Origin of the sequence: Streptomyces sp. NPDC001410 (genome assembly GCF_042895235.1) — a bacterium.
Taxonomy (GTDB): Bacteria; Actinomycetota; Actinomycetes; order Streptomycetales; family Streptomycetaceae; genus Streptomyces.
The window spans coordinates 54,355-110,258 of sequence record NZ_JBIAWE010000009.1; the positions used below are offsets into that span (position 1 = coordinate 54,355).

The window sequence follows — 55,904 nt, forward strand, 5'->3', positions numbered from 1 at the left end:
GCGCGCCAGCGGTGACACGCGCACCGACGGGCGGCCCGGGATGCTGCAGCGGGCCCTGTCCAACCTGGTCGAGAACGCGGCGAAGTTCGACCGCGACGGCAAGGCGCCCATCGAGATCAACATCACCGGGCCCGCGCGGCTCGGGACCGTCCGGGTCGAGGTCCTCGACCGGGGCCCCGGTATCGCCGAGGGCGACCTGATCCGCATCTTCGACCGCTTCTACCGCGCCGCCGACGCGCGGTCCCTGCCGGGGTCGGGGCTCGGCCTGTCCATCGTCCGCGAGGTCGCCATGGCACATGGCGGCGCACCTTTCGCCTTCCGGCGGGAAGGGGGCGGGGCGGTCATCGGGTTCACGGTGGGTGGGGGGATTGTGGGGAGCGGGGGGAGCTGAGGGCATCCGGGGCGGGACGCCTCGGCTTCGCCTTCGGGCCGCACCAGCCCGCCCTCTCGTCCACCGACGGGGCTGCAGAGGGCGAGCGGGCTTGTCAGGGCCTGGGCGGGATGATGAAGCCCCGCACAGGCCTTTGCTGCTGCGCGCGCTTGAACGCCGCCACCAGCTCCGCGTACCGAGGGTCGATCCACTCGGACATGCGGCCCCCTTCAGCAGGGAGACTGGACGATGCCGGGCTTCGGCCTCGGCGTGATGACGATCGTGCACTCCGGGGCGTGCCGGCAGTTCGCCGCCACGGACACGAGGGTCTCGTCCGACGGCGGTCCCCACAGCCCCGGGTCCGCCTCCCAGCTCAGCTCGGCGATCTTCTCGCGGGTCCGGCCCAGGATCGGCGGGTCGTAGTTCGTCGGGTCGTACCCGGGGTAGTGGTGCACGAACCGGCCGCCCAGCGAGGCGCACAGGTCGGCGTACATGGCGGTGTGCAGGATCAGGGCGTGCCAGCCATCGTTGATGGCGATTCTTGGAAACGACCACCCCTACTCCTCGCCCCATTCGCTCCGGCTCTCAAGCGAGTGAGGAAGCGTGGTGAGCGGCGGCCGTTCTTGATCTTGCTCTGACGAAGGGCCGTTGATGAGAACTGTGCGGCCCCGGCGCTTTGCGGTGCCGGGCCGCGCGGGGGCTGTGGTGGTTGGGTCAGTTGCAGCCGTCGTCGCAGACGAGTTCGCCTTCCCAGGCTTCCTTGCCTTCCATGATGGCGAAGGCGGCGATGAGGAATCCGGCGACCGGGTCGAGCCAGGTCCAGCCGAAGAGGGCGAAGGCCAGCAGGCCGGCGAAGGTGGTCACCGACAGCCAGGCGCACAGCTTGGTCTCGGCAGCGTCCGCGACGACCAGTCGGGAGTTCATCTCCTGGCCAGCCTTGCGCTTGACCCTGGCCAGCCACGGCATGATCACGATGGACACGCCGGTCAGGACGATGCCGGCGAAGGAGGTGTCGGGCTTCTCTCCGCCGATCAGATCGCGGATGCCCTCGACGGTGACGTAGGCGGCGAGCGCGAAGAAGGTGACGGCGATGAATTTCAGCGCCCGGCGTTCCTTGGCCTCGTCCGGCTCACCGCCCTTGATCTCCGCAAGCAGCCGTATCAGGACCACTACGGCGGCGGCGACCTCGATCCCGGAGTCGATGCCGAACCCGATCAGCGACACAGCGCCGGCGACCGAGCCGGCCGAGATCGCGACGATGCCCTCGATGACGTTGTAGCCGATGGTGAACTTCGCGTAGCGCACGGCGCGGTGCGTGGCCGGGCTGGTCACGTCGGGAACGGTGACAGGGGCGGTGCTCATCGGGCGGGTTCCTCGGCGGCGGGGGCAGGGTGGGTGCCGTAGGTGGGGCACAGGTCGACGGCCTCGCCGGTGGCGGCCAGCAGTTGCTCGGCGGCGGCCAGCAAATCCAGCAGTTCGGGGTGTGCCAGCGCGTGCAGGGTGGCCCTGCCCTGCGGCCGGGAGGTGATCAGGCCGCAGTCGCGTAGGCAGGACAGGTGCGCTGAGACCGTGGACTGTGCCAGCCCCACACAGGTCACCAGGTCGGTGACGCGAGCCTCGCCGTCGGCGAGCCGGCGCAGGATCGCCAGGCGTGCCGGGTCGCCCAGGGAGCGGAACAGGGCCACCGCCGCCGACGGCGCCCCGTAGGGGGTGGCCGCCAGTGCGGTCGCCGGACTATTCATCGTCATCGAGCGATGATAGCTAGAGATGTCGATGTCATCCATGAGGCCCGGCTCCTGCGCGGGCCAGTCGGGGCACCCGCGGGTCCGAACGGCCCTGTGCGGCTCCCTGTGCCCACAGAGAGGCTGGAGGTAAACACGCCCGCGTCTGCCGGGTCGGGCGGACGCGATGGGAACGACCCGGAGGGTGATGATCATGCACAGAACGAGCAGGCGGACCGCCGCCGCGCTGGCGGCCCTCACGCTGGCCGGCACGCTGGCCGCCGGATGCGCGGCAGGCAACAGCACCTCCACGGGCACCGCTCTCGCCCCGGCCGCCGCGCCGAGCCCCTCCGGCAGCGATTGCTGGAGGTCGGGCACGTCGGGCGACGACTGGGACGACTGGGATTCGTGGGGGCCCGGTATGGGGCCGGGCATGATGGGCAACGACTGCTCGTGGGGTCCCGGCATGATGGGCGGTCACTACTGGCAGCGCGGCGACGGCACCCCGGTGAAGACCATGGACCAAGCCCGACAGCGCGCCGACGCCTTCGCTGACTTGCTCAACCTGCGCGTCGGCGAGGTCATGCAGTTCTCGAAGAACTTCTACGCCGAACTGGAGACCCCCTCCGGGAAGCCGGCCACCGAGATCCTCGTCGACCCGGCCGACGGTGACACCGGGATCGAGTACGGCCCGGCGATGATGTGGAACACCGACTACGGCATGCACCCCCGCGGCCAGACCCGGACCCAGGCCCGGATCTCCCCCGAGCAGGCCCAGGACCGCGCCCAGCAGTGGCTGCGCGACCGGGGCAGTAACCTGACCGTCGGCGAGGCCGAGGCGTTCCCCGGCTACTACACCCTGCACACCGTGCGCTCCGGGAAGATCAACGGCATGCTGTCGGTCAACGCCTCCACCGGCGCCGTGTGGGACCACACCTGGCACGGCACCTACATCGCCACCAGCGAGCACTGACAAGGGCGCGGGAACCATGGGCCCGGCGCCCGCTCCGCGACGCGGATATCCAAATCCTGGGGTGCGTCAGCCGCATCACAGGCCGAACCCGCCGCCTTTGGCGAGGGCGAGCAGGCCTATGGCGCTCAGGACCTGGGGTAGCAGGATGTGTCGCCGCAGGGCTCAGCACCCTGCTCAACGGGCCGGACACGGGTCACCTGCTGTCCGGGTGGGGAAACGGCGCGAGCAGCTCTGAGGCCGACCCGAGCGGGAGTGGCCGAATTCAATCAAGGAGCCCCATCATCGTCGATGATCCGGGCGGTGCGAGGCCGTCCGGGCGTTTCTGCTCCCGGCGCGAGTTGTACGCGGGCCGGGAGCAGAGGCTGAGGAAGTCGGCGCCGGGCGGCCTATCGCCGCCTGCGGACGTGCGGGTTCTTGTGGGCGCGGATCTCGACGTTGATGTCCGTGACCTTCGAGCAGTCCTGGGCTGCTTGCGCTGTGCCGCGGTCCCGGGCGAGTGCCGCACACACATCGCAACCCGGGTGCGGCTCGGGCCACGGTTCGGGCCAGGGCTCGGACAGGTGGACGGGGCCTCTCAGCATCTACGCCGTCACGGTGTGCGCTCCTCTTCGTGTCGGTGGACACCGGGGCCGAACGCAGCACCGAGGAGCGTCGGGTCGGTCAGCCGGCCCGTGCCGTCCGGCAGCGCCGACCACCACCTGCCCCTCAGGGGCATGATCGGGGTGGGAGTTGAGCTCCGGAGGGGAGGCGTCGTGCTCAGTGATCAGGAGGCTGCTGTTCTCGCTTGTGTCGACGAGGCGGCCGTCGGGCGGATGTTGCTGGAGTTGATCGCGGTTCCGAGTGTGACCGGGAGTGCTGCCGAGTCGGAGATCCAGCATCGGCTGGCGGGGTGGCTGGAGCGGCTCGGGCTCGAGGTCGATCTGTGGTCGATGGATCTGCCCGCGCTGCTGGCCGACCCGGAGTTTCCCGGGATGGAGGTGCCGCGCGAGGAGGCGTGGGGCCTGGTGGGGGTCAGCGAGGGGGGTGGGGACGGGCCGACGCTGGTTCTGCAGGGGCATGTGGATGTCGTACCGCCCGGGGACCTTGCCGCCTGGGACGGGGATCCGTTCGTGCCGAGGGTGATCGGGGATGTGGTGCACGGGCGGGGGGCCTGTGACATGAAGGCGGGGGTTGTCGCTCATCTCGCTGCGCTGGCCGCCGTTCGGGCCGCCGGGGTGCGGCTGCGGGGGCGTGTCGCCGTGCACTTCGTTGTGGGTGAGGAGGATGGGGGGATCGGGGCTTTTGGGACACTGAGGCGGGGGTACGGCGGTGATGCCTGCGTCATTGCCGAGCCCACTGGTGGGACCCTTGTTACTGCCAACGCCGGTGCGCTGACCTTTCGTCTTTCCGTGCCCGGTCAGGCCGCTCACGCCAGTTCGCGGGACGCCGGGGTCAGTGCCGTTGATGCCTATGTGCCGATCCATGAGGCGCTGGCCCGGCTGGAGGCCGCCCGCAACGCCGGGCCCTCGCCGCTGATGGCCGAGTATCCGATCCCGTACGCCCTTTCCGTCGGGACGCTGCGTTCCGGGGACTGGGCGAGCAGTGTGCCCGATCTGCTGGTTGCGGAGGGGCGGCTCGGGGTGCGGCTGGGGGAGGAGCCGGGCGAGGCGCGGGCGGAGTTCGAGCGGTGTGTGGCCGAGGTCTGCGCCGGTCATCCCTGGCTGCGGGAGCATCCGGCGACGGTGAGCTGGCCGGGTGGGCAGTTCGCGAGCGGGCGGCTTCCTCAGGGCCATCCGCTGCGGGACGAGGTGCGCGACGCCTGCGCCGACGCCAACGGCTGGGCCACCCGGCCCCGGGAGCGCGGGGCGCCGTACGGGAGCGACCTGCGGCTGTACGCGGGGGCCGGGATTCCGACGCTGCAGTACGGGCCGGGGGATGTGCGCGTCGCGCACAGTCCTCGGGAGAGCGTGTCCCTTCGTGAGGTGGTGGAGGTGGCGCGGACCCTCGCGCTCACCGTGTTGCGGACGACCGGGGTGAAGTGAGGTCCGGGCAGCCGGGCTGCCTGCGGCGGGTGAAGGCCGGCAGGGTGGGCGGGGCGAGGAAGCCCTCCGCCCGGGCGCTGGCCAGGCCGATGCGGGGGATGTCGCTGCTCTTCGCGAAGAGGAGGAAGCGGGGTTCCCAGACCGGGCGGTACTTGGCGTTCGCGCGGTACAGGGACTCGATCTGCCACCAGCGGGAGAAGAAGGTGAGGATCGAGCGCCAGAGGCGGAGCACGGGACCGGCGCCGAGACGGGAGCCGCGTTCGAAGACCGAGCGGAACATCGCGAAGTTCAGCGACACCCGGCGGACGCCCAACTCCTCGGCCCGCAGCAGGAGTTCCACGACCATGTACTCCATCAGGCCGTTCTCGCAGCCACGGTCGCGGCGCATCAGGTCGAGGGAGAGGCCCGCTTCGCCCCAGGGGACGAAGCTGAGCAGGGCCCGGGGCACGCCGTCCGCGTCTCGGCACTCCAGCATCACGCAGCGGCCGTCGCCGGCGTCGCCGAGGCGGCCCAGGGCCATGGAGAAGCCGCGCTCGGTGGCGCCGTCGCGCCAGTGGTCGGCGCGGTCGACGAGGAGGGCCATCTCCTCGTCGGGGATCTCCTCGTGGCGGCGGATGCGGACCGTGTAGCCGGCCCGACGGACGCGGTTGTGGGCCTGGCGCACCACGCGCATGGCCCGGCCGTCGAGGGTGAAGTCGGCCAGGTCGACGATCGCCTCGTCGCCCAGTTCGAGGGCGTCCAGGCCGTGGCGGGAGTAGATGGTGCCCGCCTCCTCGCTCGCGCCCATGACGGCCGGGGTCCAGGCGTGGCGGCGGGCCTCGGCCAGCCAGGCGTCGATGGCGCCGGGCCAGGCCTCGGGGTCGCCGATGGGGTCGCCGGAGGCCAGGCTGACGCCGCCGACGACGCGGTAGGTGACGGCCGCCTTGCCGCTGGGGGAGAAGATGACGGCCTTGTCGCGGCGCAGGGCGAAGTAGCCGAGGGAGTCGCGCTCGCCGTGCCGGTCCAGCAGGTCACGCAGCTTCCGCTCGTCCTCCGCCGCCAGCAGGCACTCGCCGCGCGGGGCGCGGAAGCAGGCGTAGAGGACCAGCAGGAAGGTCGCCGCGATCAGGACGTTGACGATCACGTCCGTCCAGCGGGGCGCGTCGACGGCGGGGACGCGGTCGGCGAGCGGGCCGACGCTGATGCCGCGCAGCAGGGTGTAGGCGATCTCGTCCTTGAGGGTGGCGCTGGGCAGTTTGTTGGTCGCGTGCACGAGCAGGGTGCCCAGGGCGGCGCTGAGCAGCGTGCCGCCGGTGCCGACGGCGAGTGCCAGGCGCGGGTTGGAGCGGTCGCCGATGGCGTCGAACTCACGCCGGCCGATCAGCAGGGCGGCCACGAACAGGCCGGTCAGGGCGGCGGAGAGCCAGTTGGAGAGGTGCTCGCGGTAGGGGTCGCGGGTGAGGGCGAGGACGTAGAGGGAGAAGAGCGGGCCGGCGAGGAGGAGGTTGAAGACCCAGGCGGCTCGCTTGCGGCGGCGCATCACGATCGCGAGGAAGAGGGCGAGGGCCGCCGAGCCCAGGCCGGCGGTGGCCAGGTAGGGCGTGAAGTACGCGCCTCCGTTGTGCTCGTGCACCTCCTCGCGGAACGGCAGCGAGAGGACCGCCGCGATGTTGAGCGCCACCTGCAGACGCAGGTACCAGACGGTGGCCGTCGCCGCCCGCTTCCGCAGCCGGCCGTCGCCGGTGGACGGGAAGGGGATGCGGGCACGATGGTTGCGCTGAGCGGGGACCCGTGGGGTGGTCGGGCTCGACTGTTGTGCGGGCATGGTGGCGGGCACCTTGGGGAGGGGGACGGGGCAACGCTGACCCTACAGCTCGTAGGGTAACGTGTGTACGGGTGTACACATACCTGGTTCACAGGATCTCATCCCGGACCCTGGCCGCTCCGCCGGGCCGCCGCAAGGGTCCACGCCAGATTGCCCACGGCGGCCCCGGCCGCCACCGCGGCCACGATCACCCCGCCGGTCGCCAGACCGTCGCTGAACAGGTGCGGGCGCCGGTCGAGGCTGTGCAGCCCGAAGCCGCACAGCTCGTACACGCCGACGGCGGCGACGAACAGGCTGACGACCAGCAGGGTCAGCGTCGGGGCGAGAGCACGCATGCAGACCTCCTCCGCCGGGCTCGGTTTCACTTCCGTGTCCTGCATGGTGCTCCCCCGATGAACAGACGTGTGGCCGATGGCGGTTGGGAACCTACATTACGTAGGGTCGGTTGGGGTCGGAGGCGTGCCCAACCAGATACTCCTACGCGCGGCATCAGCCGAAGCGGCCCGCCACATAGTCCGCCGTGCGCTGGTCCGCCGGGGCGTTGAACATCTGCTCGGTCCGGCCGTGCTCGACGATCCCGCCGGGGGTGCCCTGTTCGGCGAGGAAGAAGGCGCACTGGTCGGAGACGCGGGCCGCCTGCTGCATGTTGTGCGTGACGATCACGATCGTGACCTGGCCCGCGAGTTCGTGGATGGTCTCCTCGACCCGGCGGGTGGAGGTCGGGTCGAGCGCCGAGCACGGCTCGTCCATGAGCAGGACCCGGGGCCGTACGGCCAGCGCGCGGGCGATGCACAGGCGCTGCTGCTGGCCGCCCGACAGTGCGCCGCCGGGCCGGCGGAGCCGGTCGCGGACCTCCTTCCACAGACCCGCGCGGGTCAGGGACTCCTCCACCAGCTCGTCCCGCTCGCGGCGGCTCGCGCGGGTGCCGGTGAGCTTGAGGCCGGCCACCACGTTGTCGTAGATCGACATCGCGGGGAACGGGTTGGGCTTCTGGAAGACCATGCCGATCCGGCGGCGGGCGTCGGTCAGGCGGCGCTCGGGGGCGTAGATGTCCTCGCCCTCGAAGAGCACCTCGCCGCCGAAGGCCGCGCCGGGGATCAGCTCGTGCATGCGGTTCAGGGTGCGCAGGAAGGTCGACTTGCCGCAGCCGGAGGGGCCGATCAGGGCCGTCACCCGGCCCGCGGGCATGGTCAGCGAGACCCGGCTGAGCACCTGGTGGCCGCCGAACCAGGCCGAGACCGCACGGGCCTCCAGGGTGGCGGGCGCGGCGCCAGGGACGGGGGCTGCGACGGGCAGTACGGCGGTGTCGGTGACGGCGTCGGTCACTGCGGTGTCGGTCACTGCGGTCTCGGTCATGGTGGCCACCTCTGGTCGGGCAGGGTTACAACAAGTTCGGGAGCAGCTCGGTGGTGCGTGTGGCGACCTGGAGGCCCAGCACGGCGACGACCGGTGCGAAGACGATCCACGTCTGGTGGCGGCCCCAGCGGTGCCACGTCCACACCGCGGCGATGGACGTGAGGAGAAGCGCCTGGAGCCACAGCACCAGCGGCCAGGGCACCCCGGAGGGGCGGGCCAGCGGCTGCTCGGAGTCCGGCAGGGTGCCGGGGCGGATCACGGCCGCCGGGGTCTGGAAGGGCGCGGAGACCAGGTCGGCGTCGACGCGCAGGATGCCGCCGGGCATGAAGCGGGGGCCGGTCGCGGTGACCAGCACCAGGCGGCCCTTGCCCGCGGCCGCGGGGGCGGGCGCCGGGTCGCCGGCCCGCCGTACGTCGATGACCTGGTACTCGGCCTTGCCCTGGCCGGTGGTCACGGTGAAGGTGTTGCCCGCGGTGAGGTCGGCCAGGTGCCCGAACGGGGCGCCGTACGCGGCCGCCCGGCCCATCAGCACGCTGGTCCCGGCCTGTCCTGGCATCGGGGTGTCCCGGCGGTGACCGGGGCCGTCGGTCATGACGGCGGAGTCGGTGCCCTCGAACACGACCTGGTTCAGGCCGAGTTGCGGTACGTCGATGAGCGCGACCGGGGTGCCGGGCGCGAGCAGCTTGCCCTGCTGGTCGGTCTGGGACACGGGAGCCGTGCCCAGGGCGAGCTGCTCGCGCAGCTCGTCGAACGCGGCGTGCTGCGCGCTGTGCTGCTGGATGCCGCTGACGAGCAGCAGCTGGGCGGTGATGCCGAGCAGCAGGGCGGCGAGGCTGAGCAGGCCGCCGCGGGCCAGGTGGCGGACGGCGGTGACACCGCGGACGCGGGTGCGCGGCGCGGCCGGTGCGAGCGTGGTCGGTACGGCGACGGTCACGTCGGCCCGCCTCCTTCGCTGGGGGTGGGGGCTGCCGGGGAGGCGGGGCTGGTCTCCCCGGCAGCCGGGTGGGTCAGGTGGACTTGATGGTGAAGTTGGCGCCGGTCTTGGCGTTCACCGTCGAGGAGCCGGCGTAGTACGCGTGCAGGGTGTGCGAACCGCGGCTCAGCAGGGGCAGGGAGACGGTCACCTGACCACCGCTCAGCGTGCCGCTGGCGCGCAGGGTGGTGCCCTCGTAGATGCGCACGGTGCCCGTCGGGGTCGTGCCGGTCGCGGAGACCTTCACGGTGACCTTGGCGTGGCTGGTGTGGCTGACCGAGGCGGGCGCGGTGGTCGTCACCGTCGGCGTGGCCTTGGTGATCTTCAGGGAGGCGGTCGTCGAGGAGCCGAGAAGCTTGCCGTTGCCGCCGTAGGAGACCGTCAGGCTGTGCGTGGTCACCTTGAGGTGGTTCGACAGGCTGATGGTGACCTTGCCGGTGGTGCCCAGAGTGCCGGTGCCGAGGACGGTGGTGCCTTCCTTCACCGTGACGGTGCCGGTCGGGACGACACCGTGCGGGTCGGTGACGGTGACGGCGACCTTCGGCGTCTTGCCGTAGGCGGTCGTGGCCGTGGTCGCCGTGGTGGCGCTGGCGTACTTGACGGTGCCGGTCCAGGTGGCGGCGGCGCCGGTGCCGTTGAGGTTGGCACCGGCGACCGTGGCGGTGTAGGTGCCGAGGGCCAAGTGGCTGAAGGTGTACGACGTGGTGGTGGCCGGGACGTCCTTGACGGCCACGACAGCGCCGTCCGGACCGGTCAGCGTGATCCGGTAGTCGGTGAGCGGCAAGGCCGGTGGCGGCCGGGGCGGTCCAGCTGAGTTTGACGCTCGCGTCGCCTCGGGTGCCCTTGAGCCCGGTCGGCGCGGAGGGCGTCTGGGTGTCGATGCCCGACTCCTCCAGGCCGCCCAGCTTGGCGTGCTTGGCCACGCTGACCGAGCCGTTGTACGACTCGTTCACGAAGCCGAAGGCGGAGATGACGCCCTCGGCGGAGTCCGAAGCCATCGCGGCCTCGTGGCTGCCCGCCGTCACGAAGACGTCGTAGAGGTCCTTGTCGAAGAAGATGCTGGTCGGGTCGATCGCCCGGGACGGCACGACGTTGTAGACGTCGCGGCCGAAGGTGGAGTTCTCGTAGTAGGCGTTGACCGGGGTGAGCTTGCCGTTGACCGTCGTCACCGGGCTGGTGGCACCGGTGTCGCTGGGCAGCTGCACCGCGGCGAGGTGACCGCCCGCAGCCGCCGAGGTCTTGGTGAAGTCGGGGGAGACGCCGTTGTTCTGGGCGATCCAGGAACCGACCGAGAAGGGCACCAGCGCGCCGTCCTCGGTGAGGGCCGCGTTGCCCTGGTTCTCCTGGACGGTCGGGATGTTCGGCGCGATGGTCGCGTCGGTGAGGCCGATCGCGGAGAGGAAGAACGCACGGGTGCCGGAGCCGCTCTGCGGGATCCGCGGGTGCACGGTCTGCCCGTTCACCTGGGTGAGCGTGCCCGCGTAGATGTCGTGCAGCTGGTCCACGGTCAGGGTGTCCAGGGCGGAGCCCTTGACCGCGACGCCGACCGCGTCCCGGGCGAACGGGATGTAGGTCAGCGCGGTGCCGGAGGTCTTCGGGCCGCTGGAGGAACGGCCGAAGTCGACCTGGCCCTTGATGGCGACGCCGGAGGAGTCCGGATACTTGTCACCGGTCAGCGACTCGCTCAGGGCCAGGCGGCCCTTGCCGGAGCCGTTGGGGCGCAGGAAGGACGGGCCGCCCGAGCGGGTGGTGATGTTCGAGGTGGTGGAGCCGGTGCCGGGCTCGATCGCGTCGTAGGAGGCGATGCCCGCGCCGCCTGCCGACTTCACGGCCGTGTCGGCGTAGTTCTTGCCGTTGACGGTGTCGCCGGCCAGGGCGTTGAGCACGTCCTGAGTGGTGTCGGAGCCCACGCCGACCAGCTTGCGAAAGGTACCGGCGGGGGTGGGGTCGGCGTACGCGGGGCTGGTCAGAGCCAGGCCGCCGGCCACCACGGCGGCGGCGACGAGCGCCGCCGTAGAGCGCGTTCTGCGCATCGAGAGTCTCCTGACGATAGTGCGTCGGTGCGGGAGAGGGGGATCTGGCAGGGTGGTACGGGCCGTCCGCCCCGACTGCCTTTCGGGGCGGACGGCCGTCTGTGGGGGGCGCCCGGTGCGGGCGCCCCGGTCTCAGGGCCTCAGGGCAGCCGCCTGCGCAGCCGCTCGGGCAGGGAGAAGGCCGGTACGACGGTCACCGTGCGGCCGCCGGGCAGCGGCACCCGCAGGGGCAGCCGCAGCCGGCTGCCGCCTGCGAAGGGCGCGCCGAGTCCGGCGAAGGCGCCGAGCGCGGCACCGACCGGTACGGCATAGCGGAGCGGATTCGCCGGGTCGGCCGGGGTGTTTCCGGCGGCCGTGGTCTCCACGGCCTTTCCGCCGTCGTACGAGGCCTGGGCGCTGGGCGTGGCGCTCGCGCCGCCGTCCGCTCCCGTACCGCCGCCGGCACCGGAGGCACCGCCGGAGGTGGCGCCGCCCGACCCGTCGCCGGTGCCGCCGGAGGCCTGGCCGCCGCTGGTGCCGCCCGAGCCCGAGTCACCGTCGGTGGAGGGCGACCCCTTGTAGCGCAGGAGCGCGTCGGCAGCCTTCAGCGTGCGGTCGCGCAGGGTGCGGGAGAGCGGGGCGTACCCCTCGGGCAGCCGGCCCGGGTCGGCGCCGGGGACCTGACCGGCGCCCGCCGCGTAGCGCAGCAGCGCCGCGTAGTCGGCGCGGGCGTCCGCCTTCAGCCAGCCCGGCCGTGCGGCCGCGTAGACCAGCTGGGCCAGCGGGTAGGCGCCCTTCGCCTTGGCGTTCGCCGGGGCGATCTCGGCGACGTCCTTGCCGGAGGCGCTCTTGGCGGCCTCGGTCAGGGCCGTGGCGGTGGGGGCGACGAACTTGCCCGCCGTGTTGCGCAGCTTGGCCGTCTGCAGGCCGTACCGGTCGGCGGAGGCCGCGTCGGTGACCGTGATGACGAACCGCGAGCCGACCGTCTGCGGGCCGGGGCTGCGGTACGCGGGCGGGTTGGACAGCGGGTCCCAGGTCGACTTCCACAGGGTGTCGGCGCGCCGGGTGTGCAGGGCGCCGGCGTGCATGTCGTCGACGTACGGGTGGAAGTCGGTCATGCACTGCCGGGCGTCCTTGGGAGCGTCGGTGCCGGGCGGCACCGTGCACCAGGGGTCGCTCTTCGGGTACTCGTCGACGTGCTCGGGGGCGAAGGCGAGACCGGAGGGGTTCAGGTCCGCGTTGGTGCTGTAGTACGGGTTGACCCGCATGCCCCAGTCGTCGGAGACGCCGGAGAGGAACTGCCGGGCCTCCTTGTCCGCGAGGATCCACTGCCACACCGCGCGGGCGCTGTCGCTGTGGCCGAGCGAGGTGAGCAGGTCGGTGTCGGTGGCCGGGGTCTCGGCGACCGAGAGGTCCGCGAACTCGGGGTTGAGGGCGATGAACTCGGGGTCACTCGCCAGGCCGGCCGGGTTGTTCTTCGCCCAGCCGTACCCGTGGGCCGCCTTGTCGCCGAGCACCGAACCCCAGGTGGAGTTGCGGTACGACTCGGTGAGCAGCTTGGCGACCAGCCGGGGCGTCAGCCTGATCGACTCGACCCTGGTGCCCGCCTGTCTCCTGATGTTCTCGGGCGCGCCGGCCTTGGGCCTGCGTTCGATCGTGAACCCGATGACCGCTCCGGACAGCGCCACGGGCGCGTACGTCGTCGTACCGCCCGGTGCCGACGTGCCGTCGTCGGCGCCCAGGGCCCGGGTGGTGAAGCCGAGGCCGAACGTCTTGTCGGTGCCCAGCCGGGAGCGGGCGTCGGGCTCGCCGAGTTCCGTGTAGCCGTACACCTTGCCGGACGGGCACAGGGCCGCCTGCCAGCTGGTCACGGCGTCGGCGACCAGCTCGCTGCCGGTGGTGGGGCGCTCGTCGCTGCCCAGCGGGCAGTTGCTGCCCACCTGGTTGAAGTGCAGCGGGATCGCGATGCGGTTCTGCCAGTTGGTCGAGGAGACCGGGGAGCCCGCGTTGACCTGGCTGTGGTCCGCGTACGGCTTTCCGTCGAGGTCGAGGTGGCCCTGCGGGACGATCACCAGCCAGCAGGAGCGCGGCTTGGTGACGCCGTTCTGGGTGACCGGGGAGCCGCAGCCCAGGTGCGGGGCCTCGTTGGCGGTCTGCACCTCGAAGTACTCCGTGCCGGTGCCGGCGGCACCGGTGCGGGCGAAGTCGATCTCGTTGGTGGTGTTGTGGTTGAAGAACCGGTTGTTCTGGGTGTTGGTGAGGATCGTCTCGCCGGTGACCGCCTTGAACGGCACCTCGCCCGGGACGCCGGGCGGCTGGGCGGCGCCGTAGCGGTTGTCCTGGCCGTAGTTGGTGGGGTCGGCGCTGTAGAAGATCTGGCGGGTGTCGTCCAGCTGGTTGCCGGGCCAGTTGCCGCGGTCGGTGGTCGGGGAGGCGCCGTACTGGCACTGGGTGCGGGGCGGTCCGGGGTTGCCCGGGACGCTGCCGTCGTCGTCGCCCCAGCACTGCATGATCTGCACGAAGTCGGTGTCGAACCAGGTGCCCGCGAAGGTGGTCGGGGTGCCGCCGCTCCAGGAGACCTTGATCGCCTGGCTGGTGAGGTGGCTCGTCTGGTCGACGGTGAACTTCATGTCCTTGAACTCGCCCCGCCCGGAGACGGTGACCGCCGAGCCGGCGGGGGCGGCGGTCGCGGAGGGGGCCGCCTGGGCGACCGCGAGGCCCGCGAGGGCGCCCACGGTGGCACCGGCGAGGAGGCGGATCAGGGCGCCGCGGACGCGGCCGGGCCGTCTGCGGATCATCGCCGGTCACCGTCCTTGGCGTTTACCCGCGACCGGGCGCCGACCAGACGGGAGACGACCGAGGGCAGCAGGATCAGGCCGAGCACCAGGAACGCGGCCAGCAGCATCAGCGTCTGGGTGGCGGTCCAGCCGTGGCCGGCGGCGACGGCGACCGGCTGGGCGAGGGCGACGGTGTTGTCGGCGCCCGTACCGGTGCCGCCCGAGCCGCCGCCCGCGCTCGCGCCCGGCGCGAGGGTCTGCCCGGTATCCGGGTCGACGGACGGGCCGCCGCTGCCGCCGGTGCCTGCCGTACCGTTTCCGCCGGTGGCGGAGGACCCGCCGTTCGCCGTACCGCCCGCAGCGGATCCGCCGCCCGAACCGCCGTTGCCGTCACCGGACTTGGCGCCGCCGCTGCCCGAGGTGCAGGGCGGGGCGCCCTTCTTGTCGCAGGGCTTCGGGTAGGGCGCGGTGTCGGCGAGCCGGTTGTGGCCGTCCGGGGTGAACGTCGGGTTGTTGCAGCGCTTGATGTCGATGTTCCGCGCCTGCACGCCCGGGATCCGGCGGATCTGGTCGAACCCGGCCTTGACCAGGTTGATCGGCAGCGGCGAGTAGCCGAGCTTGGGCGCCTGCTGCTGGCCCTGGCACATGAAGTAGTACGAGAACGCGCCCAGCGTCCGGCCCTTGACCGTGCTGAAGGTGCCCCGCACCTTGAGCGGCAGGATCATGTACGAGTAGCTGGACAGCGGGTAGTTGCGCTTGTCGGAGTCGTTGTAGACGCCGTCGAGCTGCTGGGTGAGGTAGTCCGGGGAGTTCTTGTTCGTGTTGATCCGGGCCTTGAGCAGCGAGACCGCGACGTTCTGCGGGGTCGGCTCGGTGTAGTAGCCCGAGTGGTTCAGGACCTTGGCGACCGGGTAGTGCGCGTTGAGCGCGTAGGAGTAGTTGACGTACCCGATCGCGCCCTCGCCGTAGTTCTGGGCGACGTAGCCGGCCACGCCGAGGTCGCCGGACTGGGCGATCATCCCGGGGCTGGGCGGGTAGTTCGAGGTCTGCCCGCAGGAGCCGGAGCGGCCCGCCTTGCGGCAGTACGCCTGCCACAGCGCCTTGTGCTGGTTGCTCATCCACAGCGTGAACTGGGCGGTGGAGCCCGAGCCGTCGGAGCGGACGACCGGGACGATCGTGCGGTGGGGCAGCTGCAGGCCGGGGTTGTCGGCCCGGATCACCGGGTCGTCCCAGGTCTTGACGACCCCGGTGAAGATCTTCGTGACGACGTCCCCGGACAGGCGCAGGTTGGTGACCCGCTTGCCGTTGACGGTCAGGTGGTACATGAAGACGGTGCCGCCGGCGACGATGGGCATGTAGGCGTACGAGCCCGCCGCCGGGCGTTCGGCCGCGGAGCCGTCCGTCGGGTGGGTCTGGAACGGGATGTCGGAGACCGCGAAGTCGACGGTGCCGCTGAGGAACTGGCGGCGGCCGTCGGAGGAGCCGGTGCCGGCGTAGCTGATGCGCATGCCGTACTGGTTCACCGCGCGGCGCCACTCGTCCACGGCGTTCTCCGCCCAGGTGGAGCCTGCGCCGGAGATGGGGGTGTAGGTGTCGGCCGACGCGGGGGTGGCTGTCGCGAGGACGCCTATCAGCGCGGCCAGGATGCCCAGCCGTCGTAGGGCGGTGGTGAGGTGGCTGAGCATCAGTGGCTGCCTTCGTTGTCGGGTGCGGGTTCGTGGGTGGGCACCCGGCCTTCGGCCGGGTTCGGGTTCCCACCCGCACCACCCGTGCGGCTCTCGTGGTCGGGTGCGGGTGGCCCCTGTGGGGCTGAATCACCGTCGGCGGCTGCGGGAGGTTGGTCCTGCGGCGTCTCGTCGAACAGCGTCAGGCCCGGGGCGTGCAGGTCCGCGAAGCGCTCCACATCGCGCCGCGAGGCTCGTGCCGCCCGGCGGGCCTGGCGTTTGCTCTGGTGGCCGGGGCCGCGGCCACCGATGACGCGGGCGATCGCGAACAGCACCAGGACCAGGGCCATCAGCACCGCCGCCGCGCCGAAACCGCGGGCGATCATCGTCGGCTGGGGCGACTTGACGAAGTTGAAGACGGCGAGGGGCAGGGAGACCATCGGGCCGTCCGTCGGGTCGGCGTTCAGCGCCGCCGTGAACCCGGCGGTGAGCAGCACCGGCGAGGTCTCGCCGATGCCGCGCGCGGTGCCGAGGATGACGGCCGTGGCGAGACCCGAGCGGGCGGTGGGCAGGACCACGTGCCACACCGTGCGCCAGCGCGGGGCGCCCAGGGCCTCCGCCGCCTCCGTCAGGGTGCCCGGCACCAGCCGCAGCACCACGTCCGCCGCCCGGATCACGATCGGCAGCATCATCACGCTGATCGCGAAGCCGGCCGCGAGTCCCGACTTCTGCATGCCGAGCCCGAGGATCCAGGTGGCGTACACCATCAGGCCGGCCACGATCGAGGGCAGCGCGGTCATCGCCTCGACGATGGTGCGGACGAAGCGGGAGAAGCGCCCGGGGATCTGGTTCAGGTACACGGCGCAGGCCAGGCCCAGCGGGACCGTGATCGCCAGGGCGATGGTGATCATCGTGAGGGTGCCGAGCATGGCGTGCGCGATGCCGCCGTTGGTGAGCGGGTCGAGCGGGCCCGCGGCCTGCATGTCCTGGGTGAAGAAGTTGGCGTGCGGCAGTGCCTCGCGGCCGCGCCAGGCGGTGAAGCCGACGACCAGGGCGAGCGCGACGAACAGCAGGGTGGCCGCGCTCCACAGCACCACGGTCATCACCCGGTCCCGTACCGCCTGCCCGTTCTCCTCCAGGCCGGTGAGCACGGCGTAGCTGAGGAGGAAGGCGAGGTAGGCCGTGACCATGAAGCCCAACGCGCCGGAGAAGGGGGCGAGTTGGCCGAACAGCAGCAGGGCCGTGCAGAGTCCGGAGGCGGCGGCGCCGGTCAGGGACAGCACCCCCGAGCGGGTGGGGCCGCCGATCCGGCGGGGGACGTCCGGGAGTTCGTCGGCCGGCTGCACGGCGGCCGCGGTCTCCCCGACGCCGTGGTCGCGTACGGCGTTCTCTTCCACGACTGTCATGTCAGGCCTCGCTCTGTGCGCCGGACCGGGAGCGGGCCACGACCGTCGACGCGGTGAAGTTGACCGCCAGGGTGAGCAGGAACAGCGCCAGGCCCGCGGCCATCAGTGCCGACATGCCGAAGGTGGAGGCGTCGCCGTAGTGCAGGGCGATCAGGGAGGAGACGGAGTTCGAGCCGGTCTGCAGGATGTGCGGCTGGATGGTGAAGACGGGCGAGATGATCAGGTAGACGGCGATGGTCTCGCCGAGCGCCCGGCCGAGCCCCAGCATGGTGCCGCCGATGATCCCGCCCTTGCCGTACGGCAGCACGACGGAGCGGATCATCCCCCAGCGGGTCGCGCCGAGGGCGTAGGCACCCTCCCGCTCCCCGGCCGGGGCCTGGGCGAACACCTCGCGCATCACCGAGCACTGGATCGGCGCCACCATCAGGGCCACGACGAGCCCCGCGATGAAGGTCGAGGCGGTGTAGACGCTCTCGGTGGCCAGCGGCTCGCCCGGCTGGGTGCCGTCCACCTTGAAGAGCGGGAACCACCCGAACCAGTCGGACAGCCAGCGCGACAGCCCGATCACATGCCCCTGGAGGAAGAACAGCCCCCACAGCCCGTACACCACCGACGGTACGGCCGCCATCAGGTCGACCATGGTCACGAGCGTCCGCCGCAGCGGGCGCGGTGCCACGTCGGAGATGAACAGCGCGGTGCCCACGGCCAGCGGCACGGAGATGGCGACGGCGACGAGGGCGATGAGCAGCGTCCCGGTGAGGACCGCGGCGATGCCGAACCTGTGGACGTCCGGCTCCCACTCGGCGGTGGTGAGGAAGGCGAACCCCCTGACCTTCAGCGCCTGTCCGGCCCTCAGCAGCAGAAACAGGCCAACGCCTGCCATGACTGCCAGGACGGCGACGCCGGTGACGGTCAGCTGGTACCGGAAGATCCGGTCCCCGAGACTCCGCGCGGCGAACGCCCTTCCGGGCAACGGCCGTTCAGGTTTCCCGGGGTCGTCGGATCTGTTGGGTCCGGCTCTGCCGGGCCCCTCTACCGCGGACACCACGTGTGGCCCCCCATGCGACATGAAGCGACATGTACGGGAACGGCGTCCCCGCGCGGGGAGAGTCAATGGCTGGATGCTGTCGCTTCCGGGCGCCGCAGACGGCCCATGGATGAATGGTTCATGTCATCTCGGTGGGGGAGTTGTGTGTGTAGCGGCCATGTGTCGGCCGATTCAGTCCGGCTGTGCGGGCGCGGTCCGGCGGGCGTAGGCACGGGCCGCGCGGGCGCGGTCGCCGCAGCGGGTGGAGCACCAGTGGCGGCGGCCGTGCCGCAGGAGGTAGCGGTTGCACGGGCTGGAGCCGCAGGCGGTGAGGCGGTCGGCGTCGGCGCCGGTGAGCAGTTCGGCGGCGTCGGAGGCGAGGGCCGCCAGGGCGTGCTCGACGATCTGGGTCGTGGGGTGGGAGGCCGCCCGGTACAGGCCGCGCTCGGGGTGCCAGTGCAGCAGGGCGGCCGCGGGGGCGCGGGTGAGCGCGTCGTTGAGTGCGTTCAGGGCGCCGGCGGGGGCGGCGTGCCCGTCGACCCGGGAGGCGAGCAGGGAGCGGATCTGTTCGCGCAGGGAGCGCAGTTGGGCCGCGCAGGTCTCCTGGAGTTCCGCGTCGGCCGGGGCCAGGCCGTGCTCCACGAGCCAGCGCTCGGCCGCCGTGGGTGTCCCGAGCAGGTCGATGAACTGGCCGCCGGGCAGCGCGACGGCGCTGTTGGCGAGGTCAAGTGCGGCGTACTGCTCCGCGCCCGGCGCGGGGAGCACGGTCGGCTCGTCGGTCACGGTCCCCTTCATGAGTCTCATGGTACGGCTTGCGTCCATCCGTGAGGGGCGGCTAGCGTTCATCACGGATAGAAATTCTCTATCCGTGAGACGCGTGTGAGAGCGCGTGTTCCTGAGACGACCCTCCGCGAGGTGCCCCCATGGCTGCAGCCGGCCCGAACCCCGACCCCACGAGCGAGCAGGTGCCCGTCCGCGTCCTCGGCGGCCCGACCGTCCTCATCGAGTACGGCGGCCTCCGCCTCCTCACCGACCCCACCTTCGACGCCCCCGGCGACTACCCCGCACCCAGCGGCCGGGTCCTGACCAAGACCGCGCCGCCCCGCCTCACCCCGGCCGAACTCGGCCCCGTGGACGTCGTCCTGCTCTCCCACGACCAGCACGCCGACAACCTCGACCACTCCGGCCGCGCCCTGCTGGCCGAGGTGCCCCGCACCCTCACCACGCCGAGCGCCGCCGACCGCCTCGGCGGCACCGCCCGCGCCCTCGCCCCCTGGGAGTCCGTCGAACTGCCCCGCCCCGACGGCGGCACCGTCACCGTCACCGCGGCGCCCGGCCTGCACGGCCCCAAGGGCTCCGAGCCGATCGTGGGCGAGGTCACCGGATTCGTCCTGACCTCCGCCGACCTGCCCACCGTCTACGTCAGCGGCGACAACGCCTCGCTCGAACTGGTCCAGGAGATCGCCGACCGGTACGCCCCCGTCGACACCGCCGTCCTCTTCGCAGGCGCGCCCCGCCTGCCCGTCCTCGACGACGCCCTCCTCGTCCTCGACGGCGCCGGAACCGCGAGTGCCGCCCGCCTCCTCGACGCCCGCCGCGTGGTCCCGGCCCACTGCGACAGCTGGGCCCACTTCACCGAGACCAGGGATGACGTGGTGGCCGCGTTCGTCGAGGCGGGGCTGGTGGACCGGCTGCAGCTGGACTGAGCGGGCGGCGGCGCCGTGGTGCCGCCGAACTGTCCGGGTACCACCCGCCCCGACCCGTTCGGCCCCCGGTACACGGAATCGGGGCGATTCGGACCCTAGCGTTGCGGATGAGGCGTCAGAAGCGACGGACGCCCGAGTCCGAGAGAAGGCAGCGCGCATGATCGACGCACGGCAGCTGACCAAGAGGTACGGGGAGAAGACGGCCGTCGACGGGCTGGACTTCGTCGTGAAGCCGGGCACCGTGACCGGCTTCCTGGGGCCCAACGGCGCGGGGAAGTCCACCACCATGCGGCTGATCGTCGGGCTCGACGCCCCGACGAGCGGCACCGTCACCGTGAACGGCCACCACTACGCCCGCCACCGGGCACCGCTCCAGGAGGTCGGGGTGCTTCTGGAGGCCAAGTCCGTCCACCCGGGCCGCTCGGCCCACAACCACCTCAGGGCGCTCGCGCTGACCCACGGCATTCCGCGCCGCCGGGTCGACGAGGTCGTCGAGCTGGCCGGTCTCGGCGGCGTGGCCCGGAAGCGGGCCGGTGCCTTCTCTCTCGGCATGGGCCAGCGGCTCGGCATCGCGGCGGCGCTGCTCGGCGATCCGCAGACGGTGATGCTGGACGAGCCGGTCAACGGTCTTGACCCGGAGGGCGTGCTCTGGATCCGCACCCTGCTCACCTCGCTCGCGGCGGAGGGCCGGACGGTGTTCGTCTCCTCCCACCTGATGAGCGAGGTGGCGCTGGTGGCGGACCACCTGATCGTCGTGGGCCGGGGGCGGCTGCTGGCCGACACCACCGTGCGCGACCTGGTCCGCGAGGCGGGCGGCGACACGGTGAAGGTCGCCACCCAGGACCCGGCCCGGCTGCGGGACGTGCTGGCCGGCCCGGGCGTCGACATCACCGGCCGCGTCGGCTCGGAGGAGTTGCAGGTCACCGGCCTGACTGCCCGTGAAATCGGACTGAAGGCCGCCGAGCACGGGATCCCGCTGTTCGAGCTGACCGCGCGGACCGTCTCCCTGGAGGAGGCGTTCATGGACCTGACCCGGGACGCCGTGGAGTACCACGGCTCCACCACCGGCATCGAGAACCCCGAGACTGCCGGGAGGACCGCATGAGCACCCTCACCGCCACCGCCGAAGCACCCCGGACCACACCACCCGCCCGGCCCGCCTATCGCGTGACCGGACGGCGCGTGCTGTCCTCCGAGTGGGTCAAACTCTGGTCGCTGCGCTCGACCTGGATCACCCTCGGCCTCGGCCTGCTCTTCCTCGTCGTCTTCGGACTGATCGCCGCGAGCCGCTACAAGTCCCTGAACGGCTCCCCCCGCATGACCCCGGAATTCGGCCGGGCGACGGCCGTGAGCCTGTCCCTCTTCGGCACCAACTTCGCCCAGTTGGCCCTGGGCGTCCTCGGCGTACTGGTCACGGCGGGGGAGTACGCCACCGGCACGATCCGCTCGACCCTGGCGGCCGTACCGCGCCGGCTGCCCGTCCTGTGGTCCAAGGCGGCCGTGTTCGGGCTGGTCGCGCTGGTCGTCGGCACCCTCGGCGCGTTCGTCGCCTTCCTGCTCGGCAGCGGCATCGTCTCCGGCACACCCGCCGCGATGGACCTGACCCACGCGGGGGTCGTACGCAGCCTGCTGGGCGCCGGGCTCTACCTCGGCCTGGTCGGCGTCATCGGCATCGCCCTCGGCGCCCTGCTGCGGTCGGTGGCCGGCGGCATCTCGGTGCTGGTCGCCGGCCTCATGCTCCTCCCCGGACTGACCTCGCTCCTGCCCAGCTCCTGGCAGGACGACATCAGCCCCTACTTGCCGAGCAGCGCGGGCAGGGCGATGTTCGCCCTGACCCACGACTCCACCACCCTCCCGCCCCTCGCAGGACTGATGGTCTTCCTCGGCTGGACGGCACTGGCGCTGGCGGGGGCGGCGTACCGGCTGGTGCGCAGCGACGCCTGACCGTGTGCAGCGTGGGCGCGGGCCATGACATATGCCATGGCCCGCGGGTGGCATCCGGCAGGGACATCCATGACGCATGGCACTGTCGGTGCAGGTCACAAGGGCGAAGACTGGCCATATGACAGTTCGCCCGCCGGACACCGCAGCGATGACGCGGAGTCCGCGGTTCGGCCGGGAGCCCCGGAAATGATCAACACAGCCCCGAATCGAATGTTTGAATGGAGGCCAGGGATCTCCGCGACAGCGGGAGGGGAACTGCGTGCCTCCGGTTTTACAGGGGACGAAGTATCGGCGAGGCCCCGAACGGATCGAGCTGTACACGCATCTGTCGCTGTATCTCCTCACCTTGCTGGAACCGATCCTGCTGGTCGTCTGGCTGGTCTCGGCGCCGGTCACGGACACCGGCTCGCCCCTCGCCCCGGTGGTGGCGTTATCGGGGCTGCTGCACAGCGCGACCTGTCTGGAACTGCTGCGCACCGGACTGAACCGTCCCGTGTTCCACGGCTCACGGCACCGGCTGCGGGTCGCGAGTGCCGCGGTCATGAGTCTTGTTGCGGCGGTCGTACCGCTCGTGCTGCACACACATGTCCCGCTGCTCAGTCCCGACACGGCCAAGTTGCTGGCCGGCGGTGCGCTCGCCTTCCTGGCCGGGCCCCTGGTCGTCGCCTGGCCGCGGGGCGGGGCCCTGGCCCTGCTGGCCGGGCTCGCGGCATGCGGGGCGCTCGTCGCCGCTTCCCTCGGCACCTCGGGTGGCGTGCTCGCCGGAGCCGGCATGGTGGCACTCGTCGGCGGCACGGCGTTCGGCTGCGCCTACTGGTTCTCGGACTGGACGCTCGGCGTGGTGCGTGAGCTGGGGCGCGGCCGGCATGTCCAGGCCCAACTGGCGGTGGCCGAGGAACGTTTGCGGTTCGCGCGCGATCTGCACGACGTGCTGGGGCGCAATCTGACGGTCATCGCCCTGAAGAGCGAACTCGCGCTCGAACTGAACCAGCAGGGCCACACCGTGGCCGCCAACGCCCAGATGGCGGAGGTCCAGCGCATCGCCCAGGAGTCCCAGGACGATGTGCGGGCGGTCGTCCAGGGGTACCGCACGGCCGATCTGCGGACGGAGATCGAGGGCGCCCGGTCGGTCCTGCGCGCGGCCGGCATCGACTGCCGCATCGAGGGCCCCACCGACGTCGGGGACGAACTGCGCTCGGCGCTGGCCTGGGCCGTCAGGGAGGGGACGACCAACGTGCTACGACACAGCGAGGCGCAGTGGTGCGCCATCACGCTGTCCACGCAGGACGAGAGCCTGGTCCTGACCATCGAGAACGACGGCGTCGGCCGGGCGGGCACACCGAAGGGAGGCGGCGGACTGGTGGGCCTGGACGAACGACTGGCCGCACTGGGAGGTTCGATGGAGGCGGGCCCGACGGCGGAGGGCCGGTTCGCGCTGTGCGTCCGCCTTCCGCGCAGCCTCTCCCGGACCAGTCAGGCGGCGTCGGCGTGAGTGACGACCAGCAGACCGGCCCGCGGATCCGGGTGCTGCTCGCCGACGACGAGAAACTCATCACCGGCGCGCTGGCGGCGCTGCTCGGACTCGCCGAGGACCTGACCGTGGTGGCCGAGGCGTCGACCGGACCGGAGGCCGTGGCCCTGGCCCGGTTGCACCGTCCCGACGTCGCCGTGCTGGACCTGCAGATGCCGGGACTCGACGGCCTGGCCGTCGCCGAGACGCTCCGCCGCGAACTCCCGGACTGCCGGCCGATGATCGTCACCAGCCACGGCCGGCCGGGCCATCTCAAACGGGCGCTGCGCGTCGGGGTCCGCGGCTTCCTGCCCAAGACCGTCTCCGCCCGTGATCTCGCGGACATCATCCGCACCGTCCACGCCGGCCGTCGCTACATCTCGTCCGAACTCGCGGCCGAAGCCATCAGCGCGGGGGACAGCCCCTTGACCCCACGCGAGGCCGACATCCTGGCGCTCGCGGTGGACGGGTCCTCGATCGCGGAGATCGCCGAGCAGGCGGGGCTGACGGTGGGGACCGTCCGCAACCACGTCTCGTCGGCCGTGAGCAAGCTGCAGGCAGAGAACCGCCATGCGGCCGCACGCATCGCGCAGGAGCACGGCTGGATTTGACCAGATCCCGCCCGCGGTAGAGGGACGCGGCTCTCGCACGACCAAACAGAACATAACGGGGAGATGACCACATGGGACGACCGGAGACACGCTTGAACCCCTCCGATGGACCACTGCAGAGCTTCGCGTACGAGTTGAGGACACTCCGGAGATCGGTCGGCAACCCGTCGTACCGCGAACTGGCCCGCCGCGCCAACTACTCGGGTACGACCCTCTCGGAGGCTGCCCGCGGACTCAGCCTCCCCAGCCTCGACGTGACCCTGGCCTATGTCAGGGCCTGCGAGGGCGACCCCGATTTCTGGCAGAAGTACTGGAAAGAGACCGAAGTCGCCCTGCGCGGCGCCGACAGCCCCGCCCATGGCGCCCACGGCGCTCGCGCCGAGTCTCCCAGGCCGCCCGCGGCGGCGCCCTGTCACGCCCACGCCCACGCCCGCACCGGCGCCCTGGCCGCCAGGCCCGCTCCGGCCCGTCTGAGACTCCCCCTGTCCGCGCTCGCGGGCATCGCCGGAGTCGCCGGCGTGGCCGGCGCCGCCCAACTGGTCAGCAGCAGGCCGAAGGCGACGGCACTCACCGTGATGGCCGGGACCTGCATCGCGTCCGGTTTCTGGCTGGGAAGGAACCTGCGCGATGCCTGACCCCCTGACACCCGAACCCGTCGAGGCGGAACCGGTGTCCCGCAGGTCGGGCGCGCAGTGGACCACCGCCATGCTCCGCGACCTGGGGAACTGGTCCACCCGCAGGCCGGTGTGCCTGGCCGAGGGCGAGCAGCCGATCTCCCATTCCGCGGACGTTCGCATGGTCGTCTGGGCCTTCGTCGGTACCGACCTGGTCACCGGGGCCCTCATCGACACGATGGTGCCGGCGGCCGGCCGGGTGATCCACCTCCTGTGGATGCTGTTCTCCCTCGTCCTCTCGCTGGGCTTCTGCGCGATGACGGCCCGCGCACCGCATCTGCTCGACGCCGCAGAACTGCGCCTGCGCACAGGCCCGTTCGGCGCGCTGACGATCCCGGTGGAGGCGGTCGAGTCCGTGCGGGTGGCCCATGCGCCGATCCAGGGACACGGACTGCGCCGGGTCCCGGACCGGGACGACGCGGTGGCCTGCACCGTCGGCAGTGCCACCAACCTGGTCATCAACCTTCGGCGGCCGCTGCCGGTGCAACCACGCAAGGGCGAACCGGTGCCCGTCACAACAGTCCACGCCGTCGCCGACGAACCCGCCGCAGCGGTCCGGTTGATCAGCGGCGCGATCACCCGGGGGGCACAGCGGTGACCGAGACGATCCCGACGACGTTCCAGACTCCGGCCGAGGTGGCGGACCTGCTCGTCCGCACCGGGCTCGGGTCCCTCGACGGACAGGGGGACATCAGGAGACTGCCGGGACGCAACCAGAACTGGCTCGCCACCACCGACAGCGGAAGGCGTGTCTTCGTCAAGAAACTCGAAGGGCCTGCGCAGGCATCGGCGGCGCGCATCCGCCAGTGCCTCGCCTTCGACCGGACACTGCGCAGTGCAGAGCCCACCGAGCTGCTCTCTCCACAACTGCTCGCCGCGGACCCCGAGTCGGGCCTGCTGGTCTTCGCCGGCGTGGAGCGGGCGAAGACCGCCGCGGAGCTGATCCGCGAGGAAGAGCTGACATCCGAACTGGCGTACTCCCTGGGGCGCGTGGTCGGGCTCCTGCACACCCTGCCCGTGGACGAACTCCGGCACGACGAGGAGATCAGCCCCCTCCTGCCCTCCGAGGAACTGCTCGCATCCATCCCCCTGTCCCTCTTCGAGGCGTCGTCCGCGGCGGAACTGCAGGTGTGGAGCCTCATGCAGAACGACGAGGCACTGGGGCAGTCCCTGCGCCGGCTGCTGAGCAACGAACGGCGGGCCGACCGGGTCGCCGCCCACTGTGATCTGCGGCTCGACCAGTTCCTCGTCTCCGACGGCACGGTGTACCTCACCGACTTCGAGGAGTTCCGGGCCGGGGACGCGGCCCGGGACCTGGGCGGAGTGATCGGCGATCTGCTGCACCGCGCCCTGCTGGACGCGGCCGCCGGCGACCGGTCGGCCGAGGGGCCCGCGACCCGGGAGCGCATGCTGGCCCGACTGACGGACGGGATACGAAAGGTGCGACCACGGAACACGGCCTTCTGGACCGGCTACCGCGACACCGGGCCGAGCGCCGACAGCAGGCTCGCCGAGCGCGTCACGGCCTTCGTCGGATGGCATCTGCTCGACCGGTTGCTGGCCGGAGCGCGCACGGCCCCCCGTCTTGCCGCGTTGCCGCGGGCCATGGCGGGCATCGGCCGCAAGGCGCTGCTGACGCCGGAGGCATTTCTCGCCACCCTCGGACTGACGGAGGCCCGAGGATGAGCACAGCGACCGGAAGCGGCCTGTCCCCGCGGCTCGAAGAGATCCTTTCCGGTGTGGACGTACGGCCCGACGGCCGGACCGCGTCCGTGGGTGCGCGGACGGTGACCGCCGACTCTCCACGGGCTCTTGGCGGCCAACTCGCCACCGCTCTCTACGAGGTGGTGCACGTCGGCCGGACGGCGGCGGACTCGGCGCGGGCGCAGAGCCGCTGGGACGCACGCGACCTGGAGACCGGGCTCGCCCGAGGCGTACCGCACGAGCACACCCGTTACCGGGGCCCCGTCCTGAGCGGCGCAGAGGGTGAGGACCCGGTCGTCGTCTCTCTCTCGGGCGTACGGGTCCGGGTGCCCCGCGAGCGCATCGTCGAGGGGGCCGGCGGCGCAGCGCACGGAGAAGGGAACGCAGCAGAGGCGGACGTACTCGTCGCCGCCGCCAGGCCGTTGCTCTCACCGGGCTTCTTTCTCGTCGACGGCTCGCTGCCGCTGGCCCGGCAGGAGGCGGTCCTTCGGCTGTATCTGCACGTCGAGACCCCCGAAGTCCTTCTCGACGCGTGGGCCGGAACGCTGCGCTGCCTGGCCGACGGCGGGGTGCCGTACCGGGCCAAAGCCGTCTCGTCCGCCGACTCCCTCCCACGGCGCGACGGCATCGTCGTCTATCTGGGCAGCAGCGCCCGGCACCTGCTGCCGTCCCTGGTGGCGGCGGTGGAGGGGCACGTCGGCCTGGGGGCCGCCACCTCCCCCTTCGCCCGGGCCCTCGCGCCCGGTGTCGCCGTGGCCTGGGAGCCGAACGACCCGAGACCCCACATGCGCAACACCAGCTTCGGCGAGCACCGGTCCCGGGCGCTCGCCACGGCGCTCGTCGGCCACGCCACCCGGCCCGACGGACCGGCGCACCGGCGGGAGGTTGTAAGGCAGGCGCTCCTGGAAGCCGGCATCGACCCGCTCGAACCGGCCCGGAACCTGTCCTCGCCGCCTTTCGACGCAGGGCTTTGATGTCCGGTGACCGCCGAACAACCTTTCAACAGAAAGATCTTGCCCGTCCGAATCGCATCGAACTAGCTTTCTGGACGTCGCGGAAGAAGCCGCTGAGGGATTCGGCGGTTTTCCTCCCCGATTTCATCGCTACCTTCAATGACCAAGGAGAAAGCTATGAACGACATCGAGCTGGCCGCCGGTTTCGACACCTACGCGGACGTCAACGAGATGGCGGACGAGGCGACCCCGGACGAGGCCCCGTCGCCGCAGACCATCGTCTCCCTGAGCGTGGTCGCCAGCATCAAGTGGACCTGCTGAACGCCGTCCACTGAGGTGACATGCCCGTGCGGCCGGCGGTTTCACCGTCGGCCGCACGGCTGTCCGGTCCGGAAAACTGGCAAGCGGTCGAAAGAAGAGAATTCAAAGGGCGGCGCCGAGAAATGAGTACATCCATTCTCCTTCCCTTCATGCCTGTTACCGGCGAACAGGTGATGCCGTTCGCGGACATCGTCCGGAAAGGAGACGCCGAGCGACTCTGGACCGGTCAGTCGCTCCTGATCGAACCGCACTCCGCCCTCGCCCATGCCGCAGGAGCCGGAGCGCGGATCCCCATGGGCACCAGCGTGGCCCTCATGCCGCTCCGCCACCCCCTCCAGGCCGCGCTTCAGGCACGCTCCCTCGCGGCCCTGACCGGACAGCCGTTCGTCGCCGGGTTCGGCACCGGGCCGGAGCCGTTCGTCCGCTCACTGCGTGCCCAGGGCTACACCAGTCCGCTCACGGCGGTGCGCGAGTACACCACGATCGTCCGGGACCTCCTGGCAGGCGACATGGTCGGCCTCGCCGGCGAGTACTTCGCCATGGGCGGCGCGCTGCCTCCCATGAAGACACCCCCCGTCGAGGTGGGCCTCGGCGTGCTCAGACCGCGGATGGCCGAGCTGGCCGGGGAGCTGGCGGACGTCGCCATCACCTGGCTCGCACCCCCGCACTACCTCGCGGAGACCATCGTCCCGGCGCTGGCCAGGGGAGCGGAGCGGGCGGGCCGCCCCCGGCCCCGGGTGGCCGCCGTGGTCCACGTCTCGCTCGACGGTCCGCAGCGCGACCACGAGAACACCGTGCTGGCGGCCGTGCAGGCCCACCTCCAGGCGCCGCACTACGCCGACATGCTGGGGCGCGCCGGAATCGACGTCGACTTGCAGGACCTGCGCAGGACCGCGACCCGGCTCATCGGCACCGGTACGGCGGCGGTCGGCGGCGCCGACGACATCCTGCGTGCCGTCACGGCCTACCGCGAGGCAGGCGCCGACGAGGTGGTGCTCAGCACGATCGGCATGCAGGCCCTCGAAGGAACCCACGCGTCGCTGGACGCCCTCGGCGCCCTCATCGCAGCGCAGAGGAGTGTCCGGTGACCCACGACGGCAGTTCCGCGCTCCCCGACTACTCCTTCCGCCGCCTGCTCCTGGTGGGCACGGGCGCGCTCGGTGTCTCCTCGCTGCCGGGCTGGCTCGGCTGGCTGCGCGAGAGCCATCCGCACATCGAGACGAAGGTGGCCCTCACCCGTCAGGCCGCCACCTTCGTGGCGCCCGCGGCGCTCACCGCGATCGGCGGCAAGCCCGTCTTCCACGACCAGTGGCCCACCGAACCGCAGACCACCGCCCCCCACATGGAACTCAGCGAGTGGGCCGAGGCGGTGGCGGTCTTCCCCGCCACCTTCCACTTCGTCAGCCGACTGGCCCTCGGGCTCGGCGACACCCCGGTGATGCTGGCGCTCCAGTGCACCGACGTGCCGATCGGCCTCGCTCCCTCGCTGCCCCCGGGCGGATTCCGCAGCCACGCCTTCCGCTCCCATCTGGCCGCCCTGCGCGAACGCCCCAACGTGGTCGTCGCGGAGCCGGAACTCGGGCGCAGCGTGACCACCGGACGGGTGGAGCGGACCACGGCCGCCGCCCTTCCGACACTGCTCGAACTCGTGCAGAAGTGCCACATGGAGCTGACGGCCGGACGGGGCGAGGGCGAGCAGGGATGACGGTCGTAGCCGAGTACGCGAGCGGATTGGTGCGTACGCAAGTACTGGCCGGTGCGCGGGACGGCCACTTCACCTGGGTCCGCGGTGCGGGCAGAGCCCGCCCCGGGCCGTTGCAGGGCCCGCCGCCCGCGGCCCGGAACATCCTGGCCGGCCTGGCATCCGGCCCGAGCGGCCAAGGGCCCGGCGTCCGGTGCGTACTGCCGCGCGCAAACGAAGACGGAACCGAACTGCACTACCCGGTGCCCGGCCGCCGGTCCATGGCCGAGACGCTGCTGTCCGGCGACCCCCGCGACCTGTCGGGGGCGGAAGAGACGCTGTACGACCTCGGCCGCCTGCTGCGGGCGCTGCACTCCGCACCGGTGCCGGCGGGAGAGGCCGACGCCTGCTCCCCACCGGGCTCCTGGCGCCGGCTGCACGCCTGGTTCGACGCCCCGCGCACCGGCCACGCCGAACAACTGCACAGCGTTCTGGGCGAGTTGCTCGGAGCGGACCGCCGGGGACGCATCGAGCGGTGGCTGCACGAGCTGCCGGAGGTCAGGCCGCTCACCCCGGTCCACGGCGCTCCCGGCCTCGGCCTGCTCGTGCCGGCCGTGGCACAGGGGCACCCCCACGGTCTGCTCACCGGAGAGGACGTCGGCCGCGCCGCCTGGCAGTGGGACGTCGGCTGGGTCGTCGCCGAGCTGCACGAGATGCGCTTCTTCGCGGCTCGAGTGCCAGGCGCCGGAACCGACTGGGAGCACCTGGCGCAGGTCTTCCTCCGCGGCTACGGGCGCGCCCCCGACGCATGGGTCCGGCGCTGTGCCGTACTGCGCTCGCTGCTGCACCTCCACGACTTCAGCGTCTTCGTCACCTGGGACGTGGCGGAGGTCCGCCGGTACGCGGTCCTGCTCGCGAGCCTCGTCGACGCGGAGGGGGATCTGCGATGACCCGTCCGAGCCATCCACCGGCGCGCAGGCAGGACCTGGTGGAGCATCGCTTCGGGCACCGGATCGCCGACCCGTACCGCTGGCTGGAACAGGCCGACAGCGCCGAGACCCGTACCTGGCTGGCCGCCCAGGAGGCGCTGTGCCGGGCAGCCCTCGAGGAGCTGCCCGGCCGTGACCGGCTGCGCGCCCGCATGGAGGAGCTGCTGTCCGTCGGTGTGACCGGCCCTCCGGTGTGGCGGGGCACGCGGCAGTTCTTCATGCGGCGCCTGCCGGGTCAGGAACACGCGGTCCTGCACGTCGTGGACCCCGACGGCACGGAGCGGGTCCTCCTCGACCCCATGACCCTCGACCCGACCGGCCGTACCGTTCTGGACGCCTGGCACCCCGACCAGGAAGGACGGCGGGTCGCCTACCAGGTGTCGACCGGCGGGGACGACGGCAGCCTGCTGTACGTCCTGGACGTCACCTCGGGTGCCCTGCTCGACGGCCCCATTGCCCGCTGCTGGCGGTCCTCCGTCGCCTGGCTGCCGGGCGGCGAGTCCTTCTACTACGTACGACGCCTGCCCGCACACGCCGTGCCGGCCGGTGAGGAGCGCTATCACCGGCGGGTCCACCTGCACCGGGTGGGCGCGGACCCGGACACCGAGGACCGGCTCGTCTTCGGGGACGGCGGTCCCAGGACGGCCTCGTACACCGCCGGGATCAGCGCGGACGCCCGCCGGCTCGTCGTCACGCGATCCGTCGGGGCGGTGCGCCGCAACGACGTGTGGGTCGCCGACCTCACCCGGCACGGCGGTGAGGAGCCCGAGTTCGTACCCGTGCAGACGGGTATCGACGCCCACACGAGCGTGGCCTTCGGCCCGCGCGGACTGCTGTTCCTGCACACCGACCACGAAGCGCCCCGCGGCCGGCTGGCGGTCCTCGACCTCGACGACCCCGCCGCCCAGGGCACCCCTGCGCCCAGCGCGTGGAAGGAGCTGCTTCCGGAGGATCCGCAGGCCCGGCTGGAACACTTCACCGTCCTGGACGACCCGTCCCTGGACCGGGCGCTGCTCCTGGTCGTACGGAGCCGGCACGCCGTCTGCGAGATCACCGTGCACGACCTGGAGACGGGGACACGGCTGGACGCCATAGCGACGCCCGGGCTGGGCACGGTGGGAGAGATCAGGAGCAGGGGTCACGAGGCGTGGTTCACCTACACGGACCCGTTCACCCCCGTCACGGTCTTCCGCTGGGACGCGCGAGACCGCACGACCAGCGTGTGGGCCTCCCCGCCCGGGCAGCGCGCCACGCCCGCCGCGGGGACCGTCGGCACGATGCGCCGGATCACCTGCGCGTCGGCGGACGGCACGCCGATCCGGGTCACCGTGCTGGCCCCGCACGGCGAACCGCGCGAGCCGCGTCCGGCCATCCTCTACGGCTACGGCGGATTCGGCCTGTCGCCCACTCCCGTGTACAACCCCGAGGTCGTCGCCTGGGTCGAGGCCGGCGGTGTCTACGCCGTGGCTCACGTACGCGGTGGCGGCGAGGAGGGCGCGCAGTGGCACCGCGCGGGTGCCCGAGCCGGCAAACAGAGGTCCGTCGACGACTTCCAGGCCGCCGCCCAAGCCCTCTGCGACGCAGGCTGGACCAGCCCGCGCCAACTCGTGGCCGGCGGAGAGTCGAACGGGGGGCTGCTGGCGGGCGCGGCGCTGACGCAGCGCCCGGAGCTGTACCGGGCGGCTCTGCTCGGCGCACCGGTGCTGGACCTGGTGCGCTACGAACACTTCGGCCTCGGCGCTTCCTGGACCACGGAGTACGGCTCGGCGACGGTGCCCGAGGAGCTGGGATGGCTGCTGGGTTACTCCCCCTACCACCACGTCACCGAGGCGGGGGACTACCCGGCGGTCCTCCTGACGGTGTCCGAAGGGGACGCCGTGGTCGACCCGCTGCACGCCCGCAAGATGTGCGCGGCCCTGCAGCACGCCGCCGGCCCCGTCCCCGCCGAGGACGGCCGGGGCCTGACTCTGCTACGCGTCGAGTCCGGCGTCGGCCACGGCGCGCGCGCCATGAGCCGCATCGCCGCCCTCTCGGTGGACCAACTGTCCTTCGCGGCCTGGCAGTCGGGGCTCTTCGGGCAGGGCCACCCCTACGGTCAGTAGCGCAGCGCCGAGCCGACCACCGCGTGGACCTCGCCGGTCAGGTTGCGGTTGCTGGTGGCCGTGGCCTCGCCGGAGGAGCCCGCGCCCACGTCCTTGAGCGTCACCACGGTGACGTCCAGCAGATTGCCGCTCTTGTCCGTGAAGTTGACCTGGACGGCGAAGGACTTGGCGGAGTCGGCGGTGTTCTTGGCGGTCACCTTGACCGTGGCCTTGCCCGAACTGTCGGGGGTGGGGGCGCCGAGCGTCACATCGTCCTTGGCCTTCACCCCGTTCTTCACCGAGTCGAGCTTGTTCCTGGCCTCCGCCGAGGCCGAGGCCAGCGACTCGCCCGCCTTGGAGGCGAGGGAGGCGGCGGCGGAGGAGGCCGCCGATGCCGCCTTGCTGGCGACGCCCGACGTGTTCCCGGAGTTGTTGTCGGAACATCCGGCCGCCGCGCCGACGACGACCAGGGCCAGCACCGCGCCCGCCGTGCCCCTCGTCCATGTCTTTCGCACTGCCATGCCGCGCCTCCACTGACTCCCGAAAGCTGTCTGCTGTCTGTTCCTCTCACCTCAGTGAAGGGGCCGCCGCCGCGCCCTGCACGCCGGGTGAGGTGTCCGGGTGCCGTCCGTCGGGCCGACGTTTGCGTCGCCTCCGTCGCTCACTTCCGTCGCTTCCGTCGCGAAATTCACCCGAATGCAGCAGTGGCCGTACGCGCCGGGGGCGCCGATCGGAGTACGGCCGGATAGTGGTGCCCGGGGAACGACGTCCCGACGGCTCCCCGGTACAGGAGGCTCCATGCGTGCTTCACGGTCGCTGGCCGCACTCATCGGTGTCGCGTCGCTCGGCATCGCGCTGACCGCCTGCCAGGATCAGGCGTCCGGCATGGTCGTGGCACACACCGGTGCCCGATATGTGGAGACCTTCACGAACCCGTCGATCCGCGGGTGCCACCCTTTCCGTGAGGGCGTGACCCATATCAAGAACTACACGCTGAGCAGCATGCTCCTGTACACGACACCCGACTGCACCGTGCCGCCGGGCGGGTCGAGCAACTACGTGGACATGCAGTCGTCGGACCAGGTGGTCCCGTCCTACGGCCCGTGGCGCAGCTTCTCCTTCGCTCCCGAGTGACGCGCGGGTGGTGCGCGAGCGGTCCCGGAGGTCGGCCGGTTCGCGCCGGCCGGGTTCCAGGTGCATTTCGTGGAGCGTGAGCCGGACATGATGGCCATCGGCGGCCGGCTGCTGTCGGACGCCGGTCAGGGGCTCGACGTCATGGTGATCGACGTGGCGGTCATGGACGGTGACTGGCGCAGGGAGGTCCGGGTCGAGGTCATCGAGCGCATCCTGGCCGCGCTGGCGCGGGCGTGCGGTCTGCCCGAGCCGTCGCCGGCCTGGTGGGTCAACTTCCGGGTCGTCGAGGAGGGCAGCTGGGGTGCCGGCGGCGGTGTGCTCTCCGTCCTCTCGCTCCTGGAGAGCGGCGTGTTCACCGAGGAGAAGGCCAAGGCGATCCGCGCGGGGATCGGCGCCTGAACCCTGAGCCCTCAGTCCTGAGCCCTCGGCCCTGAGTCCTCAGCCGTCAGCCCTCAGGCCGGCCGGTCGAGCGCACCGACGATCAGGGCTTCGAGTTGCTGGGCGACCCGGTCCAGGGGCTCCATGCTGCGCTTGGCGCGGCACATGGCGATCGCGCCCTCGACCGACGCCACGACGAGGGTCGCGAGTCCGGGCGCCCGGTCGGGGTCGGCGCCATGGATACGCAGCGTCGATCCCGACCCGGAGCACCGCAAGCTGGCCGAGGGCTACGGCGCCCGCACCGCCGAGACGCTCGAAGCCGTCCGGCACGGCTTCGACCTGGCGGTGGAGGCCACGGGCCGCGTCGACCAGCTCGCCCTGGCGGTCGGGTCCCTCGCCCCCGAGGGCATGTGCGAGTCGGCGGGCAACCACTTCCGCCCCGGCGAGCTGCCCCTGCTCGACATGTACCTCACCGGCGTCACCCTGCGCATCGCCCGCGACAACGTCCGCGCCCACATCCCGGACGCCCTCGACCTCGCCCGCTCCGGCCAGGTGGACCCGGCACGCGTCGTCTCGCACGTCCTCGACTGGGAGCACCTCCCCGACGCACTCCCCGAGAAGCATCTCAAGCCGGTCTTCGTCCGCGCCGACACGTCAGAGTGAGGCACGCGGTGTCTCAGTCGACCTTGATGTGCTGGTCCATTCCCATCTGCTTGTGACCGTCGATCGGGCAGTACACGTCGTACGTGCCCTTCTTGAGGGTCACCGTCACCGTGCCGTCGTGGCCCGGCGGGACGTCCTTGGTCCGGGCGTCCTCCACACCGGGGCCGTCGACGGACAGGGCATGAGTGATCTTGCCGGCGTTGTCGGAGACGAAGGTGTAGGTGCCTGGTGTGAACGACGTCCGGGACAGCTTCAGCGCGTACTCGGTCTCGGTGACCGTCACCTTGGTCCCCGAGCCGGCCTGGGGCGTGCCGGAACCGGCCGAGCCGCCCGCCTGGCCGCCGCCTCCGCTCGAACAGGCGGCCAGGAGGAGGGCGGCGCAGAAGGCCCCCGCTGTCGTACGGAGTGCCGTACGGGTCGTATGTGCCGAGATTGCCGGGATCGCCATCTGGCTCATCCCCTTCGATGTCAGGGAAAGGCCCCTATGACGGATACGTTCGAGCGGGCCGGATGGTTCATGCCGACGGCGACTGCTCACATCCGCCTCCCAGGCCCTGTGCGGTGCGCTTAACCCCTGGTGATCCGGCGCAGAGACACCCACGTAATGAGCGGTTCGTACCGTCACGAGGGGAGAGATCGGACCGAGCACAGCAAGGGAGGCGCCCGTGGCCGCGCCGGGCTCGCGGAGTGAGGGCACGACGACGGTGCGGACGGTCTGCTCCTACTGCGGAGTGGGCTGCGGCATGGTCCTCGACATCGGCAGGGGACCGGACGGGCGGCGTACGGTCCTGAAGGCGGCCGGGGACAAGGAGCACCCGGCGAACTTCGGCCGGCTGTGCACCAAGGGCGCGACCACCGCGGACATGCTCGCCGCACCGGGCCGGCTGACCACCGCCCTCGTCCGGGCGGACCGCGGCGAGGAGCCGCAGCCCACGACCGTGGCGGCCGCCGTCGTCGAGACCGGCCGCCGGCTGCGCGCGATCGTCGACGAGCACGGCCCCGACGCGGTCGCCCTCTACGTCTCCGGGCAGCTGAGCCTGGAGGCGCAGTACCTGGCGAACAAGCTGGCCAAGGGCTTCGTCCGGACCAACCAGATCGAGTCGAACTCCCGGCTGTGCATGGCCAGCGCCGGCACCGGTTACAAGCTGTCGCTGGGCGCGGACGGGCCGCCCGGCTCGTACCAGGACCTCGACCGGGCCGACGTCTTCTTCGTCATCGGCTCCAACATGGCCGACTGCCATCCGATCCTCTTCCTGCGGATGATGGACCGGGTGAAGTCGGCGGGCGCCAAGCTGATCGTCGTCGACCCGCGACGCACCGCCACCGCCGACAAGGCCGACCTGTTCCTCCAGATCAAGCCCGGCACGGACCTGGCGCTGCTCAACGGTCTGCTGCACCTCCTGCACGCGAACGGCCACACCGACCCCGCCTTCATCGCCGCGCACACCGAGGGCTGGGAGGAGATGCCCGCCTTCCTCGCCGACTACCCGCCCGCCACCGTCGCGGAGATCACCGGCATCCCGGAGGACGACATCCGCGAGGCCGCCCGGCTGATCGGTGCGGCGGGGGAGTGGACGAGCTGCTGGACGATGGGCCTGAACCAGTCCACGCACGGCACCTGGAACACCAACGCCCTGGTCAACCTGCACCTCGCCACCGGCGCGATCTGTCGCCCGGGCTCCGGCCCCTTCTCCCTCACCGGCCAGCCCAACGCCATGGGCGGCCGGGAGATGGGCTACATGGGGCCGGGGCTGCCCGGGCAGCGTTCCGTGCTCGCCGACGCCGACCGGGCCTTCGTCGAGGAGCTGTGGGAGCTGGAGCCGGGCGCCCTGCGCGCCGACGGCGTCGGCCGGGGCACGGTCGAGATGTTCCGGAAGATGGCCGACGGGGACATCAAGGCCTGCTGGATCATCTGCACCAACCCGGTCGCCTCCGTCGCGAACCGCAAGACGGTCATCGAGGGCCTGGAGGCCGCCGAGTTCGTGGTCGCGCAGGACGTGTTCGTCGAGACGGAGACGAACGCGTACGCCGACATCGTCCTGCCCGGCGCGCTGTGGACCGAGACCGAGGGCGTCCTGATCAACAGCGAGCGCAACCTGACCCTCGCCCGCCCGGCCGCCGATCCGCCCGGCGAGGCGATGGCGGACTGGCGGATCATCGCCGCCGTGGCCCGCGCGATGGGCTACGAGAAGGGCTTCGGGTACGACAGCGCCGAGGAGATCTTCGAGGAGATCAAGCGCGCCTGGAACCCGGCGACCGGCTGGGACCTGCGCGGTGTGAGCTACGAGCGGCTGCGCGAGACGCCCGTGCAGTGGCCGGCGGCGAGCGCCGACGGTCCCGACCGCAATCCGATCCGGTATGTCGGTGAGGACGGCTCGCCGACCTTCCCGACCGCGAGCGGCCGAGCGGTGTTCTACGCCCGCCCGCACATCCCGGCGGCGGAGATGCCCGACGACGACTACCCGTACGTGCTCAACACCGGGCGCCTCCAGCACCAGTGGCACACGCTGACGAAGACGGCCAAGGTCGCCAAGCTGAACAAGCTCAACCCCGGACCCTTCGTGGAGGTGCACCCGCAGGACGCGGCCGAACTGGGCCTCGCCGAGGGGGATTCGGTGGAGGTCGCCTCGCGGCGCGGGCGGGCCGTGCTGCCCGCGGTCGTCACCGACCGCGTGCGGCCGGGCTGCTGTTTCGCGCCGTTCCACTGGAACGACCTGTTCGGCGAGTACCTGAGCGTCAACGCGGTCACCAGCGACGCCGTCGACCCGCTGTCGTTCCAGCCCGGGTTCAAGGCCTGCGCGGTGTCGCTGACGAAGGTGGCGACCCCGGTGACGGTGCGGACCCCGGCCCAGGCGTCCACAGAGGTCTCGGTCTCGGTCCCACCGCTCGCGGCTCTTCCCCCGGCGTCCGTCCCCTCCCCCTTCGGGCTGGAGCCCGCGCCGCCGCCGGTCCTGGCCGAACACGAACGCCGGTATCTGACCGGCTTCCTGGCCGGCATCCCGTCCGGCGCCCCCGGCGTGCCGGTGCTGCCGCCGGACGCCCCGTTCAGCCCGGAGCACGCCCTGTGGGTGAACGGCGTACTGGCCGGAATGTACTCCAGGACCTCCGCCGTAGAAGGCTCCCCGGGCTCGTCCGCTCCGTCCGCCCGATCCGCTCTGTCCGTGGGCGCTTCGCGCCGCCAGGTCGTGATTCTCTGGGCGTCGCAGACCGGGAACGCCGAGGAGTTCGCGACCGCCGCGGCCGAGCGGCTCACCGTGGACGGCCACCCCGCCTCCCTCCTGCCCATGGAGGAGGCGGACCCCGCCGCGCTGCCGTCCGACGCCGACCTGCTGCTGATCACGAGCACCTTCGGCGACGGCGACGCCCCGGACAACGGCGCCGGCTTCTGGGACGCCCTCGCCGCACCCGAGGCCCCGCGCCTGAAGGGCCGGCGCTACGCCGTCCTGGCCTTCGGCGACTCCTCGTACGACGACTTCTGCGGCCACGGCCGGCGCCTCGACCGGCGCATGGCGGAACTGGACGCGGTACGGCTGGCCCCGCGCACCGACTGCGAACCGGACTACGAGACCGAGGCCGAGGCCTGGCTCGACCAGGTAAGCACCGCGCTGAAGGTCTCCGAGCGCCCGGAACCGGCCCTGATCCCCGCACCGCCGGCGGCCCCCCGGCCGAGCCGTCCCGCCCCCGCCACCGCCCGCCTCACCGGCAACCGCCTGCTGAGCCTGCCCGGCGCGGGCAAGGAGGTCCGGCGCTTCACCTTCGACACCCGTGACAGCGAGACCCCGCTGGTCTACGAGGCCGGGGACGCCCTCGCGGTGCACCCGGTCAACCAGCCGGACCTCGTGACGGAGTGGCTGGCCGTCACCGGCCTGGACGCGGACGCGACCGTGCAGGTCAAGAGCGTCGGAGAGGTGCCCTTCGCCGAGGCCCTGCGGCGCCACCTGGACATCAGCCGCGTCACCGGCGACCTGCTGCGCTTCGCCGCCGACCGGACCCGCGACCCCCGCGAGCTGCGCAAGCTGCTGCGCCCGGACAACAAGGGCGAGTTGGCGCGCTGGTCCTGGGGCCGCCAGGCCGTCGACGTGGTCGCCGAGTTCGGCGTCCGGGCCGGGGCGCAGGAGTGGGCCGACGTGCTGGGCCGCCTGCAGCCCCGCCTGTACTCCATATCGTCCAGCCCGCTGACCGACCCGCACCTGGTGTCCCTGACGGTTTCCGTCGTCCGCTACGAGAACCTGCACGGCCGCCCCCGCCAGGGCGTCTGCTCTCCCTTCCTCGCCGACGCCGAGCCCGGCACCCCGGTGCCGGTCCGCGTCCAGCGGGCACCGCACTTCCGCCCGCCCGCCGACCCCGCCACACCGGCGGTGATGATCGGCCCCGGCACGGGCATCGCACCCTTCATCGGCTTCCTGGAGGAACGCCGGGCCCGCGGCCACCGCGCCCCGAACTGGCTGTTCTTCGGCGAACAGCACCGGGCGACCGACTTCTACTACGAGGAGGAACTGGCCGCCCACCTCGCCGAGGGCACGCTCACCCGCCTGGACACCGCCTTCTCCCGCGACCAGCGCGCCAAGGTCTACGTCCAGGACCGGATGCGCGAACACGGCCCGCTGCTGTGGTCCTGGCTCCGCGACGGCGCCCACTTCTACGTCTGCGGCGACGCCTCCCGCATGGCCAAGGACGTCGACCAGGCCCTACGCGAGATCGCCACCGTCCACGGCGGCCTGGACGAGACGGAGGCGACGGCGTACGTCAAGCAACTCACCACCGAGAAGCGCTATGTGCGGGACGTGTACTGACCAGGGACCAGGGCCTGTCCGGCCAGCGGGGGCGGAGACAGGACAGGCCCTGGCGGACTCGGGCGGGCCGTGGGGGAGTTACACCGCGAGCCAGGCGGCCTGGTCCGGGGCCAGGAGGCCGCTCTCGACGGGGCCGCTGGCCAGGAGGACCGAGGTGTGGTCGGGCAGCGGATACGGCTCGGCCGAGAGGTTGACCACGCAGACGAAGCCGGGGTCGCGTCCGAAGGCGAGGACTCCTTCGGGTGCGTCCAGCCAGGTCAGGGTGCCGTCACCGAGGGCGGGGTGTTCACGGCGCAGGTGCAGGGCGGTGCGGTAGAGCTCCAGCACGGAGGTCTCGTCGCCGGTCTGGGCTTCCGAGGTGCGCGACGCCCAGTCGGCGGGCTGTGGCAGCCAGGGGGCGGCGGTGGCACCCTCGGGGCTGAAGCCGTACGGGGCCCTCCGGCCGGCCCAGGGGATCGGCACCCGGCAGCCGTCACGGCCACGGTCCGTGTGACCGGAGCGCTCCCACACGGGGTCCTGGAGGACGTCCTCGGGCAGGTCCTCGACCTCTGGCAGACCGAGTTCCTCGCCCTGGTAGACGTAGGCGCCGCCGGGCAGGGCGAGCATCAGCAGGGCGGCGGCGCGGGCGCGTCGGATGCCCAGTTCCAGGTCGAGAGGGCCTTCCGGCTCGTAGCGCTCGTTGGCCACCCATCGCCTGGCGGCTTTGCGACCGTAGCGGCTGGGGTGGCGCACGACGTCGTGGTTGGAGAGGACCCAGGTGGCGGGCGCGCCCACCGATCCGAGCATGGCGAGTGAGTCGTCGATGACCGTGCGCAGGTCCTTGGGGTCCCAACTGGCCATGAGAAAGTCGAAGTTGAACGCCGTGTGCAGGCCGTCCTCGCGCACGTAGGCGGCGAGCCGCTCGGGCGTGTCCGCCCAGGCCTCGGCGACGAAGGAGCGGTCGCCGGGGAACTCGTCGGCCACCCTGCGCCAGGCGCGGTAGATGTCGTGGACCTCGTCGCGGTCCCAGTGCGGGTGGTCGACATGCTGCCAGGGCCGACCGCCGTCCGGGTCCCGGCGGGCCGGGAGGTCGGGCAGTTCCGGGTGCTTGATCAGGCCGTGGGCGACGTCGATGCGGAAGCCGTCCACTCCACGGCTGAACCAGAAGCGCAGGATCGACTCGAACTCCCGGCGCACCTCGGGATGCTGCCAGTTGAGGTCGGGCTGTTGAGGGGCGAACAGGTGCAGGTACCACTCGCCGTCGGGCAGCCGGGTCCAGGCCGGGCCGCCGAAGCAGGAGACCCAGTCGTTGGGCGGCAGGGAGCCGTCCTTGCCCCGCCCCTCGCGGAAGACGTAGCGCTCGCGCTCCGGGCTGCCCGGCCCCGCCGCCAACGCGGCCTGAAACCACGCGTGCCGGTCGGAGGTGTGATTGGGCACGATGTCGGGGATGACGCGTATCCCGTGCTCGTGCGCCTCCTCGATGAGGCGCTCGGCCTCGGCCACGGTGCCGAAGAGCGGGTCGATCTCGCGGAAGTCGGCCACATCGTAACCGTGGTCCGCCATCGGGGACTTGTACCACGGGTTGATCCAGATGGCGTCCACACCCAGCGACTTCAGGTAGGGCAGACGGGAGCGGATGCCGGCGATGTCGCCGACGCCGTCGCCGTTCCCGTCGGCGAAGCTGCGGATGTAGACCTGGTAGATGACGGCACTGCGCCACCAGGGTGCGGTGGGGGACACGGGTGTGGTGCTCCTTGGGTGTCGAGGGAGAGGAAAGGGAGACGTCTACTTCGCCGCGCCTGCGGTGAGTCCGGCGACGATGCGGCGCTGGAAGAGCAGCACCATGACCACCAGCGGGACCGTGACGAGGACGCCCGCGGCCATCTGGCTGCCGAACGGTGTCTCGTACGTCGTGGCGCCGGTGAACTTCGAGATGGCGACCGGTGCGGTCTGCATGCCGGGCTTGTTGGTCATCGACAGGGCGATGAGGAACTCGTTCCAGGCGGCGATGAAGGTGATGATCGCGGTGGTGAAGATGCCCGGCGCGGCCAGCGGGATGATGACCTTGCGGAACGCCTGGCCGCGGGTGCAGCCGTCGACCATGGCGGCGTGTTCCAGCTCGTCCGGCATCTGCCGGAAGAACGTGGTCAGGTTCCACACCGCCAGCGGCAGTGCGAAGGACATGCTCGGCACGATCATTGCCTGGTAGGTGTTGATCCAGCCGATGTCCGTGAACAGCTTCAGCAGCGGGACCACGATCGAGACCACGGGGAACATCGAGGTCGCGATGACGATGGTCAGGATCAGCCGCTTGAAGCGGAACTCCAGCCGGGCCATCGCGTAGGCGGTGAACGTGGCCAGCAGGAGGGCCAGGGCGGTGGTGACGCCCGCGACGATCAGGCTGTTGAGCAGGGCACGGGAGAAGCCCTGCGCGGGATCGAACACCGCTCGGTAGTTCTCGAAGGACACCGGGGAGGGCAGGAGCGTGGTGTCGAAGATGTCCGAGGTGCGGCGGAGGCTGGAGACCAGCATCCAGTAGAACGGGGCCAGGCAGTAGGCCACGACCGCGATGACACCCGCGTACAGCAGACCGGTGCGCCATTTCGGCGTGACGGTGGTCGTCATGCGGTCACCTCCGTACGGCGGGAGAGGGGCATCCTGCGGCGCCCGCTGTTCCCTCCGCGCCCCTCACCGTTCCCGACGAGGTCCGCGCCGAGCAGCCGTACGAAGGCCAGCGCGATGAGGAAGACGTAGAGGAAGAGGAGTACCGCGTAGGCGGAGGCCGGTCCGAAGCGGACGTTGGACGCCTCGTTCTGCGCGAGCATGGACAGGGTTTCCACCGAGTTCTTCTGGGCGCCGATGAGGATGTAGGGCAGGTCGAACATCCGCAGCGCGTCCATGCAGCGGAACAGCATCGCCACCAGCAGCGCGGGCTTCACCAGGGGCAGGGTGATGTGCCAGAACTGGCGTGGCGGACCGGCTCCGTCGAGGCGGGCGGCCTCGTACACGTCCTTCGGGATCACCTGGAGGCCGGCCAGGACCAGCAGGCCGATGAAGGGGGCGGTCTTCCAGACCTCGGCGACGACGACGGCGACCTTGGCGTGGAAACCCTCGGTGGTCCACAGGACCTGGTGGCCGAGGAGCGCGTTGGCGACTCCGTCGCTGTTGAAGATCCACCGCCACAGCAGGGCGGAGATCGCCGTGGGCACCGCCCAGGGCACGAGGATGCCCGCCCGGACCAGGGCGCGGCCCCGGAAGGCCTTGTGCATGATCAGGGCCATGGCCACACCGGTCACCGTCTCCAGGCCGACCGTGACGACGGTGAAGAGGGTGGTGTTCCAGAAGGCGTTCCAGAAGCGGTCCCCGGCGGCGCCGAAGATGTCGGCGTAGTTCTTCAGCCCGACGAACGGCTCGGTGGTCCGGATGAAGCCGGTCTTCGGGTCGAGGCCCTTGGGCCCGTACAGCGACTCCCGCAGCGCCATGACCGTCGGGTAGAGCACGACGATCGTCAGCACCAGCAGCGTCGGGGACACGAGCAGGGCGGCCATCCGCCCCTCGCCCGCGGTCGCGCGGGTCCGCGTGCTCCGGCGGCTCACCGGCTCGGTACGCTCGCCCGCCGCCCGCTCGACGTCGGTCCTGGGCGGGATCTTGGTGTCAGCCATGCCCCCGCTCCTCACTGCGCCGCCGACTGCTGCAGATCCTTCTGCAGGTCCTTCAGCGCCTGCGCGCTGCTCTTGGTGCCGGTCAGAGCGGCGTACGCCTCCCGCTGGATCGCCGAGGTCACGTCGCCGTACTGCACGACGCGCGGGCGCGGCACGGCACGCAGGATGGACTCCTTGAGCACCGGCAGGTACGGGTACTGCTTGACCAGCGCCGTGTCGTCGTACAGGCCGGCGTACGGCGGGGCGAGAGAGGCGTCCTTGAGGAAGGTGGCAGTGGTCTCCTCGCTGGTCATGAACTTGATGAAGTCCAGGGCCGTGGCCTTGTTCCTGGCGTAGGACGACAGGGCCATGTTGTGCCCGCCCAGGCTGGAGGAGCCGGGCCCGTTCAGGCCGGGCAGCGGTGCGACCGCGTACTTCCCGGCGATCTCGCTCTTGCCGGCCAGCGAGTACACGTACGGCCAGTTGCGCAGGAAGAGCAGCTTGCCCGACTGGAACGCCTGGCGGCCGTCCTCCTCCTGGTAGGTGATGGCCTCCCTGGGAATCGTCCCGTCCTTGACCGAGCCGACCAGGAAGTCCAGGCCCTTCTTCGCCGCGGGGGTGTCGACGTCCGGCTTGCCGTTCGCGTCGGTGACGGAGCCGCCCGCCGAGTTCACGGCCTCGGAGAAGTTCACGGTCAGTCCCTCGTACTTCTGGAACTGCCCGGCGTAGCAGGACATGTCCTTGGCCTCCGGCAGCTTCCTCGCCTTCGCGCAGTCGGCCGTCAGTTGCGCCCAGGTTGTCGGCGGCCTGCTGATGCCGGCCTTCTTCAGCAGGTCGGTGCGGTAGTACAGCATTCCGCCGTCAGAGCTGGCCGGGACCGCGTACAGGCCGCCGCGGTACTTCGCCGTCTCCACCACGGGCTTGAGCATCCTCGCCAGCGGGAACCGCTGTTCGGGCAGCCGGTCGATCCACTGGTGGGCGGCGAACTCCGACGTCCACACGACGTCCACGGAGAGCACCGTGTAGGCGTCGGACTTCGTCTCCGCGTTCTGGATCATCTGCTGGCGCTGCGCGTCCGCGTCCGTCGGCAGCTGGATGAAGGTGACCTTCTCCTTGGGGTGCAGCTTGTTCCAGCGGTCGAGCATCGGCTGGACGGTGCCGGTGGTGTCCTTGCCGGCCACGTAGGTGATGGGGCCGCGGCCCTCGAACGAGGCCGTCCCGGCCGGTCCGGAGTCGCTGCCGGACGAGCCGCAGGCGGTGAGGAGGAGCCCTGAGGCGGCGAGCGTGGCCGAGCACCGGAGCGCTCTGGCGGTCCTGGTCTTCACTGTGTCTCTCCTGGTCGTGCGGAACCGAGGTCGCGGCTGGGTCGCCCTGTAGGGGAGTAGCTGCCGAGACGACTCTGAGATGACTCTGTTGTGAGATTGCGTTGTCACGCTGTCTTGTGGATCAATGCCGCAGGTCAAAGCCTCAAGGGTCGGCTCGAAGGTGAACGCTTTGACTTCCTGGGACAACGTTTGCACGGTAGGGGCGGCAATTCTCCGACGTCAATGCGTTACTTGGCGGTAATGCGACGAGATCGTCTGTGAACGAGCGTGAAAGCGCTGTCACAAAGCCCCTACAGGAAGCGCTGGCTGTGCTACCGTCCGCTCATGCCACCAGCTCAGCGGCACCCCACGATGGCTGACGTAGCCGAACGGGCCGGGGTCTCGACATCCACTGTCTCGCGGACCCTGCGTGGTCTGTCCACGGTCTCGCCGGAGGTCCGTGCCCGCGTCGAGGAGGCCGCGCGCGAGCTGAACTTCGCCGTGTCACGGCAGGCTGCAAGCCTTGTCACGGGCAGGACCGGGACCGTGGCGGTGCTCGTACCGACGCTCGACGCGTGGTTCATGGGAGCCGCCCTGTCCAGCCTGGCTCCGCTGGTGCGGGCGGCGGGCATGGAGCTGAACGTCTACCTGATACCCGACCTGGCCGAGCGCACCTCGTTCTTCGAACGGCTCCCGGCCCGGCGCAACGCGGACGCGCTGCTGGTGTTCTCCTTCGACCTCACCGATGAGGAGACCGCACGGCTGGACAACCTCGGCATGCCGGTCATCTACGTCAGCCAGCACGTCGAGGGGCGGCCGAGCGTATACGTCGACGATGTGGCCGGCGCCCTGCACGGCACCCGGCACCTGCTCAACCTCGGCCACCGCCGGATCGCCTTCGTGCAGACCGTGGGCGCGAGCGGCTTCTCCTTCAGCTCCAACGAGCGGCTGCTCGGCTACCAACAGGCGCTCATCGAGGCGGGTATCCCCCTCGACGACGACCTCGTGGCCGCCACCCGGGTCGGCGACAAGCGAGGCACCGCCGAAGCGCTCGGCAAACTGCTCAGCCTGCGCGAGCCGCCCACCGCGATCTTCGCCGAGCAGGACGAGGTCGCCGTCGCCGTCCTCTCGACCCTGCGCAGGACGCAGATCGCGGTTCCCGAACGGATCTCCGTCCTCGGCTTCGACGACCAGCCGCTGGCCGACTGGTTCGACCTGTCCACGGTGGCCCAGTCACCCTCGGACATCGGCCGCGAGGCCGGCGAGCTGGCCCTGAAGCTCATCGAGGACTCCGACGCGGAACACGAGCGCCACGTCGTCCTTCCCACCCATGTGATCCCGAGGACCACCACCGCGCCCGCCCCTCGCCCTCAGGAGGAGCCGGAGCTCCGCGGCGAGCCGGGGTGACATTCACCCGAATGCGGCACCCGATCGGCCTCGGCCGAGGATCTGGCCGACAGTGGTGCCGGCGCGACGTCCCTCAGCCCCGCCGCAGGAGGATCGGCTCGAATTCGAGGTCCAGCACCTGCTGTTGTAGTACGAGGTGTGGGTGAATCCGGCTTGGCGCAGGGTCTGCCGGTACTGCTCACGCAGGAACGCGACCTTTTAGGAGGGGCGGGGGCTGACCTGGGGTTTGGGCGGCGCCCGACCGCCCACCACGCGGCCGAAGCGGCGCTCTTCGGGCGTGGCGCGAAGATCCGGGACGGTCGCGTTCAGGCGGAGTGGCGGTAGTAGGTGAGGGAGACCTTGACCGGGCCGTCGTTCGAACCGTTGGTGAGCGTGCGGACGATGGCGATGTCCTGGCCGCCCGGGTAGCGGACGCAGAAGCTGCGGCCGGCGCGCAGAGTGGCGAAAGGCAGGGCGGAGGCGGGCTGGGTGCCGATGCCCTTGAGGCAGTCGGTGAGGGTGAGAGGGCCGGCCGGTGGGATGTAGGCGGCGCTGTCATCGGGGACGTAGTACTCGCCGTCCTCGCGGCCCAGGTACCAGGTGGAGTTGTCCTGGGTCACCTTCCCGGACTTGAGATCGAACTCGTAGTCGGAATCGGGGGAGGTGAGTTCGCGGTTCGTGTAGACGGTGGTGTAGCCGGGGACCGTGGTCGGTTGCGGGGGCGTGGAGGGGGAGGACGGGGTGGGGGTGGAGACAGCGGACGGGGGGAGACTGCGGGTGGCGGCGGCGTGCTGGTCGCCGCGGTCGTCGAAGTAAGGGGAGTTGAGCAGGACGTAGGTCATTGCGGAGCCGGCGAGGAAGGCGGCGGTCGTCAGGGGCGCGGTGCGGGCGCCTCGGCGGGTGGTGGTCGCGGTTTTGTGTGCGGCGGGTGCCGACTGCGGTTGGTTGGGCACCGATGTGGTGAGGACGGATGCGGCCGGGGCGTCGGCCGCGGACCGGGCCGGGTCGAGGATCGTGGCGGGCGGGGGAGGCGTGGTCGGCAGGTCGGTGTGGCGGTGGATGTCGCTGCTGATCTGCCGGGGCAGCCAGCCGTCGGAGAAGCGGAGTTCGCCGCCGGTGGCGGGGTGGCTGCGGGCGGCCTCGATCAGCCAGGCTGTGCCCGGCCGGTTCTCGGGGTTCTTGGCCAGGCAGAGCCGGACCAGCTCGTGCAGTCCGTACGGAAGGTGAGAGAGGTCGGGCTCCTCGTGTATCGCCCGGTAGAGGGAGACGGACTCGGGTCCGTCGCCGAAGGGGGGCGTGCCGGAGCCTATGTAGGCGATCAGGGCGCCCAGAGCGAAGACGTCGGTGGCTGGGGTGGCGGGCAGTCCGAGGGCTTGTTCGGGGGCCATGAAGCCTGGTGAGCCGATGCGCAGGCCGGTGCCGGTGAGCGGGTTGGCGTCGGCGGCGCGGGCGATGCCGAAGTCGATGACGCGGGGGCCGTCGGCGGCGACGAGGACGTTGCCGGGCTTGAGGTCGCGGTGGACGACGCCCGCGGTGTGGATCGCCTGCAGGGCTTCGGCGATGCCGGCGACGAGCAGCAGGACGGTCCGTTCGGGGAGCGGGCCGTGGCGGTGGACGACCTGCTGGAGCGAGGGGCCGGGCACGAAGGTGGTGGCGAGCCAGGGGGTGGTGGCGTCGGTGCCCGCGTCGACCACCTGGGCCGTGTAGAGGCCGTGGATACGCCGGGCGCTGGCGACCTCCTGGGCGAAGCGGTGCCGGAACCCGGGATTCTCGGCGAGTTCGGGCCGGACCACCTTGAGCGCGACCGGGCGCCCGCCGACGGTGTAGGCCAGATAGACCCGGCCCATGCCGCCCGCGCCGAGCCGCGCGCGAAGGCGGTAGCCGCCGATTCCACGGGGATCGTCCGGGGACAGCGCCTCGAAGGGCGAGGGCGACGGGGCGCCGAAGGGCTCTGTGGTCATGCTGGCTCCGAGCGGGTCGAGCGGTTGGGACCGGGGCGGGGGTGGGGCGGTCGGGGCGACCGGGTCAGGACACCCCCGGGGTGGCCGCCGACCTGCTCGGCCGGGTGCGGTTGCTGAACGGGGACGCTGAGCCTCCGGGTTATTCGCGGGAGTTGCCGAACAGGATGCGGTAGCCGATGAGCAGCACCAGGGAACCGCCGATCGCCGCGCCCCAGGTGTAGAGGTCGAAGAAGTCCTTCTCCACCGGACGGTCGAGGAAGTGGGCGGAGAGCCAGCCGCCGACGAAGGCGCCCGCGACGCCGATGAGAGTGGTGCCGATCAGGCCGCCCGGGTCGCGGCCGGGCAGCAGCGTCTTGGCGATGGCTCCGGCGAGCAGGCCGAGGATGATCCAGCCGATGATGCCCACGGTGTTGTTCCCCTTGGTTCGCTTGTCTACGCAAGCACTGGCAGTGCTTGGTCGGGTGATGTGAGGGTGGATATGTCGCGGTGACAGAAGGCGTGGGCGCTGCCCAAGGCCGCCTCTTTCAGTCCGCCTCTTTCAGTCCGTGATTTCCTTGGCGGCGCGGATTCCTGACAGGTAGGCGCCGTGGACGGTCTGGTAGGAGTCGCGGTGCGTCGCCTCGCCGGCGAAGTGCACACGGTCGTCCACGGCGGCGGCGAGATGGTCGCGCATGGCCGGTGTGGAGCCGATCTTGTTGTACGAGTAGGAGCCTCGCGCGTACGGGTCGGACGCCCAGCGGGTGATCTGGTAGCCGACAGGCGCGGGGATGTCACTGCCGAAGATGGTTTTCAGCGTGCCCATGGCGCTGTCGACGATCCGGGTGTCGCTCCAGCCTTCGATCGTGCGGCCGAAGTCGGCGGCGTTGAAGCCGAGCAGCACCGGCTGGCCGGTGGGTCGTGTGATGTTGATCCACTGTTCCCACTGGCCGTAGTTGTCCACATCCGGCACGTAGGTCATCCAGTCGGTGTCCGGCCAGAACACCTTGGGGAAGCGGAGGTAGCACTTGTTGAGCACGCCCATGCCGAGCCTGTCGATGGCGGTGCGCTTGGATGCGGGCAGGCCAGGGCCGAACTTGACCGCGCCGCTCTGCAGCACGCCCAGCGGCAGCGTCACCACCACGTGGCCGGCGTGGAACGTGTCCTTGTCGGTGCCGACCGTCACGCCGCTGGAGTCCCAGTCGATGTGCTTGACGACGTGCCCGGTCCGGATGGACAGCCCTCGCGCGAGCAGATCGGTGATCTGGTGGTAGCCGTCCGGGAACAGCACGTCCTTGCCCTTGATGTCCGCGCCGCTGTCGAAGTACAGGGCCGACATCTGGTCCACGCTGCCCGAGTACTCGTGCTCGTAGTCGTTCAGCCCGAAGGAGATCAGGGCCTTGTCGTCGTCCGACAGTGAGGACCAGCCCAGCGCACGCTTCACCACGCTGCGCACCGACGCGTCCTTGTCCGCGTCGTCCTGGTACGAGGCCAGGGCGTCCTCCATCTTGTTCTGCCAGCCCTCGATCGCCTTCTCCTGAGCACCGTCGACCTCGCTGCCGTCGGCGAGGTAGTCGGTGGAGCTGTCGGGGTCGGTGACGACCGTCCGTGCTCTGGCCTTCCTGGCCAGCGCGGCGATCGGATTGTTGTCGATGCCGTGGATCCATGAGGCGCCGAGGTCGAGTGGCACGCCGGCCCACTTCTCGCTGGTCCAGATGCGGCCGCCGATCCGGTTGCGCGCTTCGAGGACCACCACGTCCTCCCCCTGGTCGGCCAGGTGGCGGGCTGCGGCAAGACCGCTGGTCCCGGCACCGACGACGATCACCCCTTCACTGCCGGACGAGGCCGACGTGGTGTTCGCATCGGCCGTGACCTTGCAGGCGGACAAGGAGGTGAGAGCGGCGAGGCTGGGCAGGCCCAGGCTCGCGCTCTGCAGGAAACGTCGGCGGTGCATCGTCATGGCTGTCAACCGATCTGCGATCCGGGACGGGCTCTTGCGGGCATGCCGATGAACGCTCCGTTGCGTTCGACGGTCTGCCCGTGGGCAAAGAAGCCGCGCAGGCTGAAGTGACGTCCCCGATCCGGTCGGGGACCGCCTCAGTACAATGAGGCTGATACTGCAGAGCATGCAATTGAAACATCGGTGTGTCAATAGAGGCATTGGAGATTGGTGGGGCGATGCGTACCGACGCGGCAGAGGTGCTGGACTCGGCGATCCCGGTCCTCGCCAAAGACCGGGCGGCGTCCATGCAGGTCATCGCTGCACGCGCGGGCATCAGCCGGGCGACCCTGGTCCGCCATTTCCCTACCCGCAAGCACCTGGTGCAGGCGATGGCCGAGAAGATCCTGGACGACTGCGACCGGGTCCTGGCCCAGGACGAGGTCGAGGCCGACGCCGCGCCCATGGAGCAGGTACTGGGCGCGCTGGTCGCCGAGTACACGCCGTTCGCCCAACTGTGGAACCTGGTCTACGTCGATCCCGACGTCTCGGGTCTGCCCGAGGCCAGCACGCGGGCCAAGGCGATCTTCGTCCGGACCGTCAAGCTCATGGAACGCGGCCAGAACTCGGGGCTGCTGCGGGGCGACATGCCTGCCACCTGGCTGGCCTCGACGTTCTGCGGCCTGGCCGAGACCGCATGGGAGCTGACACTCGAAGGCCACATGGGCGCCCGTCAGGCCCCGGACTTCATCAACGCGATCCTGCTGCACGGCGCGACCGCCTGACCAGCGCTCAGAACCGCCTGGTCCCAGTCCCTGGCCGACTGGTCACGCGAGCTCGGCAGTGCGCCCGTCCGCGCCTGCTCTGCGACCCGCCGGGCTGTAGCAGTGACGATCGGTCCGTCGAGGTCGCGCCGTAAGCTGCGCCGGGTTTCTGATTCACGGGAGGCGTGAGTGGGGCGGGATATGGTCCTCAGCGGCCGGTACGAGCTGGTCGAAAAGCTCGGGCAGGGTGGCATGGGAACGGTCCATCGGGGAGTGGACCGGCAACTGCGCCGCACCGTCGCAGTCAAGCTGCTCTCCTCCGAGCTGGCCCACGATCCGCAGTCGCGAGCCCGCTTCAGGCGCGAGGCGCACGCGGCCGCCGCGCTGAACCATCCAGCGGTGGCCACCATCCACGACGTCGGCGAGGAGCCGCACCCGGACGGCCCACGGCCCTACTTGGTCATGGAGTACGTGCAAGGCGCCACCCTCGCCGAGGTCCTGGACGGCGGCCCACTGCCCGTCGCCGAGGCGATCAACACGGCCTGCGCGATACTGGACGCGCTGCGGCACAGCCACGAACGCGGCATCGTGCACAGGGACATCAAGCCCTCGAACATCATGCTCACCGGACCCGACACCGTGAAGGTCCTCGACTTCGGCATCGCCAAGGCGTTCACCGAGGCCGCGACCCGTATCACCGGCAGCGGCGCGGCCATAGGCACCCCCGCGTACCTCTCGCCCGAGCAGATCGGCGGCGCCGAGATCGACCACCGGGCCGATCTGTACGCGATGGGGTGCCTGCTGCACGAACTGCTGACCGGACAGACCCCGTTCCGTGGCGATTCGCCGTTCGCCGTCATGCATCAGCACCTGTACGCCGAACCCGAGCCGGTCTCCCGGTTCCGACCGCAGATACCGCCGGCGGTGGAGGCAGTGATCCTGCGCGCACTGCGCAAGGACCCGGCGGAACGATTCGCCGATGCGGGACAGATGCGTGCAGCCCTCGCCGACGCCCTGACACAGGCCTCCATGCCGACGGTCCAAGCCACCACGCCCGCGCCCCCGGCGCCCCGGTCCGGCGCCCGAACCGCTCTCCGGGCCAAGTTCCGTACCTCACTGCGGCCTTCCACCGACAGCGCTCTGGCTCTGCTCGGATGCCTGCTGTCGCTGCTGTGCGCACGCGGTCAACTGGTGGACACCGCTCACTTCGGCCAGGTCGCCATCGCGGCCGGCGTGGTGGGCCTGGTGACGCTGCCGTGGTCCACACGCCTGTCGTGCGCCGTCGGCTGGGGGCCGGTGGCGGAGGCCATGGCGATCAACTCCGAACTGCGGCGCGCCTACCTCGGCTGGGACAAGTCGTACGTCGCCATCGCTGCCCTGCTCGCACTGGCCGCCGCCTGCTGCCTCGTCAGCGCGGCACGCAGCCGGGAACGCGGCGCCGGCTCACTGGTCGCCTTCTGGCTCACTGCCACCGCATCGATCTGGTACTTCCTCGACGACCTGCACAAGCTCTTCGTCTTCTACCTGCTCCTGGCGCTGGTCGCCATTGGCACCGTGTCGTGGGAGACCGTCGTACTCGTGCGGCGCCGGGCCCAGGGCAGGCGGGCAGCGCTGGAAGGGCGTCCGCCAGCGTGACGCCGTCTGACGGCCCTCTCCGGCACATGACGAGAGCGGGGCCCGAAAGCCCCGCCCGAACCCAGCAAAACCCCAGCTCAGGGCCAAACCAAGCAATAAGGCTGATGCCCCGCCTCATGCAACCGATGGCTGAAGTCCTGCCACTCGTGCAGCAGCTGGTACACGTTGAACGCATCCCGAGGCCCACCCCGGTCAGGCACCGTGGACCAGATGAACGCCGCCGCGCCCACCGCTTCCTCGCCGATGCCGCGCAGGGGGTCGACGACCGTCATGGGGAGCTTGACGACCGCGTAGTCGGGGTGCAGGACGACCAGCTCCAGGGGCGGCACCTTGTGCAGGGGCACGCCCTCGATGCCGGTCAGCACCATCGCGGCCATCGTCTCCGGCTTGATCTTGGTGAACATGCCGTTCATGCCCAGCTCGTCGCCGCCGAGTTCCTCGGGACGCATCGAGATGGGGACGCGGGCCGCGGTCGCGCCGTCCGGTGCGCCGAAGTATTTGTACGTCACCCCCACCCGACCACCATTCCTGCTCCCCGCCCGGAGGCGGTCTACCCGGTGCTCGAGCCGGCTGTCGAACTGCCGGTCGTGCCGCTCGGGCTCACTCGGTACACCCTGTGCCTGACGTGCGTCAGCCTGTCGTGCGTCAGTCTGTCGTGCTTCGGTAGTTTCCTCCGCGTCGCGCCGGTGCCTTCCCCGCCGGGCACGTCGAGGACCGAGGTCGTCAGTCCCCTCGCCCAGTCCGCCACCGCGATGCATATCTCCACCCGACTGCTTTTCTAGGACGCGTGGCCCCCGCCGCGCAACCCGATCATCGTGTCAGTGACCTCCCCCACGGCCGCTCGCCGAAACGTGCGGTGAAACACCAGTCCGCAGGATCTTCAACAGCCCCTTACTACTACGTGCCGTATGAGCTGTGTGTATCAGGTCTCAGTCTCGCAGATGGCACAACCGCCATCACGGTTCCGATCTTGAGGTCGGCCGCTTCCGGGGCGAGCCGCGGCCTACCCTGAGGAGGTCACCACGCAACCGGAGTCCGAGAAGTCGGAGAATTCGCACGTCATGAGCGCCATGAGCGAACTGCCCTATCCCTATGAAGCGCCCGTCTCGCAGGCGCTCTTCGACCGTGCGTCCGTCGTCACACCGGGCGGTGTGAACTCGCCGGTGCGCGCCTTTCGTGCCGTGGGCGGCACGCCCCGGTTCATGGTTTCCGGCACGGGACCGTACCTGACCGACGCCGACGGGCGGGAATACGTCGACCTGGTGTGCTCCTGGGGACCGATGATTCTGGGACACTCCCACCCCGAGGTCATCGCCGCCGTCCAGGAGGCGGTAGCGCGCGGTACGTCCTTCGGTACGCCCGGTGAGGGCGAGGTCGCGCTCGCCGAGGAGATCGTCGCCCGGGTGGAGCCCGTCGAGCAGGTGCGGCTCGTCAGCAGCGGCACCGAGGCGACCATGTCGGCGATCCGGCTCGCCCGCGGGTTCACCCGGCGCTCCAAGGTGATCAAGTTCGCCGGGTGCTACCACGGGCATGTGGACTCCCTGCTCGCCGCGGCGGGGAGCGGCGTCGCGACGTTCGCGCTGCCCGACACGCCCGGTGTCACCGGCGCCCAGGCCGGCGACACGATCGTGCTGCCGTACAACGACCTCGAAGCCGTGCACGAGGCCTTCCACCGGCACCCGGGCGAGATCGCCTGTGTCATCACCGAGGCCTCGCCCGGCAACATGGGCGTCGTCCCGCCGGACCCCGGGTTCAACCAGGGGCTCAAGGACGCCTGCCAGAAGAACGGCGCCCTGTTCATCTCCGACGAGGTCATGACCGGGTTCCGTACCAGCCGCGCCGGCTGGTACGGGATCGACGGGGTCAAGCCCGATCTCATGACCTTCGGGAAGGTCATGGGCGGCGGGTTCCCGGCCGCGGCCTTCGGCGGTCGCGCCGACGTCATGGCGCACCTCGCTCCCGCCGGGCCCGTCTACCAGGCCGGCACCCTCTCCGGGAACCCCGTCGCCACCGCCGCCGGGCTCGCCCAGCTGCGGCTGCTCGACGACGCCGCGTACGACAAGGTCGACGCCGTCTCCGAGCAGATCCGGTCCCTCGTGACCGAGGCGCTCAGCAAGGAGGGCGTGGCGCACCGGCTGCAGACCGCCTCCAACATGTTCTCCGTGTTCTTCACCGACCGGCGGGTGCGGAACTACGAGGACGCCAAGCGGCAGGAGTCGTACCGCTTCACCGCCTTCTTCCACTCGCTGCTGTCGAACGGCGTCTACCTGCCGCCGTCGTCCTTCGAGTCCTGGTTCGTGTCCACGGCCCACGACGAGCGGGCCATCCAGAAGATCGCCGACGCCCTTCCGGCGGCGGCCCGAGCGGCCGCGGAGGCCACCGCGTGAGCAACAGCATCACCAGCAGCGACAAGGACGTCACCGTCGTCCATCTCGTGCGGCACGGTGAGGTCGAGAACCCGACCGGGATCCTCTACGGGCGGCTGCCCGGCTACCACCTGTCCGAGCTGGGCCGGCAGATGGCCGACCGGGTCGCCGAGCACCTCTCCTCGCGCGACGTCACCCACGTGGTCGCCTCGCCGCTGGAGCGCGCGCAGGAGACCGCCACCCCGATCGCGAAGGCGCACGGGCTCGACCTCGCCACCGACGAGCGGCTGATCGAGGCCGACAACGTCTTCCAGGGCAAGACCTTCGGGGTCGGGGACGGCGCGCTGCGCAAGCCCGACAACTGGAAGCACCTCGTCAACCCGTTCAAGCCGTCCTGGGGCGAGCCGTACATCGACCAGGTCGTCCGGATGATGGGCGCGCTGAACGCGGCCAAGGACCAGGCCCGCGGGCACGAGGCGGTGCTGGTCAGCCACCAGCTGCCGATCTGGATCGTGCGGTCCTACGTCGAGAAGCGGCGGCTGTGGCACGACCCGCGCAAGCGGCAGTGCACCCTCGCCTCCCTGACGACTTTCACATATCTGGGCGACAGGATCGTCTCCGTCGGTTACGCCGAGCCCGCCATCGACCTCGTGCCGGCTCATCTCCGGGCCGGTGCCAAGCCGGTGAAGGGGAAGAGCAAGGCCTTCGGGGCGTGACGCGCCGGCTGAGGCCGTGAGCCGAAGGCCTCAGCTGACGGCCGCTTCTGACGGTCCGTTTGGAATGGCTTAGGGTTCCTTTGCCGTATCCGTTGCGAAAAACATAAGTATCAGCGGAACCTCCCCGATCGTCGTGCCCTCTGACTGGGTGACCAGCAGCAGGCGCGATGAATCGGGGATTTCCATGCGCACCAACTCCCGGACCCTTTCCCGGAGGGGAATACTCGGCCTCGGCGCGGGCGCGGCGGCTGCCGCCACACTCGCCGGCTGCGGGTCCCTCAAGTCCTCGGACGGCGGCGGGCACGGATCCGGTTCCGGGAACTCGGCCGGGGGCGGCGATGGCAAGAACGGCGGGGCCAAGGCGCGGCCCATCGGCGACGGCTCCACCTCCTTCACCGGCAAGCAGCCGCACCAGCCGGCCAGGCCCGAGCCGCTGGAGCCGGGGCAGACCCCGCCGCAGTTCGTGATCTTCTCCTGGGACGGCGCCGGCGAGGTCGGCAACGGGCTGTTCCCGCGCTTCCTGGACCTGGCCAAGGAGCACGGCGCGAGCATGACCTTCTTCCTCTCGGGGCTGTATCTGCTGCCCGAGGGCAAGAAGCGGCTGTACGAGCCGCCGAACAACCCGCGCGGCGCCTCCGACATCGGCTACCTCAGCGACCCGCACATCAAGGCCACGCTGACCAATGTGCGCCGGGCCTGGCTGGAGGGCCACGAGATCGGCACCCACTTCAACGGGCACTTCTGTGCCGGCAGCGGCACGGTCGGCAACTGGACCGGGGCGCAGTGGGAGAGCGAGATACGCCAGGCCAAGGCGTTCGTGAAGGAGTGGCGGACCAACACCGGCTGGAGCGACCTGCCCTCCCTGCCGTTCGACTACGACAAGGAGCTGGTCGGCGGCCGTACGCCCTGTCTGCTCGGCCAGAACAACCTGCTGCCCACCGCCAAGAAGCTGGGCTGGCGCTACGACGCCTCCTCGCCGGGCGGCCGCCAG

The 55,904-nt window shown here is 71.1% G+C and carries 51 protein-coding genes and 2 pseudogenes (2 of these 53 only partly in view); 28 read left to right on the forward strand and 25 right to left on the reverse strand.

Translation table 11 applies throughout. The annotated features are described in order from the left end of the window. On the forward strand, positions 1-391 hold the 3' portion of the coding sequence (locus tag ACFY3C_RS20700) for an ATP-binding protein (RefSeq protein WP_390771796.1). Its footprint begins 1,043 nt before the window's first position; only the last 391 of its 1,434 coding nucleotides appear in the window; the start codon falls outside the window, past its left edge; it ends in the stop codon at positions 389-391. Positions 392-600: 209 nt separating this feature from the next. Here ACFY3C_RS20700 and ACFY3C_RS20705 read toward each other — a convergent pair whose 3' ends face one another. The 3 genes from ACFY3C_RS20705 to ACFY3C_RS20715 form a co-directional block, all read right to left on the reverse strand. Further along, positions 601-864 carry a hypothetical protein gene (locus ACFY3C_RS20705; RefSeq protein WP_390771797.1) on the reverse strand — a complete coding sequence of 88 codons (264 nt, stop codon included), beginning with the start codon at positions 862-864 and terminating at the stop codon, positions 601-603. A gap of 220 nt (positions 865-1,084) precedes the next feature. After that, a complete protein-coding gene (locus tag ACFY3C_RS20710) occupies positions 1,085-1,732 on the reverse strand; it encodes a cation diffusion facilitator family transporter (RefSeq protein ID WP_390771798.1) in 648 nt (215 codons plus the stop codon). Further along, a complete protein-coding gene (locus ACFY3C_RS20715; protein WP_390771799.1) occupies positions 1,729-2,118 on the reverse strand; it encodes an ArsR/SmtB family transcription factor in 390 nt (129 codons plus the stop codon). The genes ACFY3C_RS20710 and ACFY3C_RS20715 overlap by 4 nt, the downstream gene beginning before the upstream one ends. A 187-nt stretch (positions 2,119-2,305) precedes the next feature. On the opposite strand from ACFY3C_RS20715, the gene ACFY3C_RS20720 reads away from it, so the two are divergent. Beyond that, positions 2,306-3,064: a hypothetical protein gene (locus ACFY3C_RS20720; RefSeq protein WP_390771800.1), complete on the forward strand. Its 759-nt coding sequence runs from the start codon at positions 2,306-2,308 to the stop codon at positions 3,062-3,064. 386 nt (positions 3,065-3,450) lie between these two features. Here ACFY3C_RS20720 and ACFY3C_RS20725 read toward each other — a convergent pair whose 3' ends face one another. Beyond that, complete coding sequence (locus ACFY3C_RS20725; protein ID WP_390771801.1) at positions 3,451-3,645, reverse strand: hypothetical protein; 195 nt, start codon at positions 3,643-3,645, stop codon at positions 3,451-3,453. Positions 3,646-3,777: 132 nt separating this feature from the next. On the opposite strand from ACFY3C_RS20725, the gene ACFY3C_RS20730 reads away from it, so the two are divergent. Further along, positions 3,778-5,085 (forward strand): ArgE/DapE family deacylase, encoded by a 1,308-nt coding sequence (locus ACFY3C_RS20730; protein ID WP_390771802.1) that lies wholly within the window; start codon positions 3,778-3,780, stop codon positions 5,083-5,085. Here the strand turns inward: ACFY3C_RS20730 and ACFY3C_RS20735 are convergent. From ACFY3C_RS20735 to ACFY3C_RS20755, 5 genes are all read right to left on the reverse strand, one after another. After that, a complete protein-coding gene (locus ACFY3C_RS20735) occupies positions 5,054-6,889 on the reverse strand; it encodes a phosphatidylglycerol lysyltransferase domain-containing protein (RefSeq protein ID WP_386577016.1) in 1,836 nt (611 codons plus the stop codon). The two genes, ACFY3C_RS20730 and ACFY3C_RS20735, sit on opposite strands and share 32 nt — an antisense overlap. A gap of 98 nt (positions 6,890-6,987) precedes the next feature. Next, positions 6,988-7,224, reverse strand: coding sequence for a hypothetical protein (locus ACFY3C_RS20740; protein ID WP_386577017.1), 237 nt, complete (start codon positions 7,222-7,224; stop codon positions 6,988-6,990). Positions 7,225-7,378: 154 nt separating this feature from the next. Beyond that, complete coding sequence (pstB, locus tag ACFY3C_RS20745; RefSeq protein ID WP_390771803.1) at positions 7,379-8,245, reverse strand: phosphate ABC transporter ATP-binding protein PstB; 867 nt, start codon at positions 8,243-8,245, stop codon at positions 7,379-7,381. Between the two features lie 25 nt (positions 8,246-8,270). Then, a complete protein-coding gene (locus ACFY3C_RS20750) occupies positions 8,271-9,179 on the reverse strand; it encodes a sortase (protein WP_386577019.1) in 909 nt (302 codons plus the stop codon). 73 nt (positions 9,180-9,252) lie between these two features. Next, on the reverse strand, positions 9,253-10,002 hold the full coding sequence (locus ACFY3C_RS20755; RefSeq protein ID WP_390771804.1) for an Ig-like domain repeat protein: 750 nt from the start codon (positions 10,000-10,002) through the stop codon (positions 9,253-9,255). A gap of 131 nt (positions 10,003-10,133) precedes the next feature. On the opposite strand from ACFY3C_RS20755, the gene ACFY3C_RS20760 reads away from it, so the two are divergent. Beyond that, on the forward strand, positions 10,134-10,256 hold the full coding sequence (locus tag ACFY3C_RS20760; RefSeq protein WP_390771805.1) for a hypothetical protein: 123 nt from the start codon (positions 10,134-10,136) through the stop codon (positions 10,254-10,256). A 173-nt stretch (positions 10,257-10,429) separates the two neighbouring features. Here ACFY3C_RS20760 and ACFY3C_RS20765 read toward each other — a convergent pair. From ACFY3C_RS20765 to ACFY3C_RS20790, 6 genes and pseudogenes are all read right to left on the reverse strand, one after another. Next, positions 10,430-11,251: pseudogene (locus tag ACFY3C_RS20765) on the reverse strand (substrate-binding domain-containing protein); the annotation flags it as partial. 140 nt (positions 11,252-11,391) lie between these two features. After that, positions 11,392-14,028, reverse strand: a complete 2,637-nt coding sequence (locus ACFY3C_RS20770; protein WP_390771806.1) for a hypothetical protein — start codon at positions 14,026-14,028, stop codon at positions 11,392-11,394. After that, on the reverse strand, positions 14,025-15,692 hold the full coding sequence (locus ACFY3C_RS20775; protein WP_390771807.1) for a phosphate ABC transporter substrate-binding protein PstS: 1,668 nt from the start codon (positions 15,690-15,692) through the stop codon (positions 14,025-14,027). Before ACFY3C_RS20775 ends, ACFY3C_RS20770 begins: the two co-directional genes overlap by 4 nt. Then, positions 15,692-17,077 carry a phosphate ABC transporter permease PstA gene (gene pstA / locus ACFY3C_RS20780; protein WP_390771808.1) on the reverse strand — a complete coding sequence of 462 codons (1,386 nt, stop codon included), beginning with the start codon at positions 17,075-17,077 and terminating at the stop codon, positions 15,692-15,694. Before pstA ends, ACFY3C_RS20775 begins: the two co-directional genes overlap by 1 nt. A 1-nt stretch (position 17,078) precedes the next feature. Continuing rightward, the gene (pstC, locus tag ACFY3C_RS20785) at positions 17,079-18,050 is read right to left on the reverse strand and encodes a phosphate ABC transporter permease subunit PstC (protein ID WP_390771809.1); all 972 of its coding nucleotides are present in this window, start codon (positions 18,048-18,050) and stop codon (positions 17,079-17,081) included. Between the two features lie 246 nt (positions 18,051-18,296). Further along, complete coding sequence (locus ACFY3C_RS20790) at positions 18,297-18,908, reverse strand: CGNR zinc finger domain-containing protein (RefSeq protein ID WP_390771810.1); 612 nt, start codon at positions 18,906-18,908, stop codon at positions 18,297-18,299. Positions 18,909-19,027: 119 nt separating this feature from the next. Here ACFY3C_RS20790 and ACFY3C_RS20795 point away from each other — a divergent pair, with 119 nt between their 5' ends. From ACFY3C_RS20795 to ACFY3C_RS20860, 14 genes are all read left to right on the forward strand, one after another. Further along, entirely contained in the window at positions 19,028-19,810 is a 783-nt protein-coding gene (locus ACFY3C_RS20795) for an MBL fold metallo-hydrolase (protein WP_386577027.1), read from the forward strand. 157 nt (positions 19,811-19,967) lie between these two features. Continuing rightward, entirely contained in the window at positions 19,968-20,915 is a 948-nt protein-coding gene (locus tag ACFY3C_RS20800; protein ID WP_386577028.1) for an ATP-binding cassette domain-containing protein, read from the forward strand. Continuing rightward, positions 20,912-21,754 (forward strand): ABC transporter permease, encoded by an 843-nt coding sequence (locus ACFY3C_RS20805; RefSeq protein WP_389187220.1) that lies wholly within the window; start codon positions 20,912-20,914, stop codon positions 21,752-21,754. The genes ACFY3C_RS20800 and ACFY3C_RS20805 overlap by 4 nt, the downstream gene beginning before the upstream one ends. Positions 21,755-22,013: 259 nt before the next feature. Beyond that, positions 22,014-23,246 (forward strand): sensor histidine kinase, encoded by a 1,233-nt coding sequence (locus ACFY3C_RS20810; RefSeq protein WP_390771811.1) that lies wholly within the window; start codon positions 22,014-22,016, stop codon positions 23,244-23,246. Continuing rightward, entirely contained in the window at positions 23,243-23,875 is a 633-nt protein-coding gene (locus tag ACFY3C_RS20815) for a response regulator (RefSeq protein WP_390771812.1), read from the forward strand. Before ACFY3C_RS20810 ends, ACFY3C_RS20815 begins: the two co-directional genes overlap by 4 nt. A 92-nt stretch (positions 23,876-23,967) precedes the next feature. Next, positions 23,968-24,510 (forward strand): helix-turn-helix domain-containing protein, encoded by a 543-nt coding sequence (locus ACFY3C_RS20820; RefSeq protein WP_390771813.1) that lies wholly within the window; start codon positions 23,968-23,970, stop codon positions 24,508-24,510. Further along, positions 24,503-25,147, forward strand: coding sequence for a hypothetical protein (locus tag ACFY3C_RS20825; protein ID WP_386577032.1), 645 nt, complete (start codon positions 24,503-24,505; stop codon positions 25,145-25,147). The genes ACFY3C_RS20820 and ACFY3C_RS20825 overlap by 8 nt, the downstream gene beginning before the upstream one ends. Beyond that, entirely contained in the window at positions 25,144-26,235 is a 1,092-nt protein-coding gene (lxmK, locus tag ACFY3C_RS20830; protein ID WP_386577033.1) for a class V lanthionine synthetase subunit LxmK, read from the forward strand. The genes ACFY3C_RS20825 and lxmK overlap by 4 nt, the downstream gene beginning before the upstream one ends. After that, positions 26,232-27,227 carry a T3SS effector HopA1 family protein gene (locus tag ACFY3C_RS20835; RefSeq protein ID WP_390771814.1) on the forward strand — a complete coding sequence of 332 codons (996 nt, stop codon included), beginning with the start codon at positions 26,232-26,234 and terminating at the stop codon, positions 27,225-27,227. Before lxmK ends, ACFY3C_RS20835 begins: the two co-directional genes overlap by 4 nt. Positions 27,228-27,383: 156 nt before the next feature. After that, a complete protein-coding gene (locus ACFY3C_RS20840) occupies positions 27,384-27,527 on the forward strand; it encodes a hypothetical protein (RefSeq protein ID WP_386577035.1) in 144 nt (47 codons plus the stop codon). Between the two features lie 149 nt (positions 27,528-27,676). Continuing rightward, complete coding sequence (locus tag ACFY3C_RS20845) at positions 27,677-28,615, forward strand: LLM class flavin-dependent oxidoreductase (protein WP_390771815.1); 939 nt, start codon at positions 27,677-27,679, stop codon at positions 28,613-28,615. Beyond that, positions 28,612-29,232: a flavoprotein gene (locus ACFY3C_RS20850; RefSeq protein ID WP_386577037.1), complete on the forward strand. Its 621-nt coding sequence runs from the start codon at positions 28,612-28,614 to the stop codon at positions 29,230-29,232. The genes ACFY3C_RS20845 and ACFY3C_RS20850 overlap by 4 nt, the downstream gene beginning before the upstream one ends. Continuing rightward, complete coding sequence (locus tag ACFY3C_RS20855) at positions 29,229-30,158, forward strand: hypothetical protein (RefSeq protein ID WP_386577038.1); 930 nt, start codon at positions 29,229-29,231, stop codon at positions 30,156-30,158. Before ACFY3C_RS20850 ends, ACFY3C_RS20855 begins: the two co-directional genes overlap by 4 nt. Next, complete coding sequence (locus tag ACFY3C_RS20860; protein ID WP_390771816.1) at positions 30,155-32,299, forward strand: prolyl oligopeptidase family protein; 2,145 nt, start codon at positions 30,155-30,157, stop codon at positions 32,297-32,299. Before ACFY3C_RS20855 ends, ACFY3C_RS20860 begins: the two co-directional genes overlap by 4 nt. Here the strand turns inward: ACFY3C_RS20860 and ACFY3C_RS20865 are convergent. Continuing rightward, positions 32,293-32,799, reverse strand: coding sequence for a hypothetical protein (locus ACFY3C_RS20865; RefSeq protein WP_390771817.1), 507 nt, complete (start codon positions 32,797-32,799; stop codon positions 32,293-32,295). The genes ACFY3C_RS20860 and ACFY3C_RS20865 overlap by 7 nt on opposite strands. A gap of 277 nt (positions 32,800-33,076) precedes the next feature. Between ACFY3C_RS20865 and ACFY3C_RS20870 the strand changes: the two genes are divergently transcribed. The 3 genes and pseudogenes from ACFY3C_RS20870 to ACFY3C_RS20880 all read left to right on the forward strand — a co-directional run. After that, positions 33,077-33,412: a hypothetical protein gene (locus tag ACFY3C_RS20870; RefSeq protein ID WP_390771818.1), complete on the forward strand. Its 336-nt coding sequence runs from the start codon at positions 33,077-33,079 to the stop codon at positions 33,410-33,412. A gap of 69 nt (positions 33,413-33,481) precedes the next feature. Beyond that, a complete protein-coding gene (locus ACFY3C_RS20875; protein ID WP_390771819.1) occupies positions 33,482-33,811 on the forward strand; it encodes a hypothetical protein in 330 nt (109 codons plus the stop codon). 225 nt (positions 33,812-34,036) lie between these two features. After that, a pseudogene (locus tag ACFY3C_RS20880) lies at positions 34,037-34,453 on the forward strand (dehydrogenase); the annotation flags it as partial. Positions 34,454-34,466: 13 nt separating this feature from the next. Here ACFY3C_RS20880 and ACFY3C_RS20885 read toward each other — a convergent pair. Further along, positions 34,467-34,901, reverse strand: a complete 435-nt coding sequence (locus ACFY3C_RS20885; protein WP_390771820.1) for a copper-binding protein — start codon at positions 34,899-34,901, stop codon at positions 34,467-34,469. Positions 34,902-35,196: 295 nt separating this feature from the next. Here ACFY3C_RS20885 and ACFY3C_RS20890 point away from each other — a divergent pair, with 295 nt between their 5' ends. After that, positions 35,197-39,246: a molybdopterin-dependent oxidoreductase gene (locus ACFY3C_RS20890; RefSeq protein ID WP_390771989.1), complete on the forward strand. Its 4,050-nt coding sequence runs from the start codon at positions 35,197-35,199 to the stop codon at positions 39,244-39,246. Positions 39,247-39,324: 78 nt separating this feature from the next. On the opposite strand, the gene ACFY3C_RS20895 is transcribed toward ACFY3C_RS20890, so the two are convergent. The 4 genes from ACFY3C_RS20895 to ACFY3C_RS20910 are packed head-to-tail and all read right to left on the reverse strand — an operon-like array spanning position 39,325 to position 44,191. Continuing rightward, positions 39,325-40,965, reverse strand: coding sequence for a glycoside hydrolase family 13 protein (locus tag ACFY3C_RS20895; protein WP_390771821.1), 1,641 nt, complete (start codon positions 40,963-40,965; stop codon positions 39,325-39,327). A gap of 45 nt (positions 40,966-41,010) precedes the next feature. Beyond that, complete coding sequence (locus ACFY3C_RS20900) at positions 41,011-41,850, reverse strand: carbohydrate ABC transporter permease (RefSeq protein ID WP_386577046.1); 840 nt, start codon at positions 41,848-41,850, stop codon at positions 41,011-41,013. Then, on the reverse strand, positions 41,847-42,887 hold the full coding sequence (locus ACFY3C_RS20905; protein ID WP_390771822.1) for a carbohydrate ABC transporter permease: 1,041 nt from the start codon (positions 42,885-42,887) through the stop codon (positions 41,847-41,849). The genes ACFY3C_RS20900 and ACFY3C_RS20905 overlap by 4 nt, the downstream gene beginning before the upstream one ends. Before the next feature lie 11 nt (positions 42,888-42,898). After that, a complete protein-coding gene (locus ACFY3C_RS20910) occupies positions 42,899-44,191 on the reverse strand; it encodes an ABC transporter substrate-binding protein (RefSeq protein WP_390771823.1) in 1,293 nt (430 codons plus the stop codon). Positions 44,192-44,542: 351 nt separating this feature from the next. On the opposite strand from ACFY3C_RS20910, the gene ACFY3C_RS20915 reads away from it, so the two are divergent. Then, on the forward strand, positions 44,543-45,577 hold the full coding sequence (locus ACFY3C_RS20915) for a LacI family DNA-binding transcriptional regulator (RefSeq protein WP_390771990.1): 1,035 nt from the start codon (positions 44,543-44,545) through the stop codon (positions 45,575-45,577). Between the two features lie 305 nt (positions 45,578-45,882). Here the strand turns inward: ACFY3C_RS20915 and ACFY3C_RS20920 are convergent, their stop codons facing one another. From ACFY3C_RS20920 to ACFY3C_RS20930, 3 genes are all read right to left on the reverse strand, one after another. Then, the gene (locus tag ACFY3C_RS20920; protein WP_390771824.1) at positions 45,883-47,517 is read right to left on the reverse strand and encodes a serine/threonine-protein kinase; all 1,635 of its coding nucleotides are present in this window, start codon (positions 47,515-47,517) and stop codon (positions 45,883-45,885) included. Positions 47,518-47,656: 139 nt separating this feature from the next. Beyond that, positions 47,657-47,923: a GlsB/YeaQ/YmgE family stress response membrane protein gene (locus tag ACFY3C_RS20925; protein ID WP_386577051.1), complete on the reverse strand. Its 267-nt coding sequence runs from the start codon at positions 47,921-47,923 to the stop codon at positions 47,657-47,659. 132 nt (positions 47,924-48,055) lie between these two features. Next, positions 48,056-49,453 carry a flavin monoamine oxidase family protein gene (locus ACFY3C_RS20930; RefSeq protein ID WP_390771825.1) on the reverse strand — a complete coding sequence of 466 codons (1,398 nt, stop codon included), beginning with the start codon at positions 49,451-49,453 and terminating at the stop codon, positions 48,056-48,058. Between the two features lie 218 nt (positions 49,454-49,671). Here ACFY3C_RS20930 and ACFY3C_RS20935 point away from each other — a divergent pair, with 218 nt between their 5' ends. Both ACFY3C_RS20935 and ACFY3C_RS20940 read left to right on the forward strand, forming a co-directional pair. Continuing rightward, the gene (locus ACFY3C_RS20935) at positions 49,672-50,217 is read left to right on the forward strand and encodes a TetR/AcrR family transcriptional regulator (protein ID WP_390771826.1); all 546 of its coding nucleotides are present in this window, start codon (positions 49,672-49,674) and stop codon (positions 50,215-50,217) included. Positions 50,218-50,397: 180 nt separating this feature from the next. After that, entirely contained in the window at positions 50,398-51,831 is a 1,434-nt protein-coding gene (locus tag ACFY3C_RS20940; protein ID WP_390771827.1) for a protein kinase, read from the forward strand. A 77-nt stretch (positions 51,832-51,908) separates the two neighbouring features. Here ACFY3C_RS20940 and ACFY3C_RS20945 read toward each other — a convergent pair whose 3' ends face one another. Beyond that, on the reverse strand, positions 51,909-52,346 hold the full coding sequence (locus ACFY3C_RS20945) for a hypothetical protein (protein ID WP_003974483.1): 438 nt from the start codon (positions 52,344-52,346) through the stop codon (positions 51,909-51,911). 555 nt (positions 52,347-52,901) lie between these two features. Here ACFY3C_RS20945 and hemL point away from each other — a divergent pair. From hemL to ACFY3C_RS20960, 3 genes are all read left to right on the forward strand, one after another. Beyond that, a complete protein-coding gene (gene hemL, locus ACFY3C_RS20950; protein WP_390771991.1) occupies positions 52,902-54,218 on the forward strand; it encodes a glutamate-1-semialdehyde 2,1-aminomutase in 1,317 nt (438 codons plus the stop codon). Continuing rightward, positions 54,215-54,913, forward strand: a complete 699-nt coding sequence (locus ACFY3C_RS20955; protein WP_389187243.1) for a histidine phosphatase family protein — start codon at positions 54,215-54,217, stop codon at positions 54,911-54,913. Before hemL ends, ACFY3C_RS20955 begins: the two co-directional genes overlap by 4 nt. A 184-nt stretch (positions 54,914-55,097) precedes the next feature. Continuing rightward, positions 55,098-55,904, forward strand: partial view of a hypothetical protein gene (locus ACFY3C_RS20960; protein ID WP_390771828.1) — the 5' portion only. It continues 495 nt past the right edge of the window; only the first 807 of its 1,302 coding nucleotides appear in the window; the start codon lies at positions 55,098-55,100; the stop codon falls past the right edge of the window.

Coding starts and splice junctions, on each gene's coding strand:
- ACFY3C_RS20705 (WP_390771797.1), bottom strand. CDS start 864: ATGTACGCCGACCTGTGCGCCTCGCTGGGCGGCCGGTTCGTGCACCAC.
- ACFY3C_RS20710 (WP_390771798.1), bottom strand. CDS start 1,732: ATGAGCACCGCCCCTGTCACCGTTCCCGACGTGACCAGCCCGGCCACG.
- ACFY3C_RS20715 (WP_390771799.1), bottom strand. CDS start 2,118: ATGACGATGAATAGTCCGGCGACCGCACTGGCGGCCACCCCCTACGGG.
- ACFY3C_RS20720 (WP_390771800.1), top strand. CDS start 2,306: ATGCACAGAACGAGCAGGCGGACCGCCGCCGCGCTGGCGGCCCTCACG.
- ACFY3C_RS20725 (WP_390771801.1), bottom strand. CDS start 3,645: ATGCTGAGAGGCCCCGTCCACCTGTCCGAGCCCTGGCCCGAACCGTGG.
- ACFY3C_RS20730 (WP_390771802.1), top strand. CDS start 3,778: ATGATCGGGGTGGGAGTTGAGCTCCGGAGGGGAGGCGTCGTGCTCAGT.
- ACFY3C_RS20735 (WP_386577016.1), bottom strand. CDS start 6,889: ATGCCCGCACAACAGTCGAGCCCGACCACCCCACGGGTCCCCGCTCAG.
- ACFY3C_RS20740 (WP_386577017.1), bottom strand. CDS start 7,224: ATGCGTGCTCTCGCCCCGACGCTGACCCTGCTGGTCGTCAGCCTGTTC.
- pstB (WP_390771803.1), bottom strand. CDS start 8,245: ATGACCGAGACCGCAGTGACCGACACCGCAGTGACCGACGCCGTCACC.
- ACFY3C_RS20770 (WP_390771806.1), bottom strand. CDS start 14,028: ATGATCCGCAGACGGCCCGGCCGCGTCCGCGGCGCCCTGATCCGCCTC.
- ACFY3C_RS20775 (WP_390771807.1), bottom strand. CDS start 15,692: ATGCTCAGCCACCTCACCACCGCCCTACGACGGCTGGGCATCCTGGCC.
- pstA (WP_390771808.1), bottom strand. CDS start 17,077: ATGACAGTCGTGGAAGAGAACGCCGTACGCGACCACGGCGTCGGGGAG.
- ACFY3C_RS20790 (WP_390771810.1), bottom strand. CDS start 18,908: ATGAGACTCATGAAGGGGACCGTGACCGACGAGCCGACCGTGCTCCCC.
- ACFY3C_RS20795 (WP_386577027.1), top strand. CDS start 19,028: ATGGCTGCAGCCGGCCCGAACCCCGACCCCACGAGCGAGCAGGTGCCC.
- ACFY3C_RS20800 (WP_386577028.1), top strand. CDS start 19,968: ATGATCGACGCACGGCAGCTGACCAAGAGGTACGGGGAGAAGACGGCC.
- ACFY3C_RS20805 (WP_389187220.1), top strand. CDS start 20,912: ATGAGCACCCTCACCGCCACCGCCGAAGCACCCCGGACCACACCACCC.
- ACFY3C_RS20825 (WP_386577032.1), top strand. CDS start 24,503: ATGCCTGACCCCCTGACACCCGAACCCGTCGAGGCGGAACCGGTGTCC.
- ACFY3C_RS20835 (WP_390771814.1), top strand. CDS start 26,232: ATGAGCACAGCGACCGGAAGCGGCCTGTCCCCGCGGCTCGAAGAGATC.
- ACFY3C_RS20840 (WP_386577035.1), top strand. CDS start 27,384: ATGAACGACATCGAGCTGGCCGCCGGTTTCGACACCTACGCGGACGTC.
- ACFY3C_RS20845 (WP_390771815.1), top strand. CDS start 27,677: ATGCCTGTTACCGGCGAACAGGTGATGCCGTTCGCGGACATCGTCCGG.
- ACFY3C_RS20855 (WP_386577038.1), top strand. CDS start 29,229: ATGACGGTCGTAGCCGAGTACGCGAGCGGATTGGTGCGTACGCAAGTA.
- ACFY3C_RS20860 (WP_390771816.1), top strand. CDS start 30,155: ATGACCCGTCCGAGCCATCCACCGGCGCGCAGGCAGGACCTGGTGGAG.
- ACFY3C_RS20865 (WP_390771817.1), bottom strand. CDS start 32,799: ATGGCAGTGCGAAAGACATGGACGAGGGGCACGGCGGGCGCGGTGCTG.
- ACFY3C_RS20870 (WP_390771818.1), top strand. CDS start 33,077: ATGCGTGCTTCACGGTCGCTGGCCGCACTCATCGGTGTCGCGTCGCTC.
- ACFY3C_RS20885 (WP_390771820.1), bottom strand. CDS start 34,901: ATGGCGATCCCGGCAATCTCGGCACATACGACCCGTACGGCACTCCGT.
- ACFY3C_RS20890 (WP_390771989.1), top strand. CDS start 35,197: ATGGTCCTCGACATCGGCAGGGGACCGGACGGGCGGCGTACGGTCCTG.
- ACFY3C_RS20900 (WP_386577046.1), bottom strand. CDS start 41,850: ATGACGACCACCGTCACGCCGAAATGGCGCACCGGTCTGCTGTACGCG.
- ACFY3C_RS20905 (WP_390771822.1), bottom strand. CDS start 42,887: ATGGCTGACACCAAGATCCCGCCCAGGACCGACGTCGAGCGGGCGGCG.
- ACFY3C_RS20915 (WP_390771990.1), top strand. CDS start 44,543: ATGGCTGACGTAGCCGAACGGGCCGGGGTCTCGACATCCACTGTCTCG.
- ACFY3C_RS20920 (WP_390771824.1), bottom strand. CDS start 47,517: ATGACCACAGAGCCCTTCGGCGCCCCGTCGCCCTCGCCCTTCGAGGCG.
- ACFY3C_RS20930 (WP_390771825.1), bottom strand. CDS start 49,453: ATGACGATGCACCGCCGACGTTTCCTGCAGAGCGCGAGCCTGGGCCTG.
- ACFY3C_RS20935 (WP_390771826.1), top strand. CDS start 49,672: ATGCGTACCGACGCGGCAGAGGTGCTGGACTCGGCGATCCCGGTCCTC.
- ACFY3C_RS20940 (WP_390771827.1), top strand. CDS start 50,398: ATGGTCCTCAGCGGCCGGTACGAGCTGGTCGAAAAGCTCGGGCAGGGT.
- hemL (WP_390771991.1), top strand. CDS start 52,902: ATGAGCGAACTGCCCTATCCCTATGAAGCGCCCGTCTCGCAGGCGCTC.